The organism is Bradyrhizobium sp. CCBAU 45394 (assembly GCF_028128655.1).
GTDB classification, from domain to species: Bacteria; Pseudomonadota; Alphaproteobacteria; order Rhizobiales; family Xanthobacteraceae; genus Bradyrhizobium; species Bradyrhizobium diazoefficiens.
Genome location: NZ_LBIX01000008.1, coordinates 205,480 through 261,440, shown reverse-complemented (window position 1 = coordinate 261,440; position 55,961 = coordinate 205,480). Strand labels below are relative to the sequence as shown.

The 55,961-nt window shown below is 63.2% G+C and carries 52 protein-coding genes and 9 pseudogenes (2 of these 61 only partly in view); 33 read left to right on the top strand and 28 right to left on the bottom strand.

Annotated elements, in window-relative coordinates:
• Positions 1–149: pseudogene (locus tag WN73_RS05515) on the bottom strand (DUF892 family protein) (its annotated part extends 42 nt beyond the left edge of the window); the annotation flags it as partial.
• Between the two features lie 1,039 nt (positions 150–1,188).
• Between WN73_RS05515 and WN73_RS05510 the strand changes: the two are divergent.
• The 4 genes from WN73_RS05510 to WN73_RS05495 all read left to right on the top strand — a co-directional run bounded on the left by WN73_RS05510 (position 1,189) and on the right by WN73_RS05495 (position 5,001).
• Positions 1,189–2,910 (top strand): pyrroloquinoline quinone-dependent dehydrogenase, encoded by a 1,722-nt coding sequence (locus WN73_RS05510; protein WP_028175751.1) that lies wholly within the window; start codon positions 1,189–1,191, stop codon positions 2,908–2,910.
• Between the two features lie 90 nt (positions 2,911–3,000).
• Positions 3,001–3,327, top strand: a complete 327-nt coding sequence (locus WN73_RS05505) for a c-type cytochrome (protein ID WP_162185850.1) — start codon at positions 3,001–3,003, stop codon at positions 3,325–3,327.
• Positions 3,328–3,345: 18 nt separating this feature from the next.
• Positions 3,346–4,131, top strand: coding sequence for a substrate-binding periplasmic protein (locus WN73_RS05500; RefSeq protein ID WP_028175753.1), 786 nt, complete (start codon positions 3,346–3,348; stop codon positions 4,129–4,131).
• A gap of 6 nt (positions 4,132–4,137) precedes the next feature.
• Positions 4,138–5,001 carry a sugar phosphate isomerase/epimerase family protein gene (locus WN73_RS05495; protein WP_028175754.1) on the top strand — a complete coding sequence of 288 codons (864 nt, stop codon included), beginning with the start codon at positions 4,138–4,140 and terminating at the stop codon, positions 4,999–5,001.
• Between the two features lie 137 nt (positions 5,002–5,138).
• Here the strand turns inward: WN73_RS05495 and WN73_RS05490 are convergent, their stop codons facing one another.
• Positions 5,139–5,333: a hypothetical protein gene (locus WN73_RS05490; protein ID WP_162185849.1), complete on the bottom strand. Its 195-nt coding sequence runs from the start codon at positions 5,331–5,333 to the stop codon at positions 5,139–5,141.
• Positions 5,334–5,897: 564 nt separating this feature from the next.
• On the opposite strand from WN73_RS05490, the pseudogene WN73_RS05485 reads away from it, so the two are divergent.
• Positions 5,898–6,636, top strand: a pseudogene (locus WN73_RS05485) (IS21 family transposase); the annotation flags it as partial.
• A 45-nt stretch (positions 6,637–6,681) separates the two neighbouring features.
• Positions 6,682–6,849, top strand: a complete 168-nt coding sequence (locus WN73_RS05480) for a hypothetical protein (RefSeq protein ID WP_166466006.1) — start codon at positions 6,682–6,684, stop codon at positions 6,847–6,849.
• Between the two features lie 176 nt (positions 6,850–7,025).
• Here WN73_RS05480 and WN73_RS05475 read toward each other — a convergent pair whose 3' ends face one another.
• From WN73_RS05475 to WN73_RS05465, 3 genes are all read right to left on the bottom strand, one after another.
• Positions 7,026–7,535: a PAS domain-containing protein gene (locus WN73_RS05475; RefSeq protein ID WP_271551986.1), complete on the bottom strand. Its 510-nt coding sequence runs from the start codon at positions 7,533–7,535 to the stop codon at positions 7,026–7,028.
• A 736-nt stretch (positions 7,536–8,271) separates the two neighbouring features.
• Entirely contained in the window at positions 8,272–8,517 is a 246-nt protein-coding gene (locus WN73_RS05470) for a hypothetical protein (RefSeq protein WP_028175757.1), read from the bottom strand.
• A gap of 5 nt (positions 8,518–8,522) precedes the next feature.
• Positions 8,523–8,741, bottom strand: a complete 219-nt coding sequence (locus WN73_RS05465) for a hypothetical protein (RefSeq protein WP_028175758.1) — start codon at positions 8,739–8,741, stop codon at positions 8,523–8,525.
• A 269-nt stretch (positions 8,742–9,010) separates the two neighbouring features.
• Between WN73_RS05465 and ku the strand changes: the two genes are divergently transcribed.
• Entirely contained in the window at positions 9,011–9,940 is a 930-nt protein-coding gene (ku, locus tag WN73_RS05460; protein WP_028175759.1) for a non-homologous end joining protein Ku, read from the top strand.
• A gap of 12 nt (positions 9,941–9,952) precedes the next feature.
• Here the strand turns inward: ku and WN73_RS05455 are convergent.
• The 3 genes and pseudogenes from WN73_RS05455 to WN73_RS05445 all read right to left on the bottom strand — a co-directional run bounded on the left by WN73_RS05455 (position 9,953) and on the right by WN73_RS05445 (position 11,546).
• Positions 9,953–10,646 (bottom strand): annotated as a pseudogene (locus WN73_RS05455) (VIT1/CCC1 transporter family protein).
• Between the two features lie 47 nt (positions 10,647–10,693).
• The gene (locus tag WN73_RS05450) at positions 10,694–11,260 is read right to left on the bottom strand and encodes a cytochrome b/b6 domain-containing protein (protein ID WP_028175761.1); all 567 of its coding nucleotides are present in this window, start codon (positions 11,258–11,260) and stop codon (positions 10,694–10,696) included.
• 10 nt (positions 11,261–11,270) lie between these two features.
• Positions 11,271–11,546: a PepSY domain-containing protein gene (locus tag WN73_RS05445; RefSeq protein WP_028175762.1), complete on the bottom strand. Its 276-nt coding sequence runs from the start codon at positions 11,544–11,546 to the stop codon at positions 11,271–11,273.
• A gap of 147 nt (positions 11,547–11,693) precedes the next feature.
• On the opposite strand from WN73_RS05445, the gene WN73_RS05440 reads away from it, so the two are divergent.
• From WN73_RS05440 to WN73_RS05420, 5 genes are all read left to right on the top strand, one after another.
• The gene (locus WN73_RS05440) at positions 11,694–12,008 is read left to right on the top strand and encodes a PepSY domain-containing protein (protein ID WP_028175763.1); all 315 of its coding nucleotides are present in this window, start codon (positions 11,694–11,696) and stop codon (positions 12,006–12,008) included.
• Positions 12,008–12,673, top strand: coding sequence for a response regulator transcription factor (locus tag WN73_RS05435; protein ID WP_028175764.1), 666 nt, complete (start codon positions 12,008–12,010; stop codon positions 12,671–12,673). The genes WN73_RS05440 and WN73_RS05435 overlap by 1 nt, the downstream gene beginning before the upstream one ends.
• Positions 12,670–14,088 (top strand): sensor histidine kinase, encoded by a 1,419-nt coding sequence (locus WN73_RS05430; RefSeq protein ID WP_028175765.1) that lies wholly within the window; start codon positions 12,670–12,672, stop codon positions 14,086–14,088. Before WN73_RS05435 ends, WN73_RS05430 begins: the two co-directional genes overlap by 4 nt.
• Before the next feature lie 96 nt (positions 14,089–14,184).
• Positions 14,185–14,475, top strand: a complete 291-nt coding sequence (locus tag WN73_RS05425) for a PepSY domain-containing protein (protein ID WP_028175766.1) — start codon at positions 14,185–14,187, stop codon at positions 14,473–14,475.
• Between the two features lie 126 nt (positions 14,476–14,601).
• Entirely contained in the window at positions 14,602–14,730 is a 129-nt protein-coding gene (locus WN73_RS05420; RefSeq protein ID WP_257787577.1) for a hypothetical protein, read from the top strand.
• On the opposite strand, the pseudogene WN73_RS05415 reads toward WN73_RS05420, so the two are convergent.
• From WN73_RS05415 to WN73_RS05400, 4 genes and pseudogenes are all read right to left on the bottom strand, one after another.
• Positions 14,727–14,995 (bottom strand): annotated as a pseudogene (locus tag WN73_RS05415) (hypothetical protein). The gene WN73_RS05420 and the pseudogene WN73_RS05415 sit on opposite strands and share 4 nt — an antisense overlap.
• A gap of 122 nt (positions 14,996–15,117) precedes the next feature.
• On the bottom strand, positions 15,118–15,393 hold the full coding sequence (locus tag WN73_RS44485; protein WP_028175767.1) for a 5'-nucleotidase: 276 nt from the start codon (positions 15,391–15,393) through the stop codon (positions 15,118–15,120).
• Positions 15,394–15,412: 19 nt separating this feature from the next.
• The gene (locus WN73_RS05405; RefSeq protein WP_063623034.1) at positions 15,413–15,856 is read right to left on the bottom strand and encodes a hypothetical protein; all 444 of its coding nucleotides are present in this window, start codon (positions 15,854–15,856) and stop codon (positions 15,413–15,415) included.
• A gap of 583 nt (positions 15,857–16,439) precedes the next feature.
• Positions 16,440–17,873 carry an ATP-binding protein gene (locus tag WN73_RS05400; RefSeq protein ID WP_049832598.1) on the bottom strand — a complete coding sequence of 478 codons (1,434 nt, stop codon included), beginning with the start codon at positions 17,871–17,873 and terminating at the stop codon, positions 16,440–16,442.
• Between the two features lie 195 nt (positions 17,874–18,068).
• On the opposite strand from WN73_RS05400, the pseudogene WN73_RS05395 reads away from it, so the two are divergent.
• From WN73_RS05395 to WN73_RS05385, 3 genes and pseudogenes are all read left to right on the top strand, one after another.
• Positions 18,069–18,611, top strand: a pseudogene (locus WN73_RS05395) (ATP dependent DNA ligase); the annotation flags it as partial.
• 462 nt (positions 18,612–19,073) lie between these two features.
• On the top strand, positions 19,074–20,246 hold the full coding sequence (locus WN73_RS05390; protein WP_271551971.1) for a sensor histidine kinase: 1,173 nt from the start codon (positions 19,074–19,076) through the stop codon (positions 20,244–20,246).
• Between the two features lie 59 nt (positions 20,247–20,305).
• Entirely contained in the window at positions 20,306–21,457 is a 1,152-nt protein-coding gene (locus tag WN73_RS05385; protein ID WP_039185300.1) for a YihY/virulence factor BrkB family protein, read from the top strand.
• Between the two features lie 423 nt (positions 21,458–21,880).
• Here WN73_RS05385 and WN73_RS05380 read toward each other — a convergent pair whose 3' ends face one another.
• Together WN73_RS05380 and WN73_RS05375 are read right to left on the bottom strand one after the other, a co-directional pair.
• A complete protein-coding gene (locus WN73_RS05380) occupies positions 21,881–22,258 on the bottom strand; it encodes a response regulator (protein ID WP_039184846.1) in 378 nt (125 codons plus the stop codon).
• A gap of 77 nt (positions 22,259–22,335) precedes the next feature.
• A pseudogene (locus WN73_RS05375) lies at positions 22,336–22,697 on the bottom strand (PRC-barrel domain-containing protein).
• A gap of 103 nt (positions 22,698–22,800) precedes the next feature.
• On the opposite strand from WN73_RS05375, the gene WN73_RS05370 reads away from it, so the two are divergent.
• Together WN73_RS05370 and WN73_RS05365 are read left to right on the top strand one after the other, a co-directional pair.
• Positions 22,801–22,989, top strand: a complete 189-nt coding sequence (locus tag WN73_RS05370; protein ID WP_028175462.1) for a hypothetical protein — start codon at positions 22,801–22,803, stop codon at positions 22,987–22,989.
• Positions 22,990–23,532: 543 nt separating this feature from the next.
• Positions 23,533–24,105: a LabA-like NYN domain-containing protein gene (locus WN73_RS05365; protein WP_049832573.1), complete on the top strand. Its 573-nt coding sequence runs from the start codon at positions 23,533–23,535 to the stop codon at positions 24,103–24,105.
• Between the two features lie 755 nt (positions 24,106–24,860).
• Here the strand turns inward: WN73_RS05365 and WN73_RS05360 are convergent.
• From WN73_RS05360 to WN73_RS05350, 3 genes are read right to left on the bottom strand one after another with little or no spacing between them, the layout of a single operon-like run.
• The gene (locus WN73_RS05360; RefSeq protein WP_028175461.1) at positions 24,861–25,667 is read right to left on the bottom strand and encodes an ABC transporter permease; all 807 of its coding nucleotides are present in this window, start codon (positions 25,665–25,667) and stop codon (positions 24,861–24,863) included.
• On the bottom strand, positions 25,664–26,260 hold the full coding sequence (locus WN73_RS05355; protein ID WP_028175460.1) for an ABC transporter ATP-binding protein: 597 nt from the start codon (positions 26,258–26,260) through the stop codon (positions 25,664–25,666). Before WN73_RS05355 ends, WN73_RS05360 begins: the two co-directional genes overlap by 4 nt.
• 3 nt (positions 26,261–26,263) lie before the next feature.
• Complete coding sequence (locus WN73_RS05350; protein ID WP_028175459.1) at positions 26,264–27,295, bottom strand: Cj0069 family protein; 1,032 nt, start codon at positions 27,293–27,295, stop codon at positions 26,264–26,266.
• A 564-nt stretch (positions 27,296–27,859) separates the two neighbouring features.
• Between WN73_RS05350 and WN73_RS05345 the strand changes: the two genes are divergently transcribed.
• The 7 genes and pseudogenes from WN73_RS05345 to WN73_RS05315 all read left to right on the top strand — a co-directional run bounded on the left by WN73_RS05345 (position 27,860) and on the right by WN73_RS05315 (position 33,581).
• Entirely contained in the window at positions 27,860–28,063 is a 204-nt protein-coding gene (locus WN73_RS05345) for a hypothetical protein (protein ID WP_231166519.1), read from the top strand.
• A 17-nt stretch (positions 28,064–28,080) separates the two neighbouring features.
• Positions 28,081–28,977, top strand: a complete 897-nt coding sequence (locus tag WN73_RS05340) for a DUF1259 domain-containing protein (RefSeq protein WP_271551961.1) — start codon at positions 28,081–28,083, stop codon at positions 28,975–28,977.
• A gap of 27 nt (positions 28,978–29,004) precedes the next feature.
• A pseudogene (locus tag WN73_RS05335) lies at positions 29,005–29,615 on the top strand (superoxide dismutase).
• 156 nt (positions 29,616–29,771) lie between these two features.
• The gene (locus tag WN73_RS05330) at positions 29,772–30,206 is read left to right on the top strand and encodes a hypothetical protein (RefSeq protein WP_049832572.1); all 435 of its coding nucleotides are present in this window, start codon (positions 29,772–29,774) and stop codon (positions 30,204–30,206) included.
• Positions 30,206–31,390 (top strand): chromate efflux transporter, encoded by a 1,185-nt coding sequence (gene chrA / locus WN73_RS05325; RefSeq protein WP_028175456.1) that lies wholly within the window; start codon positions 30,206–30,208, stop codon positions 31,388–31,390. The genes WN73_RS05330 and chrA overlap by 1 nt, the downstream gene beginning before the upstream one ends.
• A 10-nt stretch (positions 31,391–31,400) precedes the next feature.
• Positions 31,401–32,816 carry a YncE family protein gene (locus tag WN73_RS05320; protein WP_231166518.1) on the top strand — a complete coding sequence of 472 codons (1,416 nt, stop codon included), beginning with the start codon at positions 31,401–31,403 and terminating at the stop codon, positions 32,814–32,816.
• A gap of 24 nt (positions 32,817–32,840) precedes the next feature.
• Positions 32,841–33,581 (top strand): hypothetical protein, encoded by a 741-nt coding sequence (locus WN73_RS05315; RefSeq protein WP_231166517.1) that lies wholly within the window; start codon positions 32,841–32,843, stop codon positions 33,579–33,581.
• A gap of 71 nt (positions 33,582–33,652) precedes the next feature.
• Here the strand turns inward: WN73_RS05315 and WN73_RS05310 are convergent, their stop codons facing one another.
• Positions 33,653–33,943: a hypothetical protein gene (locus WN73_RS05310; protein ID WP_028175454.1), complete on the bottom strand. Its 291-nt coding sequence runs from the start codon at positions 33,941–33,943 to the stop codon at positions 33,653–33,655.
• A gap of 402 nt (positions 33,944–34,345) precedes the next feature.
• Between WN73_RS05310 and WN73_RS05305 the strand changes: the two genes are divergently transcribed.
• The gene (locus WN73_RS05305) at positions 34,346–37,057 is read left to right on the top strand and encodes a family 16 glycoside hydrolase (RefSeq protein WP_080668248.1); all 2,712 of its coding nucleotides are present in this window, start codon (positions 34,346–34,348) and stop codon (positions 37,055–37,057) included.
• Positions 37,058–37,154: 97 nt separating this feature from the next.
• Here the strand turns inward: WN73_RS05305 and WN73_RS05300 are convergent.
• The 6 genes and pseudogenes from WN73_RS05300 to WN73_RS44480 all read right to left on the bottom strand — a co-directional run bounded on the left by WN73_RS05300 (position 37,155) and on the right by WN73_RS44480 (position 44,384).
• Positions 37,155–38,472: pseudogene (locus WN73_RS05300) on the bottom strand (MFS transporter).
• A 6-nt stretch (positions 38,473–38,478) separates the two neighbouring features.
• Positions 38,479–41,727: an efflux RND transporter permease subunit gene (locus WN73_RS05295; protein ID WP_028175453.1), complete on the bottom strand. Its 3,249-nt coding sequence runs from the start codon at positions 41,725–41,727 to the stop codon at positions 38,479–38,481.
• A 3-nt stretch (positions 41,728–41,730) separates the two neighbouring features.
• The gene (locus WN73_RS05290) at positions 41,731–42,891 is read right to left on the bottom strand and encodes an efflux RND transporter periplasmic adaptor subunit (protein WP_028175452.1); all 1,161 of its coding nucleotides are present in this window, start codon (positions 42,889–42,891) and stop codon (positions 41,731–41,733) included.
• Between the two features lie 11 nt (positions 42,892–42,902).
• Entirely contained in the window at positions 42,903–43,184 is a 282-nt protein-coding gene (locus WN73_RS05285) for a metal-sensing transcriptional repressor (RefSeq protein ID WP_028175451.1), read from the bottom strand.
• Positions 43,185–43,287: 103 nt separating this feature from the next.
• Positions 43,288–43,431: pseudogene (locus WN73_RS05280) on the bottom strand (nickel/cobalt efflux protein RcnA); the annotation flags it as partial.
• Between the two features lie 719 nt (positions 43,432–44,150).
• Positions 44,151–44,384 carry a DUF6634 family protein gene (locus WN73_RS44480; protein ID WP_370140738.1) on the bottom strand — a complete coding sequence of 78 codons (234 nt, stop codon included), beginning with the start codon at positions 44,382–44,384 and terminating at the stop codon, positions 44,151–44,153.
• On the opposite strand from WN73_RS44480, the gene WN73_RS05275 reads away from it, so the two are divergent.
• The 7 genes from WN73_RS05275 (at position 44,289) to WN73_RS05250 (ending at position 50,398) form a co-directional block, all read left to right on the top strand.
• Complete coding sequence (locus WN73_RS05275; RefSeq protein WP_028175450.1) at positions 44,289–44,579, top strand: Wadjet anti-phage system protein JetA family protein; 291 nt, start codon at positions 44,289–44,291, stop codon at positions 44,577–44,579. The genes WN73_RS44480 and WN73_RS05275 overlap by 96 nt on opposite strands.
• 263 nt (positions 44,580–44,842) lie before the next feature.
• A complete protein-coding gene (locus WN73_RS05270; RefSeq protein WP_080668247.1) occupies positions 44,843–45,547 on the top strand; it encodes a TnsA endonuclease N-terminal domain-containing protein in 705 nt (234 codons plus the stop codon).
• 475 nt (positions 45,548–46,022) lie between these two features.
• Positions 46,023–46,568 carry a TnsD family Tn7-like transposition protein gene (locus WN73_RS44475; protein ID WP_074076809.1) on the top strand — a complete coding sequence of 182 codons (546 nt, stop codon included), beginning with the start codon at positions 46,023–46,025 and terminating at the stop codon, positions 46,566–46,568.
• A 267-nt stretch (positions 46,569–46,835) separates the two neighbouring features.
• Positions 46,836–47,216 carry a hypothetical protein gene (locus WN73_RS05265; protein WP_011088386.1) on the top strand — a complete coding sequence of 127 codons (381 nt, stop codon included), beginning with the start codon at positions 46,836–46,838 and terminating at the stop codon, positions 47,214–47,216.
• A gap of 88 nt (positions 47,217–47,304) precedes the next feature.
• Positions 47,305–47,499: a hypothetical protein gene (locus tag WN73_RS05260; protein WP_028175448.1), complete on the top strand. Its 195-nt coding sequence runs from the start codon at positions 47,305–47,307 to the stop codon at positions 47,497–47,499.
• 244 nt (positions 47,500–47,743) lie between these two features.
• Complete coding sequence (locus WN73_RS05255) at positions 47,744–48,877, top strand: glycosyltransferase (protein ID WP_028175447.1); 1,134 nt, start codon at positions 47,744–47,746, stop codon at positions 48,875–48,877.
• Between the two features lie 18 nt (positions 48,878–48,895).
• On the top strand, positions 48,896–50,398 hold the full coding sequence (locus tag WN73_RS05250) for a glycosyltransferase family 39 protein (protein WP_028175446.1): 1,503 nt from the start codon (positions 48,896–48,898) through the stop codon (positions 50,396–50,398).
• 44 nt (positions 50,399–50,442) lie between these two features.
• Here WN73_RS05250 and WN73_RS05245 read toward each other — a convergent pair whose 3' ends face one another.
• Positions 50,443–52,329 (bottom strand): CHASE2 domain-containing protein, encoded by a 1,887-nt coding sequence (locus tag WN73_RS05245; RefSeq protein WP_028175445.1) that lies wholly within the window; start codon positions 52,327–52,329, stop codon positions 50,443–50,445.
• A gap of 37 nt (positions 52,330–52,366) precedes the next feature.
• On the bottom strand, positions 52,367–52,888 hold the full coding sequence (locus WN73_RS05240) for a FecR domain-containing protein (protein ID WP_028175444.1): 522 nt from the start codon (positions 52,886–52,888) through the stop codon (positions 52,367–52,369).
• Between the two features lie 685 nt (positions 52,889–53,573).
• Here WN73_RS05240 and WN73_RS05235 point away from each other — a divergent pair.
• Positions 53,574–54,674, top strand: a complete 1,101-nt coding sequence (locus WN73_RS05235; protein WP_028175443.1) for a DUF2778 domain-containing protein — start codon at positions 53,574–53,576, stop codon at positions 54,672–54,674.
• A 73-nt stretch (positions 54,675–54,747) separates the two neighbouring features.
• On the opposite strand, the gene WN73_RS05230 is transcribed toward WN73_RS05235, so the two are convergent.
• Entirely contained in the window at positions 54,748–55,572 is an 825-nt protein-coding gene (locus tag WN73_RS05230) for an SDR family NAD(P)-dependent oxidoreductase (RefSeq protein WP_028175442.1), read from the bottom strand.
• A gap of 82 nt (positions 55,573–55,654) precedes the next feature.
• On the bottom strand, positions 55,655–55,961 hold the 3' portion of the coding sequence (locus WN73_RS05225) for a caspase family protein (protein WP_028175441.1). The gene runs 1,043 nt beyond the window's last position; only the last 307 of its 1,350 coding nucleotides appear in the window; its start codon lies beyond the right edge, outside the window; its stop codon occupies positions 55,655–55,657.

Genomic DNA, 55,961 nt, shown 5'->3' with positions numbered 1-55,961 from the left:
CGCCACTGTGTTGAGCATGGTGCCGGCCGCCTTCTCTTCGTTCAGATTTGGTGAGGAAGCACACGATATCATCGTGACCAAGCTCCTCGGCCCGGGCGCTCAGCGAGCTGTTCGGAGTGCTCGACGGCCTGCACATTCGCGACGATGGCCTCGCTCTTCAACAGCGACTGGACAACAATCGCAATGATTCTGACAGGCGTCGCGCTTACATACGGCACGCGCGTGCTGGCACTATGGATGTTTGAGAAGGTCTGATCAGGCGCGGGATGGCGGCCATAAGCCAGACCGATAGAGCCACTTCGCCGGCTAATTTGGGGAGCGCTTTGGTAAGGAACTGTGTCGCTCTCCTGCGCGCCTTAATCGTGCCAACGGATGCTCGACTGTCTTTCAACGCTGGCGCTTGGCTCGTGTGCTTGCATCCAGGCGCTGCTTCGCAGCTTCAAGCAGAGTCTCATGCTCCATCGCGGAATGCGCCCTGGTCCTGTCAAATGCACTGCGAGTTAAGCGAACAATCTTGATAGGCTGTAGTTCTGTAAGGCCGTGGGGGCTTGCCTTCTCCTCGCTCGTGATTGGTCGATAGGCGAAGTCTGCCTTACCCCAAGGAAGAACGGACTTCCATGCGACGCGCCGGCCGTTTCGGTGTGGGATGCCCGTGAAGTCTTTAGGTCAGCTCAGGTGACGAAATCCCGGTTTAGTGCGCGACCTGCTTGCCGTCTTCACAAAATCGCCTTGGATGATACAACTCGGCGCCGTGTCGCCACATTCCGCGGCAACGATGCCGTCAAGCAAGCCGAAACTCGCTGCAATGGGCCATTCGAGGCTGAGAGGCAGTTAGACGCGATGGCTGCAAACGCTCTGCATGTGCAAAGTGGAAGCCGGCCGCCGATTGTGCGATGCGTCAATCGAGTCGTCCGCAATGCCGCGATAAGCGCGGGCATTGCCTGCAGGCGATATCGTGTGCCCAGCAAACAACTGTTGGACGAAATGACTGACGAGATGCGGGTGCATCTCCGTGCGGAAAGCAGCCCCTTCAGTGGAACTCGACGAAAGCCTCGATGCCGGGGTTCCTATGATGCGAGGTGAGATTGTTGGCACGCCGTATCTATTCGGGTCGACAAATGAACAGGGCGCAGCGCGCCCAGCAAGGCAATGACCAAGTGCCATAAAAATGAAATGGAGGACGAGCATATGAAGAAACGGTGGGGTTATTTGTCTTTGCCTGTGGTTGTTGCGATTGGTGCGACGTTTGCCGCGTCGTCAACCGTTGCCCAAACTGTGGATACCGCGCGCATCGAGACCGGCGGCCAGAACGACTGGCTGACTTATCACGGTTCCTATAAGTCTTATCACTACAGTCCCCTCTCGCAGATCAATACGAGCAATGTCGGTAACTTAAGCGTTGCCTGGATCCATATTCCGGGACGGTCCACCCGTGGCTTGCAGTCAATGCCGCTTGCGGCCGACGGCGTGCTCTACTACACGGGCTCTTACAGTCGAGTGTTTGCGCTGAACGGCGCGACAGGGGAGGTGATCTGGTCCTATTTCCCCGAACTTGACGAAGCCCTGATCGCGCGGCAGACGCACTCTCCCTATAATCGCGGCGCTGCGCTCGGAGAAGGCAAGGTCTACGTCGGCACGATGGATGGCCGGCTCATCGCGCTTGATATGAAGACTGGAAAGGTCGCCTGGGACACCAAGCTTATCGATTCCCAAAAGCTGACGGTCGGTTTCACCGGCGCGCCCCTCTATGCGAAGGGCACGGTGATCATTGGCGCGCAGGGCGGCGAATGGCCGGGCCGCGGCCCGATCTTTGCTGTCGATGCCGCCACAGGAAAGAAGAAATGGGAGTTCCTGACGGTTGCGGGCACCGACGAAGCCATGAAGACTTGGGGCAGTGACTCCTGGCGCACCGGCGGCGGCGGCGGCTGGATGCCAGGCACCTACGATTCCGAGACTAACACCATCTTGTGGGGCACCGCGAACCCGGCGCCGCTCTACGATTGGTCGGGCTCCGATTACAAGACGCAAGGCGCCCGCCCAGGTGACAATCTCTATACGACCTCAGTGATCGGTCTCGATCTCGATAGCGGCAAACTAAAATTCTATCATCAGGAGCTGCCGCACGACGCATGGGACTTCGACAGCGCGGTCGGTGAGTTTGTAATGCTCGATCGCGACGGGCAGAAGCTCGTGGTGCACCCCAATAAGAGCGGCTACATCTTCGTCTATGACCGTAATTTGGGTATCAAGAATGTCTGGCGGATCACTCAGAACAGCAACTTCGTCAAGGATATCGATCCCAAGACAGGTGAGTTGATCGGCCGTCGCGACTTCTCCGCAGGCAAGGTCAATGAACCCCTCTGCCCGCATATTTCCGGCGGTGTCAGCTTCAACTCGGGTTCATACAATCCGAAGACGGGTCTATACTACAAGCTCGGCCAAGAATGGTGCATGACGCTCGAGGTCATGAAGACCACACCGGTGACCGCGCCCCAAGCCCAGCTCAACATCGGCGCCGACTTTAAGATCGCGCCTCCTCCGGGCGGCGAGATCTACGGTCATCTCGACGCGCGCGACCCGGTGACCGGAATCAAGAAGTGGGAGGTTCGCTACCCCGAGCCGCCGCTTGGAAGCGTGCTATCGACCGGTGGCAATCTCGTCTTCGTGCCTGACTCGCGCGGCACCCTTCATGCTTACGACGCCGAGTCGGGTGCCGAGCTGTGGAGCCATTCCGACGGCACTGGCCACCAGGGCGGCATCGTCAGCTACGCCGTTAACGGCAAGCAATATGTCGCCGTGACCGCGGGCTTCGGCGGCATGGCGTCGGACGACTACGCGCCGACCTTCGGCGGCGTTTACAAGAGCATGCCGCGCGATGATGGCGCGCTCATCGTGTACAGCTTGAAATAGGGGTTTTCGGACAATCTGGCGGGGAGCGACAGAAGCTCGCTCCCCGTGCCTTGGAACGGTCAGGGCTAACGGAAAGTGGAGTTCTGCGTCATGAAATTGAGCTTGATGGCGCTGGCCACTTGGTTCGCATGTGCCACGCCTGTCTCCGCGCAGACGGATTCCGCTGCGCCGGACAACGGGAACTTCGATGTTAAGCAGCTGTTCGCAACGACCTGCGGCTGGTGTCATTCCGATGGCGGCCGCGCGGCGGGTAAGGGACCGCAGCTCATGAACACGACGCGCGATGACGATTTTATTCGCGACCGTATCAAGAACGGCAAACAAGGCGCGATGCCTGCATTCGATTCTACCTTCAGCGATGCTCAGATCGACCAAATCATCAAGTACATCCGGGAATTAAAGCCGCGAGAGGGATGAGCCGGCGAGTCAAACTCCATGCGCAAGGTACGCGGAACAGAACTGATCCTCCCGCTCATCATCGTGGCGGTGGCAGGTTTGCTGGGGCCGGCACGGGCTCGATCCCTCGAGACAATCCGCTCGGCCGGCGTACTTGGGTTATGTGCTCACCCGAACTCGCTTCCATTCGCGAGCAAAGCCGGGGATCCTCCCGGATTTCAGGTTGAATTGGGACAAGCACTGGCGCGGGAGCTCGGCGTCTCCCTGAGGCTTGATTGGATCATTACCCAGTACCAAATGCGTAGCGCTGGCTGTGACATTCTTCTCGATGTGATCGCCGACCGCGAGGCGCAAGGCGAAACTCACTTGAGGATCTCGAAACCGTACTATCGCACGGGCGTCGCGTTGGCCGTGCCATCCGCCAGCACGCTTACGTCGTTCAAGAGCCTCAACGAGCATACCAAGGTCGGGGTGCAGGTCGGGTCCGTCGCAGCCATGATAATTAGTCAGCGGCACGTACCTACATCGACCTTTGGTTTCGAGAGCGACAGTCTCGAGGCCCTTTCGAATAACGAGATCGACGCCGCTGCGGTGACGCCCACCGTGGCGAGCTATTTCAATCTGACGCATCCCGACAAGGCGCTCCGCATCCTTGATCGCGACGAGAGCACGGTGGATCTCAACTGGAATGTCGCCGTCGGCATGGTTCGCCCTGATGATGCCTTACGCGAAGCCATGGATGGAGCTCTCGATCGGTTACGAACCGATGGCACCGTCGATCGGATATACAAGAGCTATGGCGTCGTACTGCAGGCACCAAGGTAGCCGAGCGTGCTGGCGCCACTCAGCAGACGCACTGTTTTGGGAGGGATCGCGGCCGGTGCCACGATGGGAATCGAGCCGGTTTCCGGTCGGGAACTGTGGAATATCGGTCTCCAACTCTACACCGTCCGCGACCCGCTGAAGGCCGACTTCGAAGGAACGCTGAGGAAAGTCGCGAATTTCGGGTATCGCGAGCTGGAGTTTGCCGGCATTCTCGGGAACGACCTGAGGCTCACCCGCAAGCTCCTGCGCAGCCTGGATCTCACCGCACCATCGCTGCATCTCGACTACGCCAGCCTGCGGAACAACGCCAACTCAGCATTCGACATCGCCCATTTGCTCGACAGCCGGTTCGTCGTTTGTCCCTGGCTGGACGTATCGGAAAGGCAAACACTCGATGATTGGCAGCGGATTTGTGACACTCTGAACACGATCGGTGAACTGGCGCAGCGTTCCGGGCTAACGCTTGCCTATCACAATCATGATTTTGAATTCGGGAACTTGGCAGGTGGCATCCAGCCATACGACGTTCTGCTCAGCCGCACCGATGAGCGCTTTGTCATGTTCGAGCTCGATGTTTACTGGGCAACCAAGGGACATCTCGATTCAGCGCGCGTCTTGAGAGGGCATCCATCGCGATTTCGCCTCCTGCACCTGAAGGACATGGCAAAGGACGGATCGACCATCGAACTTGGTCACGGTACGATTAACTTCGCCGAGATACTCGAAGCCGCCGCGGAGAGCGGTGTGCAACATGTTTTCGTCGAACAGGACGTTTCGGCTGATCCGATGCGGAGCATACAGACGAGCATCGCCTTCCTTAAGCATCAGCGACTTCTGACGCGCAGCTCTGTTTTGCCACGTACACCTTGACGATTTCGACACCGGATTGTGATCCCTCGACTTCGGTGGAGGAGCTAAGATTGTGTTGCCGGCTATCCCCTTGCCGGTCCCAATCGAGAGGCTCAGCCCCAGCTTCGAAGGTCCGGAGCTGGGGCTATTCTCAGATCTCAGCTCTGGCATGCGCGATCGTCTTCATCGGCGCGACCACCGACTTCGCCGATACGCGAATGGTTCGGCTGAAGAATCGCGAAGGCAATGCTGACCTCGTGATGGCGTTGCCGTGCTCGAATCCGCGCCTGCGCCCTTACGATCAGATCACGGCAGGTCGCTTCATAGAATACGAGGGCAAGCTCAAGAAACATGTTGAAGTCGGAGTGCAAGGCATCAGACGGTAATTTATTGCCGGGTCGAACGATCGCATTTGCGATACTTGACCCGGGTCCGTTCGATGGGGGAGTTTTGCAAAAAATTGCTGAAGATCTTTGCGTCGATGTTGATCGCCTTCCTCCCAGCGCTTGCTGTCGTCCAACCGGTGTGGGCGAAGCGTAAGTGGCATCCCATCTTGTGCGAAGTCAATGCTCTCTTGTTCTTGGTCCGACCGAAGCCCTTATCCGAATAGCCAGCGCCAGAAGCGTTGCCAGAAGTTTGCTGGTGTCTCTCCTGCGAAGAATTGATTTTTGGTCTCGCGCTCCCGGGTGCGCGCCGCAGCGATCTTGTCGTCCGACCATGGGACGTCCCAAGCAACTGCGTTCTGTCGTATCCAGTAAACCTATCAGACCTCCCTGGGCTTCTTCGATCTGGCGACCGCCGCTCCCTCCATGAAAGCGGTTCTGGAAGTCCGTTCACCAGGCTTGACCGGAAGTCCTCGGTGGCCTGTCAAACCGACGCGATTGACCTGAACTGCCCACCATCCTTGCGACGCGCACCGATGCACGCCAGCGTCGGGCTGGGAGAAGGGGCAGGTCGAGAACCAGGTCGGGCTGGTCAGGGAACGCTTCTTCACGCCGCGGCTGCGGTTCAAAAACCTCGACGAGTTAAACGCCTGGCTGCTCGACAAATGCATCGCTTACGCCAAGGCTCATCGCCATCCGGAACTGGTCGATCGGACGACCTGGGAAGTGTTCGAAGCCGAACGCCGCAAACTCGTTGCCTATGCCGGCCGCTTCGACGGCTTCCATGCGGTGACGGCGTCGGTCTCGAAGACCTGCCTGGTGCGCTTCGACAACAACAAGTACTCGGTCGCAGCATCGTTGCCGAGCACCCGGGATCCTTTGGCCGCGGCGATACCGTCTACGGCCCCTGGCATATGTGCCGGTGCTCGCCCGCAAACCCGGCGCCTTGCGCAAGGGTGCTCCCTTCAAAGACTGGGTGCTGCCAGCCGCGATCGAGCGGATCCGGCGCAAGCTTGCCAGCACCGACGATGGCAATCGGCAGATGGTCGACATCCTCAACGCGGTGCTGACTGACGGTCTGCCCGCGGTGGAAGCGTCCTGTGCCGAAGCGCTCAGTCACAGCGTCCATTCCGCCGATGTCGTTCTCAATATCCTGGCCCGTCAACGTGAACCCGACCCACCGGCCAACATTATGACGCCGGCCGCACTGACGCTCCGTCATGCACCGATCGCCGATCGTGCCCGCTACGACAACCTCCGGAGGACCATCTGATGGAACGATTGATTTTATGACGGCCCATTTTTCAGACGGGGGCTCATGAGCGTCAAAGCCATGATGGCGACCATTCTCCAAGACCAGATGACGTTGCGTGGCGTGAATTCGCTGTCGCCCTCCGACTATGAGCAGATCGTCGAACTGCTGATTGAACAGCTCAGAGAGCTTGAGCTGGCGGCGCGAGAGGTGACCGACACGCGCGAGCGTTAGCCGACGAGCTGGCTGATGACCGAGGAAAAGCGCAATCAGGCTGAGGCGCGACGAATTGCAAAGGTCCCCTACCTTAGCTCGGACCGCTGCTTGTGTCGCGATGACATCAAATGATCCGGCTGCGGCGCCGCTCAAGCCGCTACGACGCGCAAAGAGGACATTCACCGTCAGCGGCTTCACTTAGCTGCCGACCAATCTCGCCCATCAGAGCCTTCGGCTCCGTGGACGATCTGACCGGTGACGTCTCCCACGTGATGCAGCAGAAAGACAAGTTGTCCGCCGTCGTCGTGGACCGGCGTGTTGATCGGCTGCCAATGGCACTCCACGAAGGAACCGGCCGTGTCCTTGATGTCGTAGCGCTGGACGGCCATGGCGTGCGGCCTCCCGGTCTGCGCGACCGTCTTCAGCGAATTGTACAGGTTCGTGACGCCGTCCGCGAACGGTTGGTCCGGATCGTCCGGGAAGACCTCGAACAGTGAGCGTCCGAGGATGTCGGCTCGACTTGTAAAGGTCACGACGGCATACGCGGCGTTCACGTCGACAATCTGTAGCCCGGGTCCGGGATCGAGCAGCAGATAAGGATGTGGCGAGGTCCGCGAGAAACGCCTCCCGGATCCGCGAAGCGTCCGCGCCGGGGAGCTGAGGGCCCCGACGCTCGCGGCATCGAGCACCGCCAGTTCGCGCAACTGACTAGCCAGCAGTTTTTCCAGCGTCCTCCGCTGGATTTAGTCGGGCGCGTCTTCCAGCAGTTTGCGGAAATGCGCGATGTTCTGCTCGCAAATGAACTTCTTCATGTTTCCGTCGGTCGGGTGATGTGGGGCCCACCCGCTGCGATCCCGGCGCAGCCTTGGGCCCGTTCGGTCCGATGAAGTGACGGAAAGATGCCACGGGACGCAAGGAGCGTCCAGCGGCCTCGCTGCGGCGTGAGATGCCTCGGCCGCGTCGCGTGCGGCTTCTTCCGAACAATCCCGTGTAGAGGCAGATCAGGAACAACAAGAAGTGAACGGTTGCTCACCACGCCAGCCGTCAGGTTCTGAGTTCGGATGCCGCGCCTGCGCGGTAACTTCCGGCCTCGCATTTCATTCCTCCCGAGCCCAGAGGCTCGAATTGCTCACACTCGCCGAGGGATTTGCCGACCATGTCGCCGAGCGGTCTCCTCACGCGATCTTGAACCGCAGCGGCGCTATCGCCGGGACGTTTCCTCGGAAGCCGGGTTATTGCCTTAGGGGTCTTCAAGCGCGCTGCAGCATGCCTCGTACCAATCAAATTCCGTCTTGCCCGCGTTGCAGGACGCCGATGACGTTGGCCACGCCTCGAACAGGCAAAGGGTCTCCAGTTTGGCGATGTTTCAAATGCGAAGCGGTGGATCGATTCCGGTTTGAGCCGCGGTCCGGTGCGCCGAAGATCATCGACCAATCTTGATTATAGCGCGCTCAAGTCGTCCGGCACCTCGCCGAACTTCCGGATCACCTTGGCGTCGCCGAAGTCGCCGCTGGCCGGATCTCCGGTCCGCGAGAAGGCGACCGCGCCCATGACGCCGGGCTTGCGCGAGAGGGTCTCGGCGCGCATCACGGCGGCGGTGGCTGAGAGGCACTCCGTCGCCTCGCCGACGGCGATTCCATCGTCGGCGGCCACGAAGGGCAGGGCAACGTAGGAGGTGACGTCCATCGCGGTCACTCCTTGCGATCGCGCGATCGATCGAACCGGCCTCGCGCATAGCCGGTGGAGACCGACGCTTGTAGCGCCTCGAGCTCTGCCTCGAGAAAACCGTTGGCCACCAGCAGCGCCTTCACCGCCTCCCGGGCGTCCCCGCGGCAGGTCGCGATGGCCTGGTCGGCGGCGAACTCAAGATCGCCCTCGGAGGGCGCAGCGGGTTCGGGTGCAGCGAGCATGATAGATGTTCGTGTTTTGTTCAATGAGAGTCAAGCGGGCGAACGAACGGCAAGCTCAGGCACGCTCTGCCGAATTCGTCCGCCCGCCCCAAAAAGGGGCGCCGAACCTGCGCTAGATCAAGGTAAAAATACCTACGGAACAGATCGCGAAAGTTCGCTAGCCCCATAGCGGAGGAATGAAATGGGCATCCTCGGTCGGGCATCGTGTCGGAACCAGGCTGCCACGTTCGTCTTGAATCCAAGCCGCCCTGAACTGGAGTTCTGCGTACATGGCCCCGCGCGCCAACTGGAAAGGCTTCCTGCGTCTGTCCCTCGTCACCTGTCCGGTCGCGCTGTATCCGGCGACCTCCGAGAGCGAGAAGATCTCATTCAACCAGCTCAACCGGCAGACCGGCCACCGCGTCAAGTATCTGAAGGTCGACGCCGACACCGGCGACGAGGTGGCCAACGAGGACATCGTCAAGGGCTACATGCTCGACAAGGACCAGTTCATCGAGGTGACGAAGGAGGAGCTCGAGGAGATCGCGTTGGAATCCACGCGCACCATCGAGATCGATGAGTTCGTAGACAAGACCGACATCGACCCGCGTTACCTGATCCGGCCCTACTATCTGCGGCCAGACGGCAAAGTCGGGCACGACGCCTTCGCCGTGATCCGCGAGACCATCCGTGAGATGGACAAGGTCGCGATCGGTCGCGTGGTGCTGACCAACCGCGAGCACATCATCGCCCTCGAGCCGATGGACAAGGGGCTCGTCGGCACCCTGCTGCGCTACCCCTACGAAGTACGCTCGGAGCTTGAATATTTCGACGAGATCCAGGACGTGAAGGTCACGAAGGACATGCTCGATCTCGCCAGGCACATCGTGAACCAGAAGGCCGGTCGGTTTGACCCCGGCAAGTTCGAGGACCACTACGAGACCGCGCTGATCGACCTCATCAACAGCAAGCGCAGCGGCAAGCCGATCACTCCGAAGGAGAAGCCCGCATCGACCAACGTCGTCGACCTGATGGAGGCGCTGCGCCGAAGCGTCGGCGGCGCTGCGGCAGAAGCCAAGGTTCCGAAGAAGCTGGCCAAGAAGCCGCGGAAGGCGGCGGCCGGCCAGAAGGAAATGCTGATGTCGATCGCAGGCAAGAAGCCCGCGAAGGAGGCGGCGGCGAAGAAGCCCACGGCCAAGCCGCAGCGGAGGTCGGCGTAGTTCTCACGAGGTCTAGCCGAACAGGTGCGCAAGCCAATACGCCGCCGCTGCGGCCAATCCACCGACCAGCAATGTTTGCAGCGCCGACTTGATCTTGTTGACGCCTGTGAAGTGCCCTTTGACGGCTCCGAAGCAGAGCAGGGCCAGGCCGGTCGCGGCGACCGAGATCTGCAGGGCCGTCCCGATGTCTTTCGTGAACATGTAGGGCACGAGCGGAATCAGGCCGCCCACCACGTACGAGCCGCCGATCGTTGCAGCGCTGATCAGCCCGTTTCGGATCCGGGCGCTCCAATCCCAGTTCGAAGCGCATCATAAAGTCGACCCATCGCTGCCGGTTTGAAGCGATGGCGCCAACGACGGACTTCAGCACATCTCCTTCGAGACCGTACTCGCGGAAGATCTGCTCCACTTCGTCGATCTCCCGCTCGCGAAGGTGATCGATTTCGTGATGCTCGCGCTGCTCTTCGGCGGCGTAGTGCTCGGCGTCCGTGCGCGCGGCGAGATAGCCGCCGAGGCCCATCGCGATGGCGCCGGCGACCACCTCGGCGAGGCCGGCGGTGACGATTACGTCCGTGTTGGCGACCGCCGCGGAAAGACCGGCCGCCAGCGCGAACGGCACGGTCAGGCCGTCGGCCATCCCGATCACGACGTCGCGGACGCTTTCGGAGGAGGTGAAGTGCTTTTCGATGTGCGGGGTGGCTGGCACAGGGACGCTCCAGGTTGGACGGCATTCGCGGATTCGAAGAGGGCTGCCTATTCGGCGGCCCTCTTGCGGCCGGAGATCATGGACGCGACCAGATTTTCGCGATGCTCGAAGCTTGCGATCAGCACGCCGATAACGTGCGCGACGACCAGGCCGACGGTGAGATTAGCCAGAAACTCGTGGACGTGTTCGATCAGCTTGGAGCCCCAGTAGGCGTCCGTGGTCATCATGTAGCCCGTGGCGCAGGTGCCGATCAGCGCGACCAGGAGCGCCACGATCATGGCTCCGCCCGCGGGGTTGTGCCCGATGAAGCGGGGCGCCCTGAGCATTGCGATGTCGCGAAGGTAGGAGAGGATCTCGCGCGGCGGGCGAACGAAGTTCGCGAATCGCGCATGCTGCGGACCGACGAGGCCCCAGATGATGCGAGCGCCAAGGAGGCCAGCGATGGCGTAGCCGGCGGCGACGTGCACCCGCTCGATCTCGTCGCCGGTGGCATAGGCTACGACGAATAAGGCGACCAGGGACCAATGGAAGATCCGGACGAACGGATCCCAGACCTTGATCGTGGCCGGCGGCGTCGCGCCGCCGGCTCCGATCTTGTTGCTCACGATTCTCATTTGCCGACCATCACATCTGGCCGATGATCTGGCCGTTGGTCGGGTCGACGAACAGCTCGACCCGGTTGCCGCTTTTGTCGAGGGTGTAGAGTTCGCCGCAAGCGTTCTTGAGCTTGGCCTTCTGGACCTTGTAGCCTTGGGCCTCGACCTTGGCCTGCAACTGCGCCATCGGCAGCCACTGTGCCTCGGGGGCCGACGTGCACGGCTTGCCGAGGCTGACGGCCTGAGCGGACGCCGCAGCCCCGAGCGCCATGGCGACAGTGGTGAGGATTGCGATCTTGCGCATAGATGTCTCCTGAAAGTGGCCGGCCGCACCATGCGGCGGCGATGCGGGCAACCTGCCAGAAGCGGCCTGACCGACACCTGTTGAGCCATGTCAGCGATTTGTCAGCCGGGGTTTGGCATCCATATCTTTCGGATGACGAGTTGCCCCATGAACCTGCGCCTGCCTCGCCTTCGCGCCCTGATCCTTGCGGTCGCTCTACTGGCCGCGGGCGGCGGCGCATCGTCGTTCGCCCGGGATCACGACGATGCGCGGCGGGCCGTCGAGGCCGGCGAGATCCGTCCGCTTGCGGACATTCTGAATGTCGTCAGGGGGAAGCTGCCCGGCGACGTCGTCGGCGTGAAGCTCGAACGGGAAGCCGGCGTCTGGAAGTACGAACTGCGGGTCGTCGACGACAAGGGGCGGCTGTTCGAAATCCATGTTGATGCCCGCAGCGGCGAAGTCGAACGGACGAAGGAGAAGTGATGCGCGTGCTCGTTGTCGAGGACGACCCGAGGATCGCGTCCGACGTCGCGCGCACGCTCGAGGCCTCCGGCTACGTGGTTGAGACCGTCGCCAACGGTGAGGACGCCTGGTTTCTCGGAGACACCGAGGATTTCGGAGCCGTTATCCTTGATCTCGGTCTGCCGGGCATGGACGGCCTCGCGGTCCTGAAGCGCTGGCGCGCCAACGGGCGCCACATGCCCGTTCTCATCCTCACGGCGCGGGGTAGCTGGGCGGAGCGCGTAGACGGGATCGACGCCGGCGCCGACGACTACCTGCCGAAGCCTTTCCGGATGGAGGAGTTGCTGGCGCGGCTGCGGTCCATCGTGCGGCGCTCGGCGGGACATGGCTCCTCGGTCATGACCGCCGGCGAGATCGTGCTGGACGAGCGGCAGATGAAGGTGACTCGCCGCGGCGTGCCGATCACGCTCTCGCCGCTCGAGTACAGGCTGGTCGCCCATCTCCTCCGGAATCGCGGGCGCGTCGTCTCGCAGCAGGAGATCGACGAAAACGTCTACGGTCACGGCGAGGAGCACGACTCCAACACGCTCGAGGTGCTGATCGGCCGCGTGCGCAAGAAGCTGGGTGCCGATGCCATCGAGACGCGGCGCGGCTTCGGTTATCTGATGCCCGAGGAACCCGCATGAACCGGCATTCGCTCAGGCTGCGACTGGTCGCAGGCGGGGTCATTGCGATCCTGATCGCGCTTGCGGTCGCCGGCGGCGCGCTCGTCGTGGTCTTCGAACGCCATATCTCGCGCACCCTTGCCCAGGATCTCGACGTCCATCTGAAGCAGCTTCTCGCGGGTATCGACGTCGATCCGCAAGGCAAGCTGGTATTGACGCAAACGCCGGTCGATCCGCGGTTCGCGGATCCTCTGTCCGGGCTCTACTGGCAGGTCGGCGACGACGGCGGGCAGGTCCTGCGTTCGCGCTCCCTGTGGGACTCCGCCATGACGCTCCTGGCCGACCGGCTGGGGCCTGGCGAAACCCATCAGCACGAAGCCACGGGACCCGGAGGCCAGCGCGTGCTGGTCGCCGAGCGCGCCGTCACGCTTTCCGCGGACGGGAAGCCGGTTGTCGTCCGCCTCGCCGTCGCCGAGGACCTGGCGAGGGTGTCGGCCGCGACCTTGGCGTTCGCCAAGGACCTTGCGATCGCGCTCGTTCTGCTCGCCTGCGTGCTGGCCGCTGCGACGTGGGTCCAGGTCGGCGTCGGCCTGCGTCCCCTGGCAGCGCTGCGCCGCGGAGTGGCGGATATCAGGGCGGGCCGAACCCGGCATTTGCCGTCCTCGGTTCCGACGGAAGTCGGGTCCCTGGTCGAGGAAGTCAACGCGCTCATTGATGCGCAAGAAGGCGAGATCGAGCGGTCCCGCGGACGCGCCGCGGACTTGGCGCACGGACTGAAGACGCCGCTTTCGGCGCTCGCAGCCGATGTGTCGCGCCTCCGCGAGCGGGGCGAGCGCGACATCGCCTGCGACATCGAAGCCGTCGGCGAGGCGATGGGGCGCCACGTCGACCGCGAGCTCGCGCGCGCCAGGGTCCGCGGCCGCGCCAGAGGTAGCGCCCCAGCATCCACTTCCGTGAAACCGCTCGTGGGATCCATCGTCGCGACTTTGTCGCGCACTGCCGACGGCGGGCGAGTGAGGTTCGAAAACCTGATCGCCGACAGTGTTTGCGTCCCACTCGACAGAACCGACCTCGCGGAAATCCTCGGGAATCTAATCGAGAACGCCGCTCGCCACGCCGCGGGATGCGTACGCCTCACGGTCGATGGAAGCCGGCCATCCGTTGCCGTCGAAGATGACGGCCCAGGCATCGAACCTGTCCACCTCTCGCGCGTGCTGGAGCGCGGCATCCGCCTCGACGAGCGAGGTGGCGCTGCGGGCCTGGGTCTTGCCATCGTGCAGGACGTTCTGGACGCGTACGGATGGGGACTGGAGCTCTCCACTTCGGAGCTCGGCGGTCTGAAGGCGGCAATCGCTCCGAGACCTGCGCTGCTCGAGAAGCGAAGCGGTCCGGCCGAAAACGCGGCCCCGTCCACAACTGTTGCGCAGCAAGCCTGACGGTTTGCTGACATCGGCCGTCAGCGGCTTGAGGGCCGGGCTGGAGTAACGGTTGCGCGTGCGGCAGACGCCGCGCCTCCAAAACGAGAGATCACAATGCGCAAGCCAGTCATCGACGCCGCCATCGCCCTGTTCGCCGCTTCGACCGGCAGCGCGTTGGCGGAAGACGCCGATACCTCTTTCCACCGGGCCTCGCGAACTGGGGCGATGGCGGCGGACCAGCTCAAACGGCAGATCGACGCCCTCGGTTACGATCTCGGCAGCTTCGAGCCGGACGACGGTGCCTTCAATACCCGCATCGTCGACCGTCAAAGCGGACTCCCGGTGAAGGCGCAGTTCGATAAAGTCACCGGCGAGTTGCTACGGGCTGCTCTCGGTTCTCGATGAGCGTCGATGCCGGCACCGGGGGGCCGGATTCTTACGGTCTCCCCGGTGCGTGATCATTTACGATCCGTGACTACATTGCGTTCGATGAAGAGCGATTACGATCCTCGGCGCGAAGCGGAAGCGGCCATGAAGCTCGCCATGGCCGCCGACGGACCGGAGCGACAACGCCTGATTGGCCTAGCCATCGCTTGGCAACAGCTTGCCCTTATGCACCCGGCCTCGACGCCCAACGGCCGCAAGGAGCAGGCCGCCTAACCGGGCTCCGACGGGCACTCGGGACAGGTATCACCGATCGTGTCGATGAAGTCTTGCACCTCGGCCACGGCTTTCTCGGCGGAGACGCCGTCCGGCGGATCCCGGCGGGCGATGTCGAAGGCACGCTCGCGGGCGTGCGGATCGGCGCGGTCCCGCATCCAGCCGTGCTCCTCGCATTCGCGGATGGCGCCGGCCTCCTGCAGCAGGGAGATCGCCAGCCGCGTAGCGTCCGGATCGTGGGTCGCCTTTCCTTGAGCATCAGCATCGAGATCCCTCCTGCCAGGGCGAATCCTTCCGCCCCCTTGCTCGTTCCGGGCGGTTAGCACGGAGCAGGGATTCCCAATCAGCAGGGCTAGGGATTGTCCACGTGTTCCGCAGCGCCAGAGTTCAGAGTGTCTCCTCAAATTGGCAAGCGCTGGGCGGCTCGTCTGTCGACCCCCCGCTCCGGAGCGGCGCCTTCCTGAATGGACCGCCAGACATTGGCGTTTTCGCGTTCTCCCGTTCGTGCTTCAAGAATGCGTGTAATCCGTGAAGCTTGAAGACTTCATCAAATTCGTCGCTGAACACGACTGCATCCCCGTCAAACGCGATACGAACTTCATCGCCCGGATCCTCTTCGAGAGCCTGGGGAGCTGTGCCGAGTTTCGCTGCGGCGGCCCGCATCTAGTGACGCCGTCTGATTTCATTGGAGAGAAAGAGATCTAACTCCCACGCGGAGATGAACGGGCCGAGCGAGCGGCCGCTGGTATTGGGCAGCTTGCCGCCGCGCCACAACTTCAAATCTAGTCTCGGCTGCCGAGCGACTTTTGAAGCTTCGCGCGCCGCCGCGTGCGCGACTGTCGCGATCGTGTCGCCATTCCGCGAAGGCGCCGTCGGGGATGGTTGGCAGAAGCTCGGCCCATGTGGCCTCGAAGGCCTCCCGGGCGGCCGCGAAGCTGCCGGCGATGCCGCGGCGGTGCGCTTTCGGCTCCATCCCGGGATAAAAGCCGACCGACCGCGCCCCTTGATCGGCGTGGATGGGAATGCCGGCGCGCTCGCCGATCACGCCGACCCGGACGTCGCCGAAGTAGATGTGCCAAGTCTCCTGGAGCGGATTGACGGCGCGGCGGCAGGCGAGGGTGGACATTGGCTAACCTTGATTGGCGAACCTCTGGTAACCCTGAAATATCGCTTGGAGTTGCGCATTTGTGAAGCGCCACTCAGAATAGTCGCGGGACGCCTCCTGGCATCTTTCGCTGCTCAACCTCGCGTTTGCCCTGCGGCGTCGGCCTGAAGCCTTTCGTCACGGTGGCTTGTCGTCGGCACATAGTCGCCTGGCCCGGCGCCAAGAGCGCCTGAGGCCTATATGGCGTCCAGCCAGGGTAAGCTGGTCGACGATCCCAATCCTTCGCCCGGCCCCAAAAAAGCGAGAACGGCCGCCCCCATCGGCACCGAAAGCCAGCCCCATGGCGGGAAGCTAAGGGAGGAACTCATTCTCCGCGGTGCGATTGATTTTCGCGGAGGAGGTCGATGGCCAAGACCACGATGTCGGACGCCCGGCGGGTGTCCGGCAGAGACGTTCGCCAGATGCTGACCCATGGAAGTCCGCTGGAAGCGCATATTCGCCCGCGGCCGGAAGCATAGTACGTCCGCGATCCGAGAAGCGGCGAGCCATCAAGCGTTGGCTTGCAGGCCGACGTGGACGTACCACGTTGCGTCGTATTCTGTGCTCACGCCGGAGATGGTGCCGGATGCGGATCTGGCGCGCGCACCAGTTCTTCCATTTCGAACAGGCACACACCGGCGTCAGTTTCGGCGATCTTTCGCAGTTCGTCCGTGAAGCCCTTGCGGGCGAAGAACACCAGATGCTTCGATCTGGCGTCTTCCGCGTATCTGGTCTTCGCGATGGCCTCTTGGAGGCGCTTGCGGACGGATTCGCCGATCTGAGCGTTCTCCCATTTGCATTCGCCGAATATTGCGGATCCATCGAGAAGGCGACCGGCTACGTCGATCTCGAAGTCGCCGCCCCAAAGGCGCCCGATCTCTCCCGCCGGCACGTCGAACCTCTCCTGCGCATGGTCGCGCAGATGTTCGCGAGACACGGACTCGAAGGCGGACCCCATGTAGTCGTTGAAGTGCGGTTTGACGGCCCGCGTCCAGATGTCGTCTCCGAATCCTCGGCCGAGAGCGCTCAGGTTGGGCCGCACGAAGCGGTACCAGAACCTGAATAGCGGGTCCCGTAGCGAGTACCGGGTGTTGCGCGAGCGCTCGTCGGCGTCGAGAGAGCGTTCGCGCGAGACGATGCGCATCTGCTGAAGGCGGGCGATATAGGGCGACACTTCGGACGCGGCGGTGAATGCGTGCACGCGCGAGACGATCTCCGAAGGTTTGGTGGCACCGTCGGCGATCGCTGCCGCGACGCTCGCGTAGCGTCTGGCATCGTTCAGCTCCGAGCGCAGGAGGAATTCCGGCTCCTCCTGCAGCGGAGCGGAGGGCGTCAAAAACAGCTGCTTGATGTTCTCCGCCAGCGTCAGCGATGGATCGCACTTGTCGAGGTAGTACGGCACGCCGCCGAGGACGGAGAACAACGCGATCGTGTCCGCTGGATCCCACATGGGCATGAACTCGGCGGCCTCCCTGAGCGGCATCGGCCCGATCTCTCGCGATAGCGTCATCCGGCCAAAGAGCGGATTCCGTTCCGCCAGCAGTTCCTCCATCTGTGCGATCAGCGATCCGCAGAGGATGATCTTCAGCGCTCCGGATTCGGCCGCTCCGGAATCCCAGAACTTCTGGATGATGGAAGGCAAGCCGGAGTTGCCTCCGACGAGGTAGGGAAATTCGTCGAGCGCGACGATCAGGCCAGGCTTCTGCTCGGCCTTCCCCGCGACGTAGTGAAGGACGCCCAACCAATCCGACAAACCATCGAGAATCGGGTCGCTCCCCAGCGCACGCGCGATTTCCTTCTTGAAGGCTTCGAGGTTGAGCGAGTCGTCGACCAGCGTTGCCTGGAAATAGATCGCGGGCCTGCCGAGCGAAGCCTGCCGGATCAAGGTCGACTTGCCGATCCGCCTCCGTCCATAGAGGATGGCAAGGGATGCCTTCCGTTGACTGAACTCGCGGTCGAGAACGGCTAGATCCTGCTCCCGTCCAATAAATCCGGTCATTTACCGCCTCATAATCCAAATTATACTAATTCATATTATACTAACCTGCTTTCTGCAATTGTTCAATGCCCCGTGCTCGTTCTGTACGGATCGAATGCCGTCTTATGCGGCCGTGTTTGCTGCTTGTCGGCTGGTACCTGTCGGGCTCCAACCTGAGGCATTGGCTTCCCCTGCGGAAATGATGCGTAAGGCCACTACCTGAACGGCCGTGATCTGCGGAAGCTTCCCCTCCGCCAACGAAAGGCGGAGCTCAAAAAGATCATCGCCGGGACCGATGTCCAGTTCAGCGAGAGCTTCGAAATCGAAGGCCAGGATGTGTTCGCGCACGCCTGCAAACTGGGGCTGGAAGGCGTGGTCTCCAAGGTCCGCGACAGCACGTAGGTGAGCGGCCGCGGCAACAATTGGGTGAAGAAGACTTGCGCGCAGCGCGAGACGTTGACAATCGCCGGCTTCGCCCTCGACGGCACCAAGTGGGACGGCCTTTACGTCGGCCGGCGGAAGGGCGACGATCTCGTCTACGCGGGCAAGGTCGACCACGGCTTCGACAAGGCCTCGACCGCGGAGCTCCGGAGGCGGCTGGAGCCGCTCGCCCGGAAAACGCAGGCCTTCGCGAAGCGGGTCGCGCACAAAGGCATCTGGGTCGAGCCAAAGCTGAAAGCCGAAATCGAGTACCGAGCGAAGTCCGCAGAAGGGAAGGTTCGGCACCCGTTCTTCAAGGGATTGCGCGAGGATCTTTGATAAGGCTCGAGCGGCCGAACTATATGTGAGAACAGGCGTTTCCGATCATGTCAGACGCTTCCGACTACTTCCGGGCTTACGCTGTCCGCGCTCTGTGTAAGGCCCGATCCATGCTGCTCGGCAGGATGAAGCATCTGCAGCTGCTGGCCGGGCGGATCCTATAATCTCCTCAAGAAAGAGGCCGCTTACGGCCCGAATACGCAGCACCTTGAGGACTTCCGGGCAGCCCAGAAGCTTGAGAGGTCTCTCGACCCGGCGAAGGCTCGGGCGCTGGGAATCGCTTTGGTCCGCCGAGGTCGCAGGACACAGGACGGGAGGCTTGTTGAGTGCCTTCCCTCGACACCCGTGGTGTAACAATCCTAGGCGTTCCTGGCCGGGAGCGGCGAGATCCGCTTGCGGACTTGCTGGTAAGGGCGGCTTGATAGTGTCACGATGTGCTATCGACAAATCCGGGGGTGCTTCATGCGATCGCAGGTCCGGCTTCCCGATCCGATCGCCGCCGTCTTCATCACGGAGCAGCTTGCCGATCGCCAAGCTGCCGCGCCCGACTTCTTGCGCGAGAAGCTCGCCATCCAGAACCTTGCCGAGGTGATGTCCGACCATCCGGACGAGGTGCTGCCCCGGCTGGTCAAACTCGGCATGGAAATCTGCGAGGCTCACTCCGCCGGCATCAGCATCCTCGAGCCGGACGCCGGCCAATTCCGCTGGCACGCGCTCGCGGGCGAACTGGCGACCTTCGAAGGCGCGACGACACCGCGGAATTTCAGCCCCTGCGGGGTCTGCCTCGATCTGGCCCAGCCCATCCTCATGGAACATCCCGAACGTGCCTACGACTGGATCCAAGACGCCGGAATCACGGTGCCCGAGGTGCTGCTCGTCCCATTGACCATGAAGGGGGCGGACGCGATCGGGACGCTTTGGCTGGTCGCCGCCGACACAGGCCACTTCAACAAGGAGCATGCGCGGGTGATGGCCGAACTGTCGGCGTTCACGGGCATGGCCCTGCGCACGGTCCAGACCGCGCAGCGGCTTAAGCTCGCTGTGCAGCAGCAGGAAACCCTCATGCGGGAGATGAGCCACCGCATCAAGAACCTCTTCAGCGTCGCCGACAGCATGGTCCGGATGACGGCCCGGAACGCGGCGACCAAGGAAGAACTGGCCGAGACCTTGTCGGGCCGTCTGCATGCGCTGGCTCAGGCAAATGGTCTGATCGGTCGTTCCTTCGGCTCGGATGTCGCCGCCGTCGCGAGCCTCTCCGATCTGGTCGAACGAATCCTCCGCCCGCACGAAAGACAACCGTCGGTCCTAGAGGGACCGGACCTCGCGATCGGAGAGCAGGCGGTGAACCATTTGGCGCTGATTTTCCACGAACTGGCGACCAACGCCTCCAAATACGGTGCCTTGAGCCACGAAGGGGGCCGTGTGACCGTCACTTGGGCGACGGAAGCGGAGCGGCTCCGGATGGAGTGGACCGAGATCGGCGCTTGCGGGGTTGACGCTCCGAAGACCATCGGTTTCGGCACAAAGCTGGTCGAGACCACGATCGAGCGGATCGGCGGCGAGATCGAGCGCGACTGGCGCCGCGAAGGTCTCCGTGTCCGGATCTCGCTGCCGCTTAAATCGCTGCGAAGCTGACGAGCCTCTCAAGCAGGAACCCAACCTCCGCGGTGAAATTGAAGTTCGCGGAGGACATGATGGCAGAACTCGGAAAGATTGGATCCAGACGCCCCGATGGTCCCGGATGGAGTTTGGCGGCAGCGCTAGGTCTCGTGGCCGTCGCCTTTCTGTGGGATCGCATCTCACCGCCCGACCGAGTCGCTCAGGCGGAAAAGGACGAAACATTCCCAGAAACCGGAGAAGCCGACAGACACGCCTCGCCCACCGAAATCGCGACCGAACGAGGAAATCGCGGACGCCAGGCCAGTTCGCCCGCCGAGATCCCGGCACGAGGATGGAAGGACATCCTCTGGCGGGTCTATGGCAATATCGGCGATCACCGCGTCCTCGCGCTCGCCGCCGGCATGACCTACTACAGCTTGCTCGCCATTTTCCCTGCCATTGCGGCGCTCGTCGCCATCTACGGTCTGTTCTCCGATCCCAGCAGCATCGCCAAACACCTCGACGACGTCTCGGGCTTCATTCCGGGAGGCGCCGTCGAAGTGGCGCGCGAGCAATTGACGCGCGTCGCAACGAAGGGTAATCGGACCCTTGGTTTTACTTTCGCGATCGGTCTTGCGATCTCGCTCTGGAGCGCGAACGCCGCCATGAAGTCGTTGTTCGACACCCTGAACATCGTCTACGGCGAGCAGGAGAAACGCGGTTTCTTCAAGCTGAATGCGATGTCGCTAGGATTCACCGTCGGCGCGATCGCCTTCGTCGTGGCCGCGCTTGGCGCCGTCGTTGTCATCCCGGTGGTGTTGCAGTACGTCGGATTGTCGAATGCGACGGACCTGCTTGTCCGGATCGGACGCTGGCCTGCACTCTTCGTGGCGCTGGCCTTTGCCCTCGCCTGCATCTACCGGTTCGGTCCCAGCCGCCAGGCGCCGCGGTGGACGTGGATCAGCTGGGGCAGCGCGGCTGCGGCCCTGCTCTGGCTCGCGGCATCCGGCCTGTTTTCTTTCTACGCCGCGAACTTCGGCACCTTCAATGCCACCTATGGGTCCTTAGGCGCGGTGGTAGGCTTCATGATCTGGCTCTGGATCTCGGCGATCGTGATCCTGCTCGGAGCCGAGCTCAACGCCGAGATGGAGCACCAGACGGCGCGCGACACCACGACGGGACAGCCTAAGCCGCTCGGCACCAGAGGCGCCAAGATGGCAGACACCGTGGGAGCCCCCCGATCTTGATGCACACCGTCGCGGGCGCGTCGTGGCAGTGGCTGCCGACAGCGACACCGCTTCAGCAAACCGGTGCAGACCATATTACGCTGATGAAAGGGCACGGCGTCGACCGCGACGCCCACGCCGGCGAGTATGTGCGGCAACGGGCGTCTTGCGAAGCACAGCCCTCACCCTAACCTGCGTCAGGTCCACTTCATTCCAAGCGAACTCTTTATGGCCGTCCGCGAGGCGGGTTACGACGTTGGGTCCGGCCAACTCGGCGAGAACGCCGCGGCCTTGACGCCGTCCGTCACCGTGGCGGAGGCTCGCGCTGGGGCCGCACGCACGCTCAATGCATCGCCCCCACGTTGACTATCCGCTGATCCCCCGCCCAACATTGCGGGCTTGATCGAAGGATCGGAGTTTCACAACGATCCCGGTTCGACCCGGCTAGCCCCGGGTATCCAGTAGCTGCGAGACGGCGGCAGCCAATTGCGCCGGCGCAAAGGGCTTCTCAATCAGGAGGCTGCCATCGACGCCCTGCGATTTCCAGTCTGGCGCGCTGGCGCTCGTCATGTAGACTACGGGAAAGTCAGGCGTGATTTCCCTGATTTGCCGCGCCAGCTCCCATCCGCTGATGCCGTCACCCAGGTTGACGTCCGTCAGCAGCGCCCGACACTGCTCCCGGCCGTCCCGAAAGGTGGACATCGCCGCCTCTCCCGAATGGACCGAGCAGGCCTCGAAGCCGCCGTCCGACAAGGCGTCCTCGATGAAGCTGCAGATCAGAGCTTCATCCTCGACCACGAGAACACGAAGGGCATTGCTCACTTTTCAAGTCTCCTTTGCGACCGGGGCCGATCCTGTCCCGTCACGGCGGGTGCGTTCGGCCGCGAGTGGCCCGCCGCTCAAGCCACCGGAACACCGTAGTAGGCATTCACGGAGCGCGCGGCGCGGGATCGCTCCAATTCCAACTGCTCTCGTCGGCGTATTTGGGGGCGCTGCGAAGCTGGTCCTGGGTAATGCCGGTGACGTAGCCCGCGAGGTTGGTGTCATATTTCAGTGCCTGCCAGGGCAGGGGGTAGTGATCGTCGCCGATGCCGAGCAGGCCGCCGAAGCTCAGCACCGCGTACGAAACCTTGCCGCTGACCTTGTCGATCATGACATGCTCGATATAGCCGACCTTTTCGCCGTCGGCCCCGTAGACGTTCGTGCCCTCGACCTTGTCGCTTCCGATAAGGCTGAACGTCTCGCGATCTTCCATGGCCATGTTGACCTCCCGGATGTTGTCTTCTGGAGTCAACGGGAGGACGGATGGCTCCGTTCCTGGCTGAAGCCATGGTGGCCTTGTTCTGGATGAGCGGAGTTCGAGGATGGAACTGACCGATCTGGAGCGCGAATTTTTGAGGAAGCTGCTCGGCGAATCCTGGGTCAGCCCGCCGATGTTCGACCATGAGATTGTGGCACGGCTGGTGGAGCTGGGTCTCGTAGAAACCGAACCGCTTCCATCCGGCGATATCGAATACCGGATCACTGACGCGGGCCGAGCGGCGGCCGCGTAACCGCAATTCGGCCAGTTAAGGCTGGCGCCGCTCAGCTATCTGAACGGCTGCGACCCAAGCGCCGCCGGCTCTTATCCGAATCACAAAGCCGGACCGATCCGGCACCGGCGCCGAGCAGCATCTGAAACAGTGCCCGGTTGGCCCTGTATCTGGCGGCGGGCCGGCTGGCTTCCGAACTCTGGATCAGCAAGCGGCCGTCGGCCGTGCACAAGTACCACGTCCATCTTCGGCCGCGCTTTCTCAAGTGGGTCTCGAAAACAGCGAAGTGGTCTGCCATCGCCACTCTCAAACCGTCAGGGGGACTTCCATTGTAATCTGTCTTGCCATCTGGACGCAGGTTCAATCCGCAGTAACTGCACAGAGACCGCTTAGAGGAAAAGATTTGGACGCTGGAATAATTGGAGGTAGCTCTAGAGTTGAGGTCGAATTTCCGGGCGAAAGCAATATTGTGAGCCTAACCAGCTCACCATAAGCCATTCCGGTGACCTGAGCTTGTGCGGAAGCGCGTCCCTCCGCATCGCTCAAATTTACGGCGGCGCCCGAATGTCATCCGCCCCTGACAAGATCGCGCTTTTCATCGATGGCGCCAATCTATACGCCGCCGCCAAGACATTGGGATTCGACATCGACTACAAGCGCCTTCTGCAGGAATTCCAGGGCCGCGCCACGCTGCTGCGCGCCTTCTACTACACGGCAGTCATCGAGGATCAGGAATATTCCTCGATCCGACCGCTGATCGACTGGCTCGACTACAACGGCTACACCGTGGTCACCAAGGCTACGAAGGAATTCGTTGACGCCTACGGCCGCCGCAAGGTGAAGGGCAACATGGACATCGAACTGGCGGTCGATGCCATGGAGCTTGCCGGGCATGTAGATCAGATTGTACTGTTCTCAGGCGACGGTGATTTCCGACCGTTGGTCGAGGCGCTGCAGCGGCGCGGCGTCCGCATCACAGTGGTCTCGACCATCGCCAGCCAGCCGCCGATGATCGCCGACGAACTGCGCCGCCAAGCGGATGTCTTCATCGACCTCGTCGAGCTCCGTTCCAAGATCGGCCGCGATCCTTCCGAGCGTTCTGGCCCGCGCGAGCGCGGGACGGTGTCGACCGCATAGTCGCTTTCGTCGCTCCCTCGGATTTGATCCGCCCTACGCCGCCATGTCGGCGATGTCCCGACGGGGAATCGGCCGGAGTTCGCGCCAGCGGCTTCGGCATCAGAACATCCCGAGAAGGGCAAGAAAGACGACCTCGGCTATGAAGGCGGTGGTCATGATCACGACCGTGAGAAAGACGTCGCCTATCGGCATCAGGGGCATGACAAGACCCGCGTCCAACGCAGCCCCATCCTCAATTCACGAGGGGCGGAAAATGTTTCCGGGGCCGGGTTCCCGATGTATTCTCGTCTCGGGCAGGGCCCTCGGGGGCCGTTTCATGCGCATACTTGAACTGTCCTGCTGGTGCGTGACCGGGGCAGGCCTGGTGATGATCGCGATTTTCGCGCTGCACTGATTTGAGTGAGATCCTTGCAAACTGTCGTCTGGTGTCCGCCGGGCCGCGCACCGATGTTCGGAAGCTGCGAGATTGCCGCGGGCAGTCCTGCCGGTGGCGCTGAACTTCATCGGCCTATTTATCGAATACCGCCGATCTTCTCGTTCGCGTCCCCGATGGCCCGCGATGATCGTCGCCGTCGGCGCTGGCGCTCATCTATCGCGATGCGGATGATTGGCATGATGCGGCAGTCCGGCGACGGCACGGGCATGGAGACGATCGATGGGCTGGCGTGGGGGACCGGTGGTGCTGCACCCCAGCGACCGGGTCACAGACGGGAGCAGGATTGCGCAGCGAGATGGCCTCTGAACGTCCAGAGCGTTCAAGTGGACTTTTCCGGGGCGAGGCGATCCAGACGCAGCCGATGTCTATGATCAGTGAGCAGGCGTGCGCCGCCCAAGACGGCCGCGAGCGTCCCCAGCCCGGTCCCGCCCGCAATCAGGAACATGATCAGCAGTTGATATTTGACCGCATCGACAGGCTCGACGCCCGCAAGGATCTGGCCGGTCATCATTCCCGGCAAGGAGACAAGGCCGATCGCGGCCATGCTATTCATGATCGGCATGAAGCCGCTTCTCAACGCGTCCCGTATGACCGGCAGCAGGGCCTGATACCGGGTGCCGCCAAGCGCGAGACAAGCTTCCACGGCGGCCCGTTCGCGCACCAGGCTGTTCGTCAGTACGTCCAGGCCCAGGCTTATACCGGTCATGGTGTTGCCCAAAATCATGCCCAGCAGAGGCAGCGCATAGCGCGGATGATACCAGGGATCGGGGCGTAGCTCCGTCAGGAGCGCGAACATTGTGACCGTACCGGCGGCGAGCAGCGTGCATCCGGCGCCTAGGCCGTACTTCCAAACGCCCGGAAGGCGCCGCTTCTGTCGCGCGACGATCTCCCGCGATGCGAAGAGGACCATGATCAGAGCGGCGAGAGCGGTCCAGAGCGGCGACACGGCCGCAAACAGAAACGTCAGCACGTATCCGACGAGGACTAGCTGAACCACCATGCGCGCGGTCGCAATGGCCAGTTGCATTTCAAGCTTGAGGCGGAGAACAAGCGAGAGGACTCCGTCCATGACGACAAGGAGGGCGGGCAGGACCAGATCGCCGTACGAAAGCTGGATGTAGGTCACGGTCGGCGTTCCTCGATGCAGCCGTCCGGCCTCATCGCGAGTATCCTCAACCCGATGCGGCGGGCCTGAGCGTCGTCGTGGGTGCTCCAAACGACGCTCGTTCCACACGAAACGCGCTCCGAGATCAAGGATTCCACGGAGGCGGCAGATGCCGAGTCGAGCGCCGAGGTCGGCTCGTCCAGCAGGAGCACCCGCGATCGCAGCATGAGCGCCCTGACAAGTCCGAGCCGCTGTCTCTCTCCGGAGGAGAGCCTCTGGATCGGCCAGGGTCCGCAGTCATCCGGTAGCCCCAAGCGTTTAACCAGCAGCAGGGCGTCATCCCAGTCCGTGAAGTGCGCTTGCACGGTGTCCGACCACCAGCCGGGCTCGGCGGCGACGTAGGTCACTCGCTTTCGCCAGGCGGGGGCGGGCATCGCTTCTCTCAGCGTTCCGTCCAGCTTGACCGTTCCCTCGTTGGGATCGAGATCCGCGATGGCACGAAGCAGCAGGGTCTTCCCGACCCCGGAAGGCCCTTGCAGGGCGACGCATTCGCCGTCCTGCAAGTCGAATGATACTGAGATGTGCAGGCGCTTGAGCCCGCTGACCGTCAGCATGCGTCAAAGCTTAAACTGCAGCCGATCGGCAACCCGCCTGGCGATCTCCGCCGGCGCCTCGCGCGGGTAGGGATGTACGGAGCTGACGTTGATCTCACCGAGCACGTAGCTGTCGCTCCCGTCGGCTTGGACGGGGCCGAGCATGAAGTCGGCGTCCCAGATGGCAGGCAGGTCGTCTCGCGCGATATCCAGCAACGAGGTCAGTTGTGGCGTCCACTCCTCCTCCATCAGCCGGCGCAGCCGCTGGAAGCGCGGGTCCGCATTCGATGTGTAGAGCCGCGGTCCGGCCTCGGAACGCGCGGCCGGCGAGTCGACCAGGGCTTTGACTTTGTGATAGCCGAAGCCGGCGCAGCGGTCGCCGGCCATGTAGCAGCGGACCACGCCCTCGCTCAGGCGAGGCTGGAACGGTTGGTCGATGACGCTGCCGTTTTCGAAATACTCCGCGCAGCGACGGAGGAAATCATCCAGGGGCAGTTCCTCGGACGCCTCCTTTGTTGCGTCGAGCACCCTTATCTTGAGGGAAGCCGGCAGCTTCTCGACCTTCCAGACGCCTTGACCACCGTTGCCGCGGTTGCGCTTGATCACGCGCGGGCCGTCGGCCAGGCGCGTCGGCAGTTCTGCGCCCATCTCGGCGGCGGTTCGATACAGCGCAGTATCGCTTCCCCATCCCATCGAGCGGGTACGATAGAGTACCTCCTTGGTGCCCATCTTGAGGATGACGTCCGGATGAGCGCTGACCCACACGCCTTGGGCGGCGACGTCGCGCAGCAGGGCGTCGAGACCGGCGCGGTTTCTGCCGTCTTGAATGGGGTTGACCCAGACGAGCACGCCGTTGACCGCGAGCAACTGTTCGCGGACCTCCTCGGTAAAACTTTCATCATAGATCGCCGGGCGCCCTTCGACGCCGACGGCGGCGAGTGCTTCGAAGACGTCGACGAAGCGGCTGTTTTTCGAGGTCGCATCCCGACGCGCGACGGCGTCTCCTCGCGAGAGGATGGCGACGGTGCGTTGAGGGATGTTTCTTTCGGTGTCCATGCGCGAGCTCCACGTGGTGCGTGCTGCGCAGAGCTTGGACCGAAGTCTCACGGGGAGTCTGCTTGTCCCCTCGGGAACATTGTACGGGAGAACGTCAGGGCCTTTCAAGACGAGCGAAGAGGCTTTCTCCCGGGCGCGGCCGCTCGATGTCGGCATCGCCGGAGTGGCTCGGAACCACTGAAATCTACGTGATGTTCCCGCGTGGAGTCTCGGGTGCGGCGTGTTGACAGCTTGGTGCTCCGGGAGTTCAATTCAGGGCATCGGGGATTTGCGATCTCCCCGCGAGGCGACATGCCCAAGAATCGCGTCCACCAAGGGCGCAGCATGCCTTCATTCCTCATCCACATTTCGCCCGACACCTTTCCCAGCGATAGTCGCGTCGACCGCGCCGAGGCTCATCGATCTCGTGCATCGACACGGAGCTCTCCGCCGAACGCTCGTCTTGGCTTGCCGCAACGGCAAGAAGTTGGAGCGGAGGCATCGCGGCCCTTCTCCGCTGCACCCGGGTAGAACTCACATGCCAGGAGAACCCAAATGCGAATACCGATGATTTGTCGCGCCGCCATGCTGACGGCGATCGTGGGATGGCTATCGCCCGCCCAAGCCCTGACACAAGAGGAACTGATCGCCAAGATCCAGACCGCCGGCTACTCGCAGGTCAGCGACATCAAGTCGACGGCAGAAGGCACGACCGCCAAGGCGATGAAGAACGGCAAGCCAGTGACGCTCGTCATCGACAGCAGCGGTCAGATCAAAGAGCGAAACTGAACTCGAGGAGCAGTACGATGAAACGGACAATTCAGGCAACGGTCGCGCTCGGCGCATGCATCGTGGCTTTTGCTGCGCCGGCGCGTGCGCAGAGCGTCGACTGGCAGAAGGTCGACGAGACGCTGGGGCGGAAGGCTGCCGTCTCGGACGACGTCCATCGTTACGGTTTTCCCCGTACTGATCTGTCCGTCACGCTGGACGGGGTGGCGATCAAGCCGGCGCTGGCGCTCGGCGGCTGGGTCGCCTTCAAGCCTGCGCATGGCGACGCCATGGTCATGGGGGATCTTGTGCTGCTTGAGACCGAGATCAATCCCGTCATGGCGAAGATGATCGCGAGCGGCCTCGAAATCACCGCCGTGCACAATCATCTGCTGCGCGCGAGCCCAGCGACCTTCTACATGCACGTCGCCGGTCACGGCGACCCCGTGAAGCTGGCCTCGGCGGTCCACGATGCGCTGGCCGAGAGCAAGACGCCACTGACGGCCGCGGCTGCCGCGAGCCAGCCGCCGGCCCTCGATCTCGACACGGCGAAGCTCGACCAGATCATCGGCGTGAAGGGCCAGGCCAACGGCGGCGTCTATCAGTTCAACGTCAAGCGGCGAGACCCGATCACGCAGGACGGCATGCCCTTGACCCCCGTCGGTCCGATGGGCGTCGCGATCGGCATCAATTTCCAGCCGACCGGGGGCGGGAAGGCCGCCATCACGGGCGACTTCGTGTTGACCGGCGACGAGGTCAACCCGGTCATTTTGGCGCTGCGGACACATGGCATCGAGGTGACCGCGCTGCATAGCCACATGCTCGACGAGCAGCCCAGGCTGTTCTTCATGCACTTCTGGGCGAACGACGACGCCGTGAAGCTCGCCGACGGCCTCCGCGCAGCCCTCGACAAGACTGCCAGTACGAAGAGTTGAGCCAAAGATCGAGCCAAGGAGTCGCCGATGCCTTACGAAACCAAGCCGCTGCCGTTCGATCCGAAATCGATCAGCGGCATCTCCGAGAGGGTGCTAGTCAGCCATTATGAGAACAACTACGGCGGCGCGGTGAAGCGGGCTCAACGCGATCAGCACGCAACTCGCCGAGTTGGACTTCGCCAAGGCGCCGAACTTCGTCATCAACGGCCTGAAACGCGAAGAATTGATCGCGGCGAACTCGATGATCCTGCATGAGAACTACTTCGATGGTCTCGGCGGTGCGGGCAAGCCGAACGGCGCGCTCGCCGAGGCGATCGTGCGCGACTTCGGGAGCATCGAACAATGGCGCGCGGAGTTCGCGGCGATGGGAAAGGCGGAGGGCGAGGGCTCCGGCTGGGTGATCCTTTCTTTTTCTCCCCGCGACAAGCGGCTCGTCAACCAATGGGCCGCCGATCATACGACCACGCTCGCCGGCGGCCGTCCCGTGCTGGTGCTCGACATGTATGAGCACGCCTATCACATGGACTTCGGCGCTGCGGCAGCACGCTATATCGACGTCTACATGGAGGCCTTCGCTGGGACTCGCCTCCGCGCTCTACGATCAATACGCGAAGGAAAACCGGGGAGAGATGAGGTGAGAGGGATGAGAAACCTTGCCGCCGCGGTGTTCGCGTTGGCCGGTCTGCTTGCTGCCCCATAGGCGGCGCGCGCACAAACTTGCAAGGTCTGCGCCGACCAGCGAGCCGCCTGCATGAAGAACTACGCCGGCCCCCCTGCAAGACCGAGTACCAGATGTGTCGGAAGGCGTGCAAAAAGTGAGGCTGGCGGAATCGAAGAGCCAACTTGCGAGGTGTCTCATCGCGGCACTCGCTACCGGCATCGGGGGACTGGTCACTCTCGATGCCGGCTTTGTCGCGGCCGAGAGCGTTCGGACGTTAACCGGCGCGCAGATTCGAGCGGCTTTCACTGGTAAGCAACTGACCGACGAGGTCCACTATCGGTTTGCTTATGACAGCGACGGGACGCTACGAACTTACTCGATGGGCGCAAAGCAGGTGGGAACATGGCGCATCGAGAAGAATGAGCTCTGCCTATTCCTCAAGGACATGGAGGACAGCTGCTATCGCGTGACGCAAAGCGGCGAGCGGTTCGAGCTGAAGCCGACGGGGCTCGGGGGTCCGCTCGACGGCATTTTTGAGCCTGCATATCACGGGGACGGGGAGAAGTGATGACGACGACAACGACGAGCACTGAACGCGGAAGAATGGACGAGATGGTGCGATACCTCCTCAGACTGGGTTTTCTCGGGTTCGGCGGGCCGGTCGCGCTGGTCGGCCAGATGGAACGCGAGCTCGTCGACGACAAGAAGTGGCTTACCAAGGAGCAGATGCGCGAGACCATCGCCATTTGTCAGTCGCTCCCCGGCCCGCTCGCGATCCAGGTCGGGATCTTCATCGCCTATTTGCGCTGCGGCTTCTGGGGGGCGTGGGCCGGTGGCTGGTCCTTCATCCTGCCGAACTTCGTCATCGTCGCGGCGCTCGGCGCACTCTTTGTCCATCTAGGAGATCTGCAGCCGGTCACGGGCATCTTCTACGGCGTCAGCCCCGCCGTGATCGCCCTGATCCTGCATTCCTGCTATCGGCTCGCCAAGCTCGGCATGGAAGACTGGCTGCAGTGGGTGATCGCGGCGGTCTGTCTGGCCGTCACCGTGATCCTGAAGGCCGAGGTCGCGCTGCTGTTCATCGGGGCAGGCATCGTCGGTATCGTCTACTACGGTCACATCAGGCGTCCGGCCGTCGCACTGCAGCTTGCGTTGATCCCTGCAGCGGCACCCGCGGCCGTGCCGGCCGCGACCGGCTCGACGCTGGGCAAGCTGCTGCTGTTCTTCCTCAAGGCAGGCTCGCTCACGTTTGGCAGCGGTCTGGTGATCGTTCCGTTTCTCGAACAGGGCCTGGTTCAGCAGTACGGCTGGCTCAACGAGCGCGAATTCCTGGTGGCCGTCGCGATCGGCATGATGAGCCCCGGGCCGGTCGTGATCACGGCGACCTTCGTCGGCTATCTGGTGGCGGGCTTCTGGGGCTCCCTGGTCTCGACGGTCGGCATCTTCTTGCCGTCCTTCCTGCTGGTTCTGATCGTGGCGCCGTTGCTGGCGCGCCACCGCAAGAATCCGAATGTGCAGGGCTTCGTGAAGGGCGCATATGCGGCGGCGATCGGAACCATACTGGGTGCAAGCTTCCTGCTCGGCAAGATCGCGAGCGGCGACTGGCTGACCGCGCTGATCGGGATCGTGTCGCTCGCCGTGCTGTTCCGCTGGAAGGTGAGCAATCCCTTGCTCATTGCCGCGACGGCGGTCATTGGACTGGTAGCCTATCCGATCCTGCAACCGGCATGGGTGCTCACGGGGCTGAAGTGAGATGCGGACGATGCGAGCGCTGCTCGGGAATGCTCAGACAGGGCTGCGCCTGGCGATCGTAGTCCTGGCGATTCTGCTGACATCGCTCGCCCCGGCGCAAGCGGCTGATGGCGAGACTGTCGTCTTCGTCTGCCAGCACGGGGTGGTGAACAGCCAGATCGCTGCGGCGTATTTCAACAAGGCCGCGCAGGAGCGAGCGCTACCATTCAGAGCGGTCTCGCGCGGCATCGATCTTTATCGGACGCTGCCTGTGCGGATCCAGGACGGCCTTTCACTGGACGGTCTGGAGGCGGCCAACACGCCACAACAGCTCGTCCGGGAAGACATGGCGGCAGGTCTGGTGGTAGCATTCGACGAAATTCCGGCGGAGCGGCGAGGGGACGCCAACGTGACCTACTGGTCCGGCATTCCCTTGGGTATCGATGATTATGAGACGACGCGCGACCTGATCGTCCGGCGCATCGACGGGCTCATTCCGACCCTGGCGGCAGCGACCGAAGCCGCAGCAGAAAAAGCGCCTCTCCAACTCGAAAGCAAGATCCCGCTCGGCGACGTCCGCGGCCGGATCGATCACCTCGCAGTCGACCTGACGCGGCAGCGATTGTTCGTGGCCGAACTCGGCAATGATAGTATCGGCGTGGTCGATCTGGCCGCACATAGCCTCCTCAAGACCATCACGGGGCTGAGCGAACCCCAAGGCGTCGGCTATGAACCATCGACCGACACACTCTACGTCGCCAGCGCGCGCGATGGATCGGTCCGTCTCTACGACGCCAACGAATACAAGGCGACTGGACGGATCGAGCTCGGCAGCGATGCCGACAACATCCGGATCGATACGGCCGCCAAGCGCGTCATCGTCGGCTATGGCGATGGTGGTCTGGCGGTCCTCGATCCGGCGACCCGCAGCAAGGTCCTGAGTGTGCCATTGAAGGCGCATCCGGAGAGCTTCCAGCTTGAGCCCGGCAGCGGGCGCATCTTTGTCAACCTGCCCAATGCGCGCGCGGTCGCAGTGGTGGACGGCGCATCCGCAAAGCAGATCTCCAACTGGCCGATGGACAAGGGCGGCAATTTCGCGATGACCATTGATCCTGGCCGCAGCCGCGTGCTTCTGGCGTTTCGCAGCCCCGCCGCACTTGTCGTATTCGCGACGGACGGCAAGCCGATCGCGCGTGCCGACACCTGCGGCGACGTCGATGATCTCTTCGTCGATGCAAAACGTGAACGTGTCTACGTGAGCTGCGGCGCCGGCTACGTCGACGTGTTTGAAGTCGATGGATCGACTTATCGACGGATCGCACGCCTGCCGACGGCAACGGGCGCGCGAACGTCGCTCTTTGTGCCGGAGTTGGACCGCCTGTTCGTAGCGGTGCGTGCCGGCCCCTCCGGACCGGCAGCGATCTGGGTGTTCAAGCCAATGCCTTGAGATCGACAATGCGGGAGGACGTGCATGCACGTATTGAGCCGAGGCTTTCGCAACTTTTCGAGAAGGCTCGCGTCCAGCCTGTTGGTCGCGTTGGAATTGGTGGCCTGGTCTTCTCCAGCGTCGGCCTATCGCCCCTTCGACGGGACCGATGCGGCCGTCGCAAAGAAAGGGGAAATGGAATTCGAGCTGCAACCGGCCGGCCGTCTGCGCGACGAGAGCGGAGCAAGTCTAATCGCGCCGGCTTGGGTCATAAACTACGGTTTGAGCGAAGACTGGGAAGCCGTCTTCGAGGGTCAGGGACAAACGCCGCTTTCTCCACCTGGACCAACCAGCCTGACCGCAGCCGGAGCGTTCCTCAAGCATGTGGTGGTACCCGGGAGCCTGCAGGACAAGACCGGCCCAAGCATTGCGACCGAATTTGGCGTCCTGTTACCTGACAGCACCGGGGATTCAGGCGTCGGTTTAAGCCTGGCCGGGATCGTCTCACAGCGCTGGGATTGGGGGACCATCCATCTGAATGCCGAGACGGCCCTGACCCGCGACCATCACGGCGACCTCTTCCTCGGTGTCATCATCGAAGGACCGGCGACGTGGACACTGCGGCCCGTAGCCGAGATCTTCTATGAGCATGAGTTCGGAAAGGAGGAGACGTTTTCCGGCTTGGTCGGATTGATTTACCGGGTCCGAGACGATCTGAGCTTCGACGTCGCGGTTCGTCATGCGCTCACCGGGAGGCCCCGGCGAACGAGATTCGAGCGGGCTTGACCTTCGGCTTTCCGCTTTCCTTCTTCGAAGGTCACGCCGCGCGCCAGGCGTCGCCAGTTCCGCCTCGATAGCTACTTGCGCTCCTGGTCCTCGGGATGCGCCCGCCAATCGCGTCCGACGGTCTGATGGCTGTCGTCCGGTGTTGCCTGGTTGGCATGGTCGCTCTCGCCACCCTCGGCTTTCCAGTCCCGCCCGATCTTGACGTCCTCTGCGCGACTGCGATCCTGTTGACGGGATTGCTCGGACTGCTGCGGCGTCTGAGACGGTTGTACTTGGGTGGATTGGGCTTGTGCACAGGTCCCGGCGAATGCGAGAGCCAGTGCGAGAGTTGTCGAGAGTGCCAGCGATCTGGATTTGCTCATAGGTATCTCCCTTCGTCGTTGGAACAGTGCACCAACTCGCCGTCATGAGCATTGTTCGAAAATGAGCGATGTCTTTGCTCCCGAATGCCAGGGCCGCAATGGTCAATATCTCTGCCGGTGTGGCGTGGCCCATTCTCGCGCATGTTCGATCCGCACGTGCTGCACGGACACACTCACGCGCTGCGTCACCGGCAAGTTGTTCATGCGTTTTCGCCAGCGGTGGAATGCCGGCGAGGCGATCTACATCTCCAGTACCCTAAGGCGCCGGCCTTCGCGGCAGAAACAACCTTTGATCATCAGTGTGAAGTAATTCACGTCAAGAACGTCGCTGCGGATCTATAAGCGGTAAGGGCCTGCGCCGTCGGTCCGACGTGAGTGCGAAGCCCAGGATTGGAGTGCTCCATGAACATTGGCTCGTCCTCGCAACCAACCGACTTCGCTCTCGACGTGCTGGGGCGCTACGTCTGCAACACTTTCGACGAAGCGCTCGCCAATTCTGATCCGGCCTATCGCGCCAACGCCCGGGACATCAAGGGCAATCCGTTGCCGGGCCGTGGCGACATGCGGCCGTTCGATTTCGTCGTGATCGGCGGGGGCACGTTCGGCTCTGCCGTCGCCGAGCATCTGTGGTTCCGCAGCACCGGTCGATCCGAACGAATCCTTGTCCTCGAAGCTGGACCGGTTCTGCTTGCCGAGCACATGCAGAACCTCCCGTCGATCAATCTCGGTCGGGAGGTTTGGGGACTGTCGTGGAACGCTGCCCCTGTCCTTGGCTATGCGGCATCCGGGCTGGCCTACTGCGTCGGCGGCCGCTCGATCTGGTGGGGCGGGTGGTCTCCGCGGCTGCTCGATACGGAGACCCGCACCGATTGGCCACAGGCTGTGCTCGACGACCTCAACGCGAAGAAGCTGCCGAACGGCGATAACGGCTACTTCCGCCAATCCGGACAGCAGATCGGCGTCGTGGCGACGAACGACTATATCTTCGGCGAGTTGCACCATGGGATGCGGGAGCAGCTCTACGGCGCGATCACCGCCAATCGGATTTCCGGCGCGGTCGACCTTGCCACTCTGCCCGAGGCCCCTCCGGTAGAAATCCTCGATACGCCGCCCACACTCGATGATCTCGCCGGTCTTCTCGGACTGGCGCCACCAAATCCGCCCTCGGATCCGGCCCAGAGCCAGCAGATCGAAGCCGAGATGCGCAATAAGCTAAAACTGGAAGCGCCGCTCGCTGTCCAGGCGCGGCCCGAACATGCGGGCTTCTTCCCGCTCAACAAATTCAGCGCAGTGCCGCTGCTAATCAAGGCGGCGAGGGGGGCCTTCAGCGAAGCGCCCGGTGACGACGTGCGCAAGCGCTTGATGGTCGTACCGCGTTGCCACGTGTCGCGACTGACCGTGACCAACGATCCGGACGGGGTGCTCGTCGACGGCGTACTCACCGAGCGCGGACGCATTCCGCTCTCGCCCGATGCGAAGGTGATCGTGGCCCTCGGCACCATCGAGAGCACGCGGCTTGCCCTCTCATCCTTCGGAGCCGACGGTCGGATCGGCACCAACCTCATGGCTCACTTACGTTCCAACGTCACGTTGCGTGTGCCGCGCGAGGCATTCAGCACCGTTTCCCCCAGCGTGAAAGCGCTGCAAACCTCTGCACTGCTGCTTAAGGGTCGGCATCCGTTCTTGGGGGCGGACAACAACCCGGACGGCACTTTCGGACACTTCCATTTCCAGATCACCGCGTCGGGCCTCGGTAATGCGGGATCCAATTCGGAGGCGGAGCTGTTTCAGAAGGTCCCCGACATCGACACGGTCCAGCAGCACCTGAATGCCACGGATTCGCATGTCATCGTTACGATCCGCGGCATCGGCGAGATGCAGGCGAATAACGCCGCAAGCAACGTCACGCTCGATCTCGACCCCGCCCAGGTTGACTTCGGCGAACGCAAGGCCTTCGTGAACCTGCAACCGAACCCGAAGGACGTGCAGCTCTGGGAGGCAATGGACAAGGCCTCCGACGAACTCGCGGTTGTCTTTGCGAACGGCCACAAGGTCGACTTCCTGCATCCCGTTACGGGCGCGGACGTGCAGCTCGGCGCGGATGCGACGAGCGTTGCGGCCGTCATTCCTCACGTGCGGCGCGATCAGCACCCAAACGGCCGGCGCGATCCGCTCGGCTCGACGCACCACGAAGCGGGCACATTGCGCATGGGGGACGACCCGACAGCGTCCGTTACCGACGCGAATTGCCGCTTTCACGGGGTCAAGAATGCCTATGTTGTCGGTCCTGCTCTGTTTCCGACGATCGGTTCGCCAAACCCGATGCTGACCGGCATCGCGCTCGCCCGACGTCTGGGCGATCATCTGCTGCCTCCACCACCCGCCGCGGTCGCCGAGGCCGGCTTCCGATATTTATTCGATGGTTCGGAAAAATCCGCCGATCTCTTCGCCAAATGGAACCGGGTGGGAGGCGGAAATTTCGCCCTGGTCCGGCGAACCCTCATCGCGCAGCCCGACTCGAACGGCATCGGGTTGCTTTACTACGCGGCCGAGCAGTTCGACGATTTCACCCTGCGGCTGGACTTCTGCCTCCCGCACCCCCGGGGCAACAGCAACGACAATTCGGGGGTCTTCCTGCGCTTCCGCAATCCGAAGTTGCCCGAGTTGCCGGGAACACCCGGGCCCGACGTACCCGGCAATCTCGCGACTGTGGCGGTCGACACCGGTTACGAGGTTCAGATCGACGAGGAAGCGCGGGGCGATACCCGGAAAGGCGAACTCGACGGCTTCCTCTTCAACCGCACTGGTGCGATTTACAAGGTCAAGACGATCGGCACCTCGCCAGGGCAGCAGAACTATACGAACGGGCAGAGGCTTGCGGCCGGCACATGGCACAGCTTCGACATAACCGTGACTGGTCGTACGTACGAGGTGTTGCTCAACGGTCAGCCGTCGACGAAGTTCACGGCTGACCCTGCCGACCCCAACGAGCGCTTTCGCGGACGCATGACGAGCGAGGATCCGGATTCGGGCTTCATCGGCCTGCAGGTACATACCGGCAGCGTGGCCTTCGCAAATGTCCGCATCCGATCCAACGTTCCCCTCACGGTTTGAACCATCATTCTGTCGCCTGCGGGGGGCAGCAGGTTGATCGAATAGGTCGGAATTTCCGGGGGGAAGCCGCCCCTGATTGGAGGCAACCGCGCGAGTCCTAAGGCCACCGAGGATCCAGGTCGTCGAGCACATAGACGTGCGCGTGATCCGGTGACTGCCCGCGCAAATGCGGGTGATCGGGCGGTAGCTCGGGATGTTGGTGAGGGACGAGGTCCGCCTCGACGGCCGGCCAGAAATAGAACGCCAGCGCGACGCCACTCAACGTCAGGATTGCGAGCACCCAGGCGGTCGGCGCGATCCCGGCGGACGAGCCGAGCCACCCGGCAAGCGGGTACGTCAACAGCCAGCACAGGTGAGACAACGCGAACTGGCGAACACGGCCGGCCGGTCCGCAGCGCCGGCCGACCGGCGCAGCAGGCGCCCGGCGGGCGTCATCACGCCGGAGTAGCCCATCCCAAATAGCACCCACGTCGGCAGAAGTGCGTGCCTGACGACCTCGTGTCCGGATATCGCCATGATCGCGCCGAAGGCGATCAGCGCTGCAGCCAGCATTCCCGCCGACGAGAGCATGATCCTTCGGTCGGGCAGCCGGTCGAGCAGGCGTGGCAGCAGGAGCGCCGCCGCCATAGAGCCGCCGCCGAAGCAGGCGAGTGCGACCGCGACGTTGCCGTCTGCTCCGCCCAGCGTCCCTTCACCAGGACGACGGTATTGACGAACACCATCGATCCCGCCGCAGCCACGGAGAGGTTCAGCGCCAGCAGGCCCCGCAAGCGGGGCGTCGCCAGGTAGATGCGCATGCCGCGTGTGGTGTCCTCGTAGAAGCCGCGGCAGGGTCGTGTCGCCGGCGCCTTGGGAATCGTGACCGAGACCACCAGCGCCGCCGAACAGAAGAGGCCGATCACGGTTCCGAAGAAGAGCCAGTTGAAGGTGACCAAGGTCAGCAGGCCCGCCGCAAGCGTCGGGCTCAGGAGGCTTTCCAAGTCATACGCCAGGCGCGACAGCGACAGCGCCTGTGTGTAGTCGCGCTCCTCCGGAAGCACGTCCGGAATGGTCGCCTGAAACGTCGGAGTGAAGGCGGCGGAAGCCGACTGCAGTACGAAAATGAGGACATAGACCTCCCAAACCAAGTCGATGAAGGGCAGCGCGATGGCGACCGCGGCACGGGTCAGATCCATCGCGACCAGAAAGGTTCGCCGCGGCAAGCGTCCGGCGAGGCCGCCGACGACCGGCGCGACGAACACGTAGGCGACCATCTTGATGGCGAGTGCAGTCCCCAGCACCGTCCCCGCGCTCGCGCCGGCGATACGGAACGCCAGCAATCCTAGCGCGACGGTCATCAATCCCGTTCCGATCAACGCGATGACCTGGGCGGCGAATAGATGGCGGTAGGTGCGGTGGGCAAGGACTGACAGCATGGGCCGCTACTCCGCCGCTCGGTCGTGGACGAGGGGCACGACCGAGCCGCTGCGCCTGTACGCCGCGGCGGGAACGGCGAAACGGGCGTACAAGGCGGGCAGAACGACCAGCGTGAGCAGGGTCGCGGTCAATAGCCCCCCAATGACGACGGTCGCCAGCGGCTTCTGGACCTCGGCACCCGTCCCGGTCGCCAGCGCCATCGGAACGAATCCGAGCGAGGCGACGAGCGCGGTCATCGCGACGGGTCGAAAGCGGGTCAGCGCCCCCTCGCAGATCGCCGTTCCGGGATTCACCCCTTCGACTATCAGCCTCCGGATCTGTGTCAGCATGACCAGACCATTCAGCACGGCCACGCCGGACAGCGCGATGAAGCCGACGGCCGCGGAGATGGAGAACGGCATACCGCGAAGCCAGAGCGCAGCTATTCCGCCAGTCAGCGCGAGCGGAACCGCGCTGAAGACGAGCGCCGCGTCCCGTGCAGAGCCTAGCGCCCCGAACAGCAGCATGAAGATCAGTACGAACACCCCGGGCACGACGAAGACGAGGCGCTGGCGGGCGACCGCGAAGTTCTCGAACTGTCCGCCCCAGGAGAGATAGCTGCCCGGTGGCAACTTCACCTGTTCGGCGACCTCCGCCTGCGCCTCGGTCACCAGGGAGCCGATGTCCCGACCTCGGATCTCGGCGGTGGCCACCACCCGGCGCTTGCCGTTCTCGCGGCTGATCTGGTTGTAGCCGACGGTCTGCTCGAACGAGGCGATGTTTCGGAGCGGGATGGACGCTGCCGGCGCGTTCGCATTCGCATGCGGGAGCGGGACCGGAAGCTCCTCGAGCGCCGGGATGCTGTCCCGCAGTTCGTCCGGGAGCCGCACCACGATCTTGAAGCGCCGGTCGCCCTCGAAGACGAGGCCGGCGTCGGTGCCACCGATGGCGGTGGCGATCAGGTCCTGCACCGCGGCGAGGCTCAGGCCCCGCCGCGCGATCTCCCGCTTGTCGATATTGATGTCGAGGAACGGGAGACCGGTCGTCTCCTCCGTCTTCACGCTCTCGGCGCCGTCGATCTTCCGGATGACGTCGGCGATCTGGCCGGCGGTCTTCTGCATCCGCTCGAAGTCGTCGCCGAAGACCTTGACGGCGAGATCCTCGCGCACGCCGGCGATCAGCTCGTTGAACCGCATCTCGATCGGCTGCGAGAAGCCGATCTTGTTGCCGGGAAGCTTTGCGGTCACCGCCTCGATCTTCTTGATCAGATCCTCCTTCGTCATCGTGGGATCGGGCCATTCGTCCTGCGGCTTGACGATGATGTAGGTGTCCGAGGCCGACGGCGGCATCGGGTCGGCGGCGAGATCGGGCGTGCCGGTGCGCGAGAAGACGAACGAGACCTCGTCCAGGGTGCTGATCTGTTTTTCGATGAGAAGCTGCATCCGCTGCGACTGCGCGAGCGCGGTCGACGGCACGCGCTTCACCTCCATGACGATGTTCTTCTCGTCGAGGGTCGGGGTGAATTCCTGGCCGAGACGCGTGAACAGGAGCGCTGCACCGATGAAGAGAAGCCCGGCGGCGGCGATGATGGGGAGTGGCCTCGCGATCGAGCCAGCGAGGAGCGGGGCGTACCAGCGCTTCAGGGTCCTGACGATGACGTTCTCGCGCTCGCTGACGCGCCCGCGTATCGCGATGGCGATGGCCGCCGGGACGAACGTCAGGGACACTACGAAGGCGACGGCGAGGGCGGTCATCACCGTGAGCGCCATCGGCTCGAAAGTCTTGCCCTCGACGCCGGAGAAGGCCAGCAATGGGGTGTAGACCAGTATGATGATGATCTGGCCGAACACGGACGGGCGGATCATCTCGACGGTGGATGCCGTCACGGTGTCCAGGCGCTCCTGCAGCGACAGGGCGCGGCCGAACTCGCGCTGGCGTTCCGCCAAGTGCCGGAGACTGTTCTCCGCGATGATGACGGCGCCATCGACGATGAGGCCGAAGTCCAGCGCACCGAGGCTCATGAGGTTCGCGCTGATCCGCCCCTGCAGCATCCCGCTCGCCGTGACGAGCATCGTGACCGGGATGACGAGGGCGGTGACGAGCGCGGCACGGAAGTTTCCGAGCAGGACGAAGAGCACGGCGATCACCAAAAGTGCGCCTTCGGCGAGATTCTTCGCGACCGTTTGGATGGTGGCGTCGACCAGTTGGGTGCGGTTGAGGACCGTGTGGGCGTAAATTCCCGGCGGGAGCGTTCTGCCGATCTCCTTGATCTTGGCGTCCGCCGCGGCCGCCACCGTCCGGCTGTTGCCGCCGATCAGCATCAACGCGGTTCCGAGCACGACCTCGCGTCCGTCGACGCTCGCGCTGCCGGTCCGGAGTTCCTTCCCGATCGCTACGTCGGCCACGTCCCTGACGCGGACCGGCACGCCGCCACGCGTCGCGACGACGATGTTCTCTATGTCTCCGAGGTTCTCGACGCGGCCGGAGGCGCGTACCACGTATCCTTCGCCGTTTTGTTCGATATAATTCGCACCGCGGCTGGCATTGTTGGCCTCGATCGCCTCGACCACCTGTTTCAACGACAACCCGTAGCCGACGAGCTTCGCCGGATCGGGCTGCACTTGGTATTGCTTGACGAAACCGCCGATGGCATCCGCCCCGGCGACGCCGGGCACCGTCTTCATCTGCGGCCGCACGATCCAGTCCTGCACCGTCCGGAGGTAGACAGTACGCTGGAAGTCGTCCGTGAGCCGCTCGCCTTCCGGTGTGAGGTAGCTCCCGTCGGTCTGCCAGCCGGGCTTCCCGTCGCGGATCGGTGAGGAAGCGCCGGGTTTTTCGTATTCCACCGCCCACCAGTAGATCTCGCCGAGGCCCGTCGAGACCGGTCCCATCCGGACGTCGACGCCGGGGGGCATACCCGACTTGGCTTCGTTGAGACGCTCGGAGACGAGCTGCCGCGCGAAATAGATGTTGGTCCGGTCGCCGAAGACCGCGGTGATCTGCGCGAAACCATTGCGCGAGAAGGAGCGCGTCGATTCCAGACCGGGTATGCCGGCGAGCGCCGTCTCCAACGTGACGGTGACCTGCTTTTCGATCTCGACCGGCGTCATGGCCGGCGCCACGGCGTTGACCTGCACCTGGACGTTCGTGACGTCGGGCACGGCGTCGATGGGAAGCTTCGTCAGCGACCAGGCGCCCGATGCAGCGGCGGCCAGGGCGATCAGCACGACGAGCCATCTTCGGCGGACCGAGAACTCTACGATGCGTTCGATCATCGATCAGTCCTCGTCGCCGGGCTTTGATACCTCGGCCTTGAGCGGGAACGTGTTCGAGACCGCGACGGTCTCGCCGGCAGTGAGGCCGGAGACGATCTCGACGACCGGTCCGTCCCGTCCGCCGAGCACGACGTCGCGCGCTTCGAATCCGTCCTTGGTCCGGGCGAAGACCGCCTTGCGTCCATCGACGGTCTGGACCGCGGCGAAGGGGACCGCGACCGCCGCATCATGCTTTTCGACCGCGATGTTCGCCGTGACGAAGGAGCCAGGGCGCCATCGGCCGCCAGCGTTGTCGAGCGAGACCACGACGCGGGCTGTGCGCGTGTCCTTGTCGAGCAGGGGGCTGACGAACGTGATCTTGCCCGAGCCGGTCTCGGCGATTCCACGCACGGCCACGGCGACATCCTGGCCCTCCCTGACCAGGGGCAGGTCGGTCGACGAAACCGCCAGATCCACCCAGACGCGGCTGAGGTCGACGATGACGAAGAGTTCGGTCTCCAGGCTGTCCCTTCCGACCGCGGTGCCGAGTTCCACCTTTCGTTCGACGATACGGCCGGAGATGGGGGCGCGGACGTTCTGGCTGCGCAGCGTACCGTCCGGCGCCTGCGGCAGTCCGGAGATCTCCGCGTCGCTGACGCCGAGAGCCATCAGCTTCTGGCGAGCGATGCCGAAGCGCATTTCGGTCTGCGCCGCCGCGTTGCGGGACTTGATGTACTGCTGCTCGGGGACGGCTCGGCCTTCCCAAAGCGACTTGTCGCGGGCGGTGAGGTCCTGCTGCAGTTCGTTCGAGAGTTTGGCGGAGAGGTACTCGCTCTTGGCGTCGGCGACCTCCCGGCTCTCAAGAACGCCCAGAACTTCGTCTTTCGCGACGTCGTCGCCGATGTTCTTCCGCAGATCCGCGACCGTGCCGGAAACCTTGATGGAGACGTGCGCGACCCGGCCTGCGTCGGGAACGATCGTGCCCGGCACGGTCAGCCGCTTGGCGATCGGGGCAGGTCCTGCCTGGCGGAGTTCGATGCCTGCGAGCTTGATGCGATCGTCGTCCATGACGATGGCCGCCGGCTTCGCGGAATTCGACTGCGCGGTTGCAGGCACGATGGTGCCCGCCATCGCCGCGAGCGTCGCGACCAGGATCATGGATGCCGTCCGAAAACGCGGGACCATCTTATGCTCCGCTACAGGTAGCGCGAGATCGCCTTGAATTCGGCGAGGACGCTCTTGGTCGACTTGCCCGCCCCGCCGTTGGCGGCCGCGTCCAAGCAGTGGTCGACGTGATCGTGAATCAGGGTCTTCTTCGCCTCGGAGATCGCTTTCTCGACGGCGTGGAGTTGCTGCGCCAGGTCGAGACACGGTCGACCTTCCGCGAGCATCGCGATGACCTTTTGGAGATGCCCGTCGGCCCGCTTCAGCCGTTTGACGATCTCCGCATGACTTTCGTGTATGTGGTCCTTGCTCATGGCTCCGATATCCTATCCCCTGGGAGGGGATACTGAAGGCCGGGGGTTCCGGCAACGGCCCGCTGCGGTCCGCCGCCACGGCAAATCGACGCGGCCGCCCGGCTCAGATCATCAGTTCGTGCCATCCGGACCAGCCGGTATAGAGACCGACGAGCACGATCAGGGCGGCGGAGACGTAGGGCGCGCGATGGGCGAAGCGGCTGAAGCCACTCCAATAGCGTTCGACGTGCCGCATGCTAAGAGCGGCCCGCCAAGCTCCATGACAGCGGTCGGGACGGTCCGCTTCACTTCGAACCTCGCGCATGCAGCAGGCGCGCGTGCGTCGTGCTTCGGAGCAGGCGCCACACGTCGAACCGTCTCCTGATGGCTCGAAATCGCTCGAGTTTGACGACCGAATCGGCCGGTCCGGTGGTACACAGCGGTGGTCACAAATTCCGACCGGTCTTTTCCGGAATCCTTGTTTTTCGGCGGTTTTCGCGCAACCGCGGCATGGGGGAAGGGAGTCCCATCTCTCCGCCACCTGACAATCAGCGCCGATCGGTGCCCGGTAATACCGCCAAGCGGCAAGGCTGAAATTGCGCGGTTTTGAGGGAATGAGCTTCGCGTTACGGTAACAAACCCTAGCAAATTCAACGCTCCCGCCCAGACTACGAATCTGAGGTGCGGCCGTTCGAATGTCTTGTGGGCCCGCCGGTTTCGCTAGGTTTTGCTTCACCGGGAAGTTGTTACCGAGCGTTACCGTGGGCTCGTTTGAGGTTCTTGAGCGCGGCAAGCACTGGAGCAAAACGACTCGATTGGACCACCAAAGAGCCTGGCAAATCTGTGCCGCGGTATGAATTGAGGACGCCGTAACTGATCCCGCCTGTTTAAACGGGATCTTCGTAGCGCTGAGCCGCGATCCGTCATCTAAAGCACGATTCAAAGCCGCTTCGACTTCGCGACGATACCTTCGTTACCTCGCGCTGATCAGGTCGGAGTAACGTGCTCGTCGTCCGCTCGATCTCCGAGCCGGTAGATTCGATTCCAGGTGCGTGCCCACCTGCGGTTGCGGTCGAGCCAGATCAACTGCGAGGTGCGAATCGTCCTAGCGTCAGAGTGCTGCGGATGCTTGGTGACGCGTCCCACCAGTATCAGGACGGACAGCATCAGATCTTGTTGGCGCCTGAACTGCATCACGGCCGTACGCCAGTTCTCAAGCAAAGGCGCGCAGGCGAGCTCAACCGGCGACGGCTCGCCCGCAACATGCGCCGCATTCTCGCCGGCATGCGTGAGATCGAGGACCGCATCCTGGGTATTCCGAACGCGGCGGCCATCCTTCGTACGTTCTTCCATGACTTCGTCGACGGCCTGCTGATCGCCGACTACAAGCAGCTCAAGACGTCCAACAATCCCTAAACGCCTTAGTAGCGGCCGGTTCTACAAACCTTAACCGAGGCCAGCCTAGAAGGACTCGCTCTCAAGGACGCAGAATTCGCTCGTACCACCTCATCCAGCTGCCGTTCGTAGCGCAGGCACGGGCGGCGAAGGACTGCGCATGGATATCGGCTATGTCGCGTCGACGCTATTCTTGGGACGAAAGGCGGATCGCCAAATAGGTTCGTGTTGGGCGCGGGATAGGGGCGGGCTCACAGTACACTCCATGGCTAACGACCGCGGATGTGCCCTCTCGAGGGCGGAGCCATCGACTATTCTGGAGAAAATCGGCTCGTGTACATCATTTTCTCTCAGACAATGAATACAGTGCGTTCTTGCATCATTGTTATGACGACGATGTAATCGACGTCCGCGAACAATTTCCATTGGATCGGAGCGAGACGATCCTGCTCGCTGACCTGCTCGGCGTTCATCACCCAGTTGATCGCGCATCGAGAACTCCTCTCGTGATGACAACCGACTTGCTTATTACCCGAAGAGCTTCGCGCGGGGATTGCCTGTTTGCTTACGCAATAAAGGAAGACGAGGATCTCCAGAACCTGCGTACGATCGAGAAGTTGGAAATTGAAAGAGTCTACTGGTCGATAAGAGGGATTGCGTGGGAGATACAGCTCAGATCCCAACTCAAGACCAACACCGCGCGGAACCTCGCTTGGCTATTCGACTCAGATCTCTCTGTGCGGGCTGAGAATGCTTGGATACAACGGATAAGAACGCAGGTGCAGACCACGAGCCTTGCTTATCCGACAGTGCCGATCAGACTAGTGTGTCGCCTGATAGATGGTCAGCTTGGACTAGAAAGGGGCTCAGCCCTAGGCGTTGTCCGCGCGCTGCTGGCCAGAAAGGAAGTGCTCGTTGACTTGAACCATGCCCCGCCTCTGGCGGAAGTTCCCTGTGCAAAGTTCTCCTTCGCGGAAAGCCAGACATGACTGGCTTGCGCCCCTCGATAGCATCGCTCGCTATCCGCGTGCTTGTCCGCGATCGGGACGACAACCGGCTGAAGCGAATTGTCCACGTGGACGCCTCGATTGATGAGATATGGCTCAAGGATATTGATGACAGAATTTGGCCGTATCGACTAAGCTATTCAGAGTTTATTGCAGACTATAAAGGACCTTCTCCGCGATATGAGGTAGTGTTCGATGAGCCGCAGCAGGTATACATTGCGCCGCCGAATGGCAACACTGCCACGGACGAGAGACAGAGCACGCATTGGGCGATCGTAGCCGTCCTCCTCGCCGGCGCCAGAGACGAGCGATCGCTTTTGTTTTCGGTTAATCGCAGACCGCTCATCGCGACGGCTTGCAAGCAGTTCGGTGTGACGCGACAGACTGTCGTGAACATTCTATTCCGATATTGGGCGCGCGGAATGACGTCGGACGCGCTGCGGCCGGATTTCCGAAAATGCGGCGCGCCTGGTGTGCCACGAAATATTTTGGGCGGAGTAAGGGCCGGGCGACCAAGCGACTTAAGGACGAGGGGCTTTCGATCGGCAAAGTGGCCTCTCGAATGGGGCTGTCCGTCAGTACCGTCGCGCGTTTGTTTGCAGGAAAAGCGAGCCGGTCCGAGCGTGCACGCGACGAGCGCACGATCGCTCAATTGCGGAGAACATGGCTGAGGACGAGACGACTTGATGTGTATTCCAAGCTCTACGCCCTTGATCGTGGTTGGCTAAAAACCGAGGGAAGGTTTGGGTGGCGTGGCTCCACGGGGCCTAAAAAAGACTGGCAAAAATTGGATAAAACGTACGCGCCTCTACTTAGGTCGGCGATGTCGGCGCTGAGGTCGAAGTCTGGGAAAAAGCGAATTTCTTACGCCGCTTTGGGGCGCGAATGCGGTATCAAGAATCTGAAGACAAAGATTGCGAAATTGCCGGAGTGCGCGAGAATCCTATCCAAGCCTTATGTGGGCAGGACGGTGACGAGGCGGAGTCGGCCGACTCTGGCATAGCAACTGCCACGTGCCCTGGAAACCAAGCTCATCAATCGAGAAAAGCGTGCCGCTTCGTTGTGGTCGCAAATGTGCTGGCGCCGATCAAGTGGTCTCGTATGAATTCCCAAGGGGTAAAAACTATTCAGCTAGTACGAACTGCACCCAGAACTCGTAGCCAAAACTTTATGAATCACGCTGGCTCAAAGGGTTTTGAAATGGTTGGGCATTTTGCCGTATCTTTAAAAACTATAATGTCAAATGACATCTGCGAAGAAGGAGAACAAGATGCGGATGCTGATGCTGGGGGCGGCGCTCATGATGATGACATCTGCTGCCATCACATATTCTGCCATGGCGGATGACGACGACGCCAAGGGCGCGCAGAAGCTCGCCATGCAGGGCCGCGACGATTACTGGCATTGCCTGGCGCGGGAATATTCGCGCGACAGCAATCAGGGCCTGTCGGAACAGGATTTTGGCCGTTCGGTTGCGGGCGCCTGTCCGTCGGAGCGGCAATATTACCGGGTGGCATTGCTCGACTATCTCACCACGCAATATCCGAACATCGATTCCGGCGCCCATCTCGCGACCGCGAACAGGGCGGTGGAGTCGGCGCAGAAGGACATCGTGACGGCTTTCATCAAGCATAGGCCGCCGCAGAAATAGGTCGACAGCGGTCGCGGTCCCGTGGCCCTTCCGGCTCCGCGTTCATCCGTGGTATCAATGATCGCATCTGGAACAGGGATGGGCTTCCATGTCGTCTGAGTCGGTGGGTGGCATTTTGGGCGCGATCGTCGCGGCGGTCGTGCTTGCGGTCGCCGTCGTCCTCGGGCCGATCGGCCAGTACGGCAAGCCGCCCAAGCCGGCAAAGGTCGATCCGGGCCCGGCGGCCATGGCGCCGGCAGCCCCCGCGCCGCGCGGCCCGGTGATCAAGGAAGTCCCGAACTAGTCGTCGGCCTGAAAAAGGGTGCTTTTGCCCCTTGAAAAGCGGCTTTGCCGTCCCCATCTAGCTACTAACGGCAACGTTGAGTCACGATCTCCGTTGCTGGAACGACCTTGGAATAGCTAAGGCTGCGCCGGATGTACGCGCGCCCGCCGTTCCGGGGTCGTTGGCATTTTAGGGCCCATTTGGGCCCTTCCCCTTGGAAACCCCGGCTTGGCAGCGCAGGACGCGGCGGATATACGCTGCCGTCATGAATGAAGCGATCAGACCGGGCCCCGACAATCCGCCCCAGGCTCAAGAGGGGCCGGAACTGTCGGTCATCGTCCCGACCTTCAACGAGCGCGACAACGTAACGGTGCTCTACCGGCGCCTGGAGGCGACGCTCGCCAGCGTCGCCTGGGAGGTCGTGTTCGTCGACGACAATTCACCCGACGGCACCTGGGACGTCGTGCGCGCGCTGGCCCAGCGCGACAGCCGCGTGCGCTGTGTCCGCCGCATCGGCCGCCGCGGCCTGTCCGGCGCCTGCATCGAAGGCATCCTGGCCTCCAGCGCACCCTTTGTCGCCGTGATCGACGCCGACCTTCAGCACGACGAGACGCAGCTGCCGAAGATGCTGCTGCTGCTTGCCAGCGACGAGGCCGATCTGGTGGTCGGCAGCCGCTATATCGAAGGCTACAAGAGCGAAGGTTTCAACAAGCAGCGCGCCGGCGCCAGCGCTCTGGCGACCGAGGTCGCCAGGAAGATGCTGCGGGTCGAGATCGCCGATCCCATGAGCGGATTCTTCATGGTCCGCCGCGATCGTTTCGAGGAATTGGCGCCAAAACTTTCGGTGCATGGCTTCAAGATCCTGCTCGACCTGGTCGCGACCGCGCATGGCAGCTTGCGGGCCGTCGAGATTCCCTACACCTTCGGCGCCCGCCAGCACGGTGAGAGCAAGCTGGATTCCATGGTCGCGCTCGACTTCCTGGGCCTCGTGCTGGCCAAGCTGAGCAACGACATCCTCTCGCTGCGCTTCATCCTGTTCGCGATGGTCGGCGGCATAGGTCTCGTGGTGCACCTGGCCACGCTGTTCATCGGGCTTCACGTGTTCAAGGCGCCGTTCGCGGAAGCGCAGGCGGCAGGCGCCGTCGTCGCTATGACCAGCAACTTCGTCCTCAACAACTTCCTCACCTATCGCGATCAGCGGCTGAAGGGCTTTGCGCTGCTGCGCGGCCTGATCGCCTTCTACATCGTGTGCAGCGTCGGCCTGCTCGCCAATGTCGGCGTCGCCTTCTCGGTCTACGACCAGGAGCCGATCTGGTGGCTGGCCGGCCTGGCCGGCGCGCTGATGGGCGTGGTGTGGAACTACGCGATGTCCGGACTGTTCGTCTGGCGCAAGAAATAGCGCGCCAAGGAAACCGGTATGGGCGGGGCTGACGCGCGGATTGTCCGCAACACGGCGCTGGTGATTCTCGCGCTGGTGGCCCTGCGGCTCGTCGCGGCCGCATTCACGCCGATCACTTTCGACGAAGCCTATTACTGGATGTGGTCGAAGAACCTCGCCGGAGGTTATTACGACCACCCGCCGATGGTCGCCTATGTCATCCGCGCCGGCACCATGATCGCCGGCGACACCGAGCTCGGCGTCCGCCTCGTCTCGATCCTGCTCGCGCTGCCGATGAGCTATGCGATCTATCGCTCGGCCGCGATCCTGTTCGGGGGTGCCCGTGTCGCGGCCACCAGTGCCATCCTGCTCAACGTGACGCTGCTGGCCGCGGTCGGCACGCTGATCGTCACGCCCGATGCGCCGCTGCTGGTCGCCTCCAGCTTCGTGCTGTTCTTCCTCGCCAAGGTGCTGGAGACCGGCCGCGGCGTCTGGTGGCTCGCGGTCGGTGCCGCCGTCGGTGCGGCGCTGCTGTCGAAATACACCGCGATGTTCTTCGGGCCGGCGATCCTGATCTGGCTCGCGGCCGTGCCGAAGCTCAGGCGCTGGTTCCTCTCGCCCTGGCCCTATCTCGGCGGCCTCGTTGCCCTTGCGCTGTTCTCGCCGGTGATCCTCTGGAATGCGGATCATCAATGGGTCTCGTTCGCAAAGCAGCTCGGGCGCGCCAGGATCGAGGATTTCCGCCCCGTCTTCATCGCCGAGCTGATCCCGACCCAGATCGCGTTCGCGACCCCGCTGGTCTTCATTCTCGGTGCCATGGGGCTACACGCGCTGACCTGGCGCCGCGCCGGCGCGCTGGCCTCGCGGGTGCTCATCGAGACGATGTTCTGGACCATTGTCGCCTATTTCGTCTGGCATTCGCTGCATGCGCGCGTCGAGGCCAACTGGTTCGCGCCGGTCTACCCGCCCTTCGTGATTGCGGCCGCGGCCGCCGCCAACCTCGTGCAGTGGAAGCCGCGTGCGCGGCGCCTGGTCGATTTTTGCCTGCGCTGGGCTGCACCCGCCGGCATCGTGATGTTTGCGGCCCTGATCGTGCAAGCCAACACGGGCATCTTGTCCGGCTATCGCCGTGACGCGACCGTGCGCAGCGTCGGCGTCGGTTGGCGCGAACTCGCCGCGGAGATCGAAGCCGTGCGCGCCCGCACCGGTGCGACATGCGTGCTCGCGCCGGACTACGGCACCACCGGCTGGCTCGCCTTCTATCTGCCGCGCGGCACTTGCGTGGTGCAGCAGAACCAGCGCATCCGCTGGGTCAACATGCCCGAGCCCGATCCAAAGCAGCTTGCCGGCAAGCTGATCTATGTCGATGAGCTGCGTGAGGGCGGCCATCCCGCCGTCAACGATCTCTTTGCGCAGGTGACGCAGGTTGCGCAATTGCAGCGCAAGCGCGGGCCGCTCGTGATCGAGACCTACGGCATCGATCTGCTCGAAGGCGCCAAGGGCGACGTGCTGGACCGTTCGCCGCCACCGGAAGCGCGGTAATCACCGTCGTCCCGGCGGAGTGTTGGGCGGGTAGCGGTGGCTATTCAGTCGATCATCTCGGCCTTGGCGGTGGCCTGGCTCGGCCTGTGCCGGTCGCGCCAGAACCAGACGGTCACGACGCCGGAGCGGCCGCGGACCTGCGTGAGCAGGGGGCCTGTCAGGACGCCGTTGGGAGTGCCGTGGAAGTCGGCCGCATCCAGCAGCGTGTCGGTCAGCGCGAGCCGCGCATCGTTCTGGGCGGCGACCTCCATCAGCCGGCTTGCGACGTTGACGGTGTCGCCGGTCGCTGTGATGTGCTGGTGGCTTTCGCCGAGACGGGAGGCGACGATCGGGCCGAAATGCGCGCCGATCTTGAAACCGAGCTGGCCCCCGATCGCAGGGGGCAGCGAGGCGATCCAGCGTTCGACGCCGCGATGCAGGTCGATCGAACAATTCAGCGCACGCGCCGCGTCATCCGGCATGGCGTGCGGCAGTCCGAACAGGAGCATGGCGCCGTCGCCGAGAAAGCCGGTGACCATGCCGCCGCAATCGACTGCCGCCTTGTCGATCAACGCGTGAAACGCCTTCAGGAGATCCCTGAGCGCGTCCGGATCGGTCCGTTCGCTCAGCGCCGTAAAGCCGGAGAGATCGATGAAGACCACGGCGGCATCCTGCCGGACGGGCTTCGACAGGAAGTTCGGATCGCGCGCCAGCCACTCCTGCACGGCCGGTGCCTGGAAGAGCGCAAGCGACCTGCTCTTGGCGGCGAAATACTGCGTGCGGCGGCCTCCCGCCCATAGCTGCACGCCGGCAAAGATCGCAACGGGCGGAACCGCGGCCGCAAGCGTGGTCGCGGCGTTCAGCCAGACCCCGTGCGTGAACGCGAACAGATTGAGCCCGGCCCAGGCGATCATCACCGCCGCCGCCGCCATGATGCCGAGCGCGCTGCGCCGCCAGGCGAGCAAGCCCACCAGCAGCACCGGCAGCAGGATGGCGGCAAGCGCGTCGGCGATATGCACCTTGCGGTCGCGCACGATGCCGTCGCCGGCGACGAGATGGGTGATCGCGGTCGAGATCACCTCGACGCCGGGCATGAGGGAATCGAACGGCGTCGGATAGAAATCACCGCCGCCGGCGACCGAGGCGCCGATCACGACGATGCGGTTCTCGATGGCGGCGCGACTGAGCGTGCCGTCGAAGATGCTCTGCGCGCTGACGGTGCGGATGGTGCGGCGCGGGCCGTAATAGGTGATCGGCAGCGCGAAGTCGGTGTCGGTCGGCACCGCGCGATCGCCGAGCATGAGATGATCCGGCGCGATCGTCAGCGGCTTGTCGAGCGCGCGGGTCGCGACCCGCAAGGGGAACGACAGCTCGACCTTGTCGTGCGTCCGGAACAGCATCGGTATCGAGAGCGGCGAGCCGGACTGTCCCGTCGCGACGTTGACGACGCCAACCTCGGCGTGGTCGGCAAATGCGGGCAAGGGCAGCAGGAAGCGCTCGGCTTGCGGCAGGACGGCGAGGGGGCCCCGGCTGCTGGACTCCACGGTCTCGCTGGCGGACGGGAAGATCGCTGCGGCGGCCAGGACCATGGGACCGGTGGCGAGCGTGTTGGCCAGAGTGGCATCGCCGATCGCGGCGCTGCGGTCGACCAGCAAGAGGTCGATCGCGACGACCTTCGGCTTGAACTGCACGATGGTGTCGACGATCCGGGCGAGATCGGCGCGCGGCAAGGGATAGCTGCCGCCGCGTTTGACGACGGTGTCGTCGATCGCGACGATGGTGACGAGATCGGGCGGAGCCTGCACGCCGCGGATTTGCGTCCGCAGGTCGGTCAGCGTCGCTTCGAGGCGGTCGAGAAAGCGCAGATGGCCGTTGGCGTGAGCGGCATAGATGCCTGCACCCCACAGCGCGGTGAGGACGAGTGGCACCAGGATCTGAACGCGTCTAGTCATTACGTACTGCAATCTTCTTCGCTTTGTCGTCCGGGCCTTATTGACCCAGTCTTGCCATCAGCGCGTCGACGCGCGGCTGGCCCCATGTCTTGACGGTCAATGGACCGGTTGCCTCGACATCGACGCCTTCGCCAGGGCCCAGAACGACGCCGCGTCCGCGGCTCCTGCGGCTGACGCCGACACGGCCGTCGGCGACGAAGACCGAGGTTTTTGCATCGGCGACGTCCACGGCCCATTTGGTGCCCCGCACCGCGGCGATCGCCTGCGGTGTCAGCACCTTGAAGGGATTGCCGCCGGGCTTTTTGGGAACCTCGACCAGCAGCGCTTTGCTGCTCAACTCCACGGAGTCAATATGTCCGTCGCGGTTCGCGTCCTTAAGTTCAAATCTGGCGCCGTTTTCCGCAACGATGGTGATGCCGTTGTTGCAGCGCCAGGTTTGCGTGCCGGCGGCGGATGGCGACGGCGTGCAGCCCGCATTGGCGGGCTGCGCGGCCACGTATCCCGTCAACAACGACGACCACGCCAGGGCGAAAAACCCGGCACGTGCGATCCCTCTCATGCCAGCCTCCGTTTGCGTGCGTGGCACAGTTCAAGGCGATGTTGATACGGTACCGTATCACGCGCAGAGGCTGCTGAAAAGTGCCGGGTCTGGCAGCTATTTCGTCGCTGCGGCCTTTTCCAGACCGGCGCGATCAACTTTCGGTCACGGCGCCGTGCTGCGTGAGCGCTCAGTGCGATGTGTGATGTGTGTGTGCGTTGTCGCCATTCCGCTGACATCGGTGCGCCGAAAGACGGAGGGATGGCCAGCGCGACCAGCCTCGCGCAACGCTTCACCGCTATGGTCAGGCCGCATTGAAGACCACGAAAATGACTTGGTTGGATGCGCCCAGAGAGGCCGTCAAAGACGTCCGCTGACCGCACCGATCCAGCCGAGAATTATAGTTAACAGAAGCGTCTAAGTCCGTAGTTCTGCGGGCTTTTTTCTCGAAATGGGACGGCATTAACGAGTTGCCCCATATCTGCCCGAACTTAATCCGCATTTAACTAAAAGTCGCCTTAATGACGCTCCGACCCTCTGCGAGATGCTGTTCCCGGAACCTGACCAGCAGCGGCACTTCGAAGGGGGACTGAGTGACACCGTCCTGGACGCAAGGCGAATGAGTACGAGTATCGCTGCGCAGAGTAACGCGGCACGGAAGTCCAAAAATCCTGGCAAGAATCCACATCGGAAGCCTTCCCGGAAAATGACCACCAAAAACGTGCTTGGCGCCGCTTTGATCGGCTGCGTCGTGCTTGGCGCCGGCTGGACCGTCTACAGCAACATCTTCGCCGCCAGCGTCTATCCGACCGTCGGCAGTAACGGTTACGACGAGCCCGTGATCAAGCGCGCGCCGAAGGTCGCGCTGCGCGAGGCGGGCGATGCCATCAAGGAAGCCTTCGCTCTCCTGCCGGACCGCTTGCAGGTCGCCGCGCCGATCTCGCGCGAGATGTTCAACGAGCGCTTTGCCGCGGCCGCGACGCAAGGGGTGGAATCCAATGCGGCGAGTGCCGTAGCTCAGGCTCCCGCGACGAAGGTCGCCGACACCGCGAAGCCGGGCGTGATCGCGAAGGTCGCCGAAGCGCTGAAGCCGTCCGCCCCGGCCAAGGCCACTGACAAGGCCACTGAAAAGATCGCCGATGCCGCCAGGGCCAAGCGCGCTCCGGATGCTCAGTTGCAACTGGCTTCGGCCGATCCGGCCGAGATCGTGCCGGTGCCCGAAGCGAAGCCAAAATCCTTTGCCGATCGCGCCAAGGCCGCGGTGATGTCGATCACCGGGCCGCGCCAGTCGATGGTCGAGAAGCTCTGGGGCAAGCGCGAGTCCTCCGGCGGACTGCTCGCCTATGCCTCGGCCGATGCCAGCGTGACCGCGTCCATCGCGCCGAGGGAGCAGAACCCCATGCTCGGCGGTTCGGCGCCCTATGAGCGCGACACCGCGGTCTACGACATCACCGCCAAGACGGTTTATCTGCCCGACGGCACCAAGCTCGAGGCGCATTCCGGCCTCGGCTCCAATCTCGATGATCCCCGTTCCTCGCGCGTCCGCATGCGCGGCGTGACCCCGCCGCACATCTACACGCTGAAGCCGCGCGAGGCGCTGTTCCACGGCGTGCCGGCGCTGCGCCTGACCCCGATCGGCGGCGAGAGCGCGATCTACGGCCGCGACGGCCTGCTCGCGCACACCTTCATGCTCGGGCCGAACGGCGACTCCAACGGCTGCGTGTCGTTCAAGGACTACTACGCGTTCCTCGACGCCTACCGCAACAAGGGCATCCGCAAGCTCGCGGTGCTGGCGCGGGTCGATTGATCCCGGTTCATTCCCGATGAGAAAAGGGCCGCTTGCAGCGGCCCTTTTCTTTGTCCTGCGTTGTGGACGCGCTTCAGCCCGGCCAGCACTGTCCGCCGCCGTCGATCCTGAGGACCTGGCCGGAGACGAACGCGCCCATGGGACCGGCGAAGAATTCGACGACGCGCGCGACCTCGTCGACGGTCGCGATGCGGTCGAGCGTGCCGGTCTCGACCATCCGGTCAGGGTCCACCGCGCGCGTGCCGAGGAAGCGGCCGGTGCGGGTATCGCCCGGTGCGATGCAGTTGACGGCGATGTCGTAGGGGCGGAGCTGGTCGGCCAGGCATCGCGTGTAGTGGGTCACGCCGGCCTTCGACACCGCATAGATCGCACCGTTGGTGCGCCCCTTGAAGGCGGCGACCGAGCCAAGCGTGACGATGCGGCCGCGGCGCCGCTCCATCATGCCGCGCGCGACCGCCTGGCAGGTCAGGATGGTCGAGAGCAGATTGCGCTCCAGCACCGCGCGCACATCGGCCTCCTTGATATTCACCGCGTCGTTCGGATCCGGCTTGCCGCCGGCGGCTGCGATGTCGCCGCCGGCGTTGTGCACCAGAATGTCGATCGGTCTGAGCGTGTCTTCTGTCTCGGCTATCACACGCGCGATGTCCTCACCCTTGGTGAGATCGCCGAGCACGCGCTGGGTGCGGACACCGAATTGCCGGCCGATCTCCGCGGCGACCGCGGTGAGGGTGGTACCCTCGCCATATTCCGCCGGCCCGTTCTCGCGCATGCCGTGGATGGCGACGTCGGCGCCGAGCGCGGCAAGCTTCTCCGCAAAGGCGCGACCGAGCCCGCGCCCCGCGCCGGTCACCAGCGCAGTCTTTCCTGCCAAAACCTTGGCCCTGTCATGCGACGTCATGATCTTCTTCCTGTCGTGAGGTGTCAGTCCGCTGCGGGATCGAGGCCGATCGCCTTCGCCTGCACTGCGCGATATCGCACGATCAGCGTTTGACGAAAACCAGGTTGCAGGCACGCGCCTCGTTGCGCTTGCCGCTGCCGCGGGTGCGTTCGAACTGCGCATCGACCGTAAAGGCGTAGGGCGAGCCGGGCGGCAGGTTATTGAGGGTGTAAGTGCTTGCCCCTGTCGTGCCGCGCGCGCTCAAGGTCGTCTTGCCGTCCGGCGGGATCTGGCCATCGATCTCCAGCCGGTTGACGCCGTTCAGGCTCTGCGCCTCGGCGTGGAATACGCCGTTCGCAACGGTGGCGGACAGAGGCCTGGTGAAGCCCTGCGCCTTGCCGGTCGCCTGG

Coding starts and splice junctions, on each gene's coding strand:
- WN73_RS05510 (WP_028175751.1), top strand. CDS start 1,189: ATGAAGAAACGGTGGGGTTATTTGTCTTTGCCTGTGGTTGTTGCGATT.
- WN73_RS05505 (WP_162185850.1), top strand. CDS start 3,001: ATGAAATTGAGCTTGATGGCGCTGGCCACTTGGTTCGCATGTGCCACG.
- WN73_RS05500 (WP_028175753.1), top strand. CDS start 3,346: ATGCGCAAGGTACGCGGAACAGAACTGATCCTCCCGCTCATCATCGTG.
- WN73_RS05490 (WP_162185849.1), bottom strand. CDS start 5,333: ATGTTTCTTGAGCTTGCCCTCGTATTCTATGAAGCGACCTGCCGTGAT.
- WN73_RS05480 (WP_166466006.1), top strand. CDS start 6,682: ATGAGCGTCAAAGCCATGATGGCGACCATTCTCCAAGACCAGATGACG.
- WN73_RS05470 (WP_028175757.1), bottom strand. CDS start 8,517: ATGGACGTCACCTCCTACGTTGCCCTGCCCTTCGTGGCCGCCGACGAT.
- WN73_RS05465 (WP_028175758.1), bottom strand. CDS start 8,741: ATGCTCGCTGCACCCGAACCCGCTGCGCCCTCCGAGGGCGATCTTGAG.
- ku (WP_028175759.1), top strand. CDS start 9,011: ATGGCCCCGCGCGCCAACTGGAAAGGCTTCCTGCGTCTGTCCCTCGTC.
- WN73_RS05450 (WP_028175761.1), bottom strand. CDS start 11,260: ATGAGAATCGTGAGCAACAAGATCGGAGCCGGCGGCGCGACGCCGCCG.
- WN73_RS05445 (WP_028175762.1), bottom strand. CDS start 11,546: ATGCGCAAGATCGCAATCCTCACCACTGTCGCCATGGCGCTCGGGGCT.
- WN73_RS05440 (WP_028175763.1), top strand. CDS start 11,694: ATGAACCTGCGCCTGCCTCGCCTTCGCGCCCTGATCCTTGCGGTCGCT.
- WN73_RS05435 (WP_028175764.1), top strand. CDS start 12,008: ATGCGCGTGCTCGTTGTCGAGGACGACCCGAGGATCGCGTCCGACGTC.
- WN73_RS05430 (WP_028175765.1), top strand. CDS start 12,670: ATGAACCGGCATTCGCTCAGGCTGCGACTGGTCGCAGGCGGGGTCATT.
- WN73_RS05425 (WP_028175766.1), top strand. CDS start 14,185: ATGCGCAAGCCAGTCATCGACGCCGCCATCGCCCTGTTCGCCGCTTCG.
- WN73_RS05420 (WP_257787577.1), top strand. CDS start 14,602: ATGAAGCTCGCCATGGCCGCCGACGGACCGGAGCGACAACGCCTGATT.
- WN73_RS44485 (WP_028175767.1), bottom strand. CDS start 15,393: ATGCGGGCCGCCGCAGCGAAACTCGGCACAGCTCCCCAGGCTCTCGAA.
- WN73_RS05405 (WP_063623034.1), bottom strand. CDS start 15,856: ATGTCCACCCTCGCCTGCCGCCGCGCCGTCAATCCGCTCCAGGAGACT.
- WN73_RS05400 (WP_049832598.1), bottom strand. CDS start 17,873: ATGACCGGATTTATTGGACGGGAGCAGGATCTAGCCGTTCTCGACCGC.
- WN73_RS05390 (WP_271551971.1), top strand. CDS start 19,074: ATGCGATCGCAGGTCCGGCTTCCCGATCCGATCGCCGCCGTCTTCATC.
- WN73_RS05385 (WP_039185300.1), top strand. CDS start 20,306: ATGGCAGAACTCGGAAAGATTGGATCCAGACGCCCCGATGGTCCCGGA.
- WN73_RS05370 (WP_028175462.1), top strand. CDS start 22,801: ATGGAACTGACCGATCTGGAGCGCGAATTTTTGAGGAAGCTGCTCGGC.
- WN73_RS05365 (WP_049832573.1), top strand. CDS start 23,533: ATGTCATCCGCCCCTGACAAGATCGCGCTTTTCATCGATGGCGCCAAT.
- WN73_RS05355 (WP_028175460.1), bottom strand. CDS start 26,260: ATGCTGACGGTCAGCGGGCTCAAGCGCCTGCACATCTCAGTATCATTC.
- WN73_RS05350 (WP_028175459.1), bottom strand. CDS start 27,295: ATGGACACCGAAAGAAACATCCCTCAACGCACCGTCGCCATCCTCTCG.
- WN73_RS05345 (WP_231166519.1), top strand. CDS start 27,860: ATGCTGACGGCGATCGTGGGATGGCTATCGCCCGCCCAAGCCCTGACA.
- WN73_RS05340 (WP_271551961.1), top strand. CDS start 28,081: ATGAAACGGACAATTCAGGCAACGGTCGCGCTCGGCGCATGCATCGTG.
- chrA (WP_028175456.1), top strand. CDS start 30,206: ATGACGACGACAACGACGAGCACTGAACGCGGAAGAATGGACGAGATG.
- WN73_RS05320 (WP_231166518.1), top strand. CDS start 31,401: ATGCGAGCGCTGCTCGGGAATGCTCAGACAGGGCTGCGCCTGGCGATC.
- WN73_RS05315 (WP_231166517.1), top strand. CDS start 32,841: ATGCACGTATTGAGCCGAGGCTTTCGCAACTTTTCGAGAAGGCTCGCG.
- WN73_RS05310 (WP_028175454.1), bottom strand. CDS start 33,943: ATGAGCAAATCCAGATCGCTGGCACTCTCGACAACTCTCGCACTGGCT.
- WN73_RS05305 (WP_080668248.1), top strand. CDS start 34,346: ATGAACATTGGCTCGTCCTCGCAACCAACCGACTTCGCTCTCGACGTG.
- WN73_RS05295 (WP_028175453.1), bottom strand. CDS start 41,727: ATGATCGAACGCATCGTAGAGTTCTCGGTCCGCCGAAGATGGCTCGTC.
- WN73_RS05290 (WP_028175452.1), bottom strand. CDS start 42,891: ATGGTCCCGCGTTTTCGGACGGCATCCATGATCCTGGTCGCGACGCTC.
- WN73_RS05285 (WP_028175451.1), bottom strand. CDS start 43,184: ATGAGCAAGGACCACATACACGAAAGTCATGCGGAGATCGTCAAACGG.
- WN73_RS05275 (WP_028175450.1), top strand. CDS start 44,289: ATGCTTGGTGACGCGTCCCACCAGTATCAGGACGGACAGCATCAGATC.
- WN73_RS44475 (WP_074076809.1), top strand. CDS start 46,023: ATGCGGCGCGCCTGGTGTGCCACGAAATATTTTGGGCGGAGTAAGGGC.
- WN73_RS05265 (WP_011088386.1), top strand. CDS start 46,836: ATGCGGATGCTGATGCTGGGGGCGGCGCTCATGATGATGACATCTGCT.
- WN73_RS05260 (WP_028175448.1), top strand. CDS start 47,305: ATGTCGTCTGAGTCGGTGGGTGGCATTTTGGGCGCGATCGTCGCGGCG.
- WN73_RS05255 (WP_028175447.1), top strand. CDS start 47,744: ATGAATGAAGCGATCAGACCGGGCCCCGACAATCCGCCCCAGGCTCAA.
- WN73_RS05250 (WP_028175446.1), top strand. CDS start 48,896: ATGGGCGGGGCTGACGCGCGGATTGTCCGCAACACGGCGCTGGTGATT.
- WN73_RS05245 (WP_028175445.1), bottom strand. CDS start 52,329: ATGACTAGACGCGTTCAGATCCTGGTGCCACTCGTCCTCACCGCGCTG.
- WN73_RS05240 (WP_028175444.1), bottom strand. CDS start 52,888: ATGAGAGGGATCGCACGTGCCGGGTTTTTCGCCCTGGCGTGGTCGTCG.
- WN73_RS05235 (WP_028175443.1), top strand. CDS start 53,574: ATGACCACCAAAAACGTGCTTGGCGCCGCTTTGATCGGCTGCGTCGTG.
- WN73_RS05230 (WP_028175442.1), bottom strand. CDS start 55,572: ATGACGTCGCATGACAGGGCCAAGGTTTTGGCAGGAAAGACTGCGCTG.